Annotated in this window: 65 protein-coding genes (2 of these 65 only partly in view); 53 read left to right on the top strand and 12 right to left on the bottom strand. The window is 41.6% G+C overall.

Annotation, left to right across the window (positions count from 1 at the left end; translation table 11 throughout):
* Together MHH63_RS14545 and MHH63_RS14540 are read left to right on the top strand one after the other, a co-directional pair.
* A protein-coding gene (locus tag MHH63_RS14545) for a hypothetical protein (RefSeq protein ID WP_143766419.1) crosses the window boundary here: on the top strand, positions 1-411 show its 3' portion. It extends 24 nt beyond the left edge of the window; 411 of the gene's 435 nt are visible here — the last part of the coding sequence; its start codon lies beyond the left edge, outside the window; its stop codon occupies positions 409-411.
* A 122-nt stretch (positions 412-533) separates the two neighbouring features.
* Complete coding sequence (locus tag MHH63_RS14540; RefSeq protein ID WP_076301885.1) at positions 534-1,472, top strand: GNAT family N-acetyltransferase; 939 nt, start codon at positions 534-536, stop codon at positions 1,470-1,472.
* Positions 1,473-1,506: 34 nt separating this feature from the next.
* Here the strand turns inward: MHH63_RS14540 and MHH63_RS14535 are convergent, their stop codons facing one another.
* A complete protein-coding gene (locus MHH63_RS14535) occupies positions 1,507-2,397 on the bottom strand; it encodes a GNAT family N-acetyltransferase (protein WP_341171707.1) in 891 nt (296 codons plus the stop codon).
* Positions 2,398-2,745: 348 nt separating this feature from the next.
* Between MHH63_RS14535 and MHH63_RS14530 the strand changes: the two genes are divergently transcribed.
* The 13 genes from MHH63_RS14530 (at position 2,746) to MHH63_RS14470 (ending at position 12,653) form a co-directional block, all read left to right on the top strand.
* On the top strand, positions 2,746-3,009 hold the full coding sequence (locus MHH63_RS14530; protein WP_341171706.1) for a GNAT family N-acetyltransferase: 264 nt from the start codon (positions 2,746-2,748) through the stop codon (positions 3,007-3,009).
* A 410-nt stretch (positions 3,010-3,419) separates the two neighbouring features.
* Entirely contained in the window at positions 3,420-3,596 is a 177-nt protein-coding gene (locus MHH63_RS14525) for a hypothetical protein (RefSeq protein WP_341171705.1), read from the top strand.
* A 249-nt stretch (positions 3,597-3,845) separates the two neighbouring features.
* Positions 3,846-4,007: a hypothetical protein gene (locus MHH63_RS14520; RefSeq protein WP_179087443.1), complete on the top strand. Its 162-nt coding sequence runs from the start codon at positions 3,846-3,848 to the stop codon at positions 4,005-4,007.
* A 588-nt stretch (positions 4,008-4,595) separates the two neighbouring features.
* Complete coding sequence (locus tag MHH63_RS14515; protein WP_036686667.1) at positions 4,596-4,955, top strand: helix-turn-helix transcriptional regulator; 360 nt, start codon at positions 4,596-4,598, stop codon at positions 4,953-4,955.
* Between the two features lie 93 nt (positions 4,956-5,048).
* On the top strand, positions 5,049-5,432 hold the full coding sequence (locus MHH63_RS14510) for a DivIVA domain-containing protein (RefSeq protein ID WP_036686669.1): 384 nt from the start codon (positions 5,049-5,051) through the stop codon (positions 5,430-5,432).
* A 213-nt stretch (positions 5,433-5,645) separates the two neighbouring features.
* A complete protein-coding gene (locus MHH63_RS14505) occupies positions 5,646-6,518 on the top strand; it encodes a PRD domain-containing protein (protein WP_076126156.1) in 873 nt (290 codons plus the stop codon).
* A gap of 22 nt (positions 6,519-6,540) precedes the next feature.
* Positions 6,541-7,047: a PTS sugar transporter subunit IIA gene (locus MHH63_RS14500; RefSeq protein WP_076126158.1), complete on the top strand. Its 507-nt coding sequence runs from the start codon at positions 6,541-6,543 to the stop codon at positions 7,045-7,047.
* A 47-nt stretch (positions 7,048-7,094) separates the two neighbouring features.
* Positions 7,095-8,549: an N-acetylglucosamine-specific PTS transporter subunit IIBC gene (gene nagE / locus MHH63_RS14495; RefSeq protein WP_036686675.1), complete on the top strand. Its 1,455-nt coding sequence runs from the start codon at positions 7,095-7,097 to the stop codon at positions 8,547-8,549.
* A gap of 143 nt (positions 8,550-8,692) precedes the next feature.
* The gene (locus tag MHH63_RS14490) at positions 8,693-9,010 is read left to right on the top strand and encodes a hypothetical protein (protein ID WP_036686678.1); all 318 of its coding nucleotides are present in this window, start codon (positions 8,693-8,695) and stop codon (positions 9,008-9,010) included.
* Positions 9,011-9,129: 119 nt separating this feature from the next.
* Positions 9,130-9,648 (top strand): sigma-70 family RNA polymerase sigma factor, encoded by a 519-nt coding sequence (locus MHH63_RS14485; RefSeq protein ID WP_076301889.1) that lies wholly within the window; start codon positions 9,130-9,132, stop codon positions 9,646-9,648.
* 46 nt (positions 9,649-9,694) lie between these two features.
* Complete coding sequence (locus tag MHH63_RS14480) at positions 9,695-10,780, top strand: DUF4179 domain-containing protein (protein ID WP_248548173.1); 1,086 nt, start codon at positions 9,695-9,697, stop codon at positions 10,778-10,780.
* Positions 10,780-11,772, top strand: coding sequence for an ABC transporter ATP-binding protein (locus MHH63_RS14475; RefSeq protein ID WP_341171704.1), 993 nt, complete (start codon positions 10,780-10,782; stop codon positions 11,770-11,772). The genes MHH63_RS14480 and MHH63_RS14475 overlap by 1 nt, the downstream gene beginning before the upstream one ends.
* Positions 11,769-12,653: an ABC transporter permease gene (locus tag MHH63_RS14470; protein ID WP_076183784.1), complete on the top strand. Its 885-nt coding sequence runs from the start codon at positions 11,769-11,771 to the stop codon at positions 12,651-12,653. The genes MHH63_RS14475 and MHH63_RS14470 overlap by 4 nt, the downstream gene beginning before the upstream one ends.
* A gap of 77 nt (positions 12,654-12,730) precedes the next feature.
* On the opposite strand, the gene MHH63_RS14465 is transcribed toward MHH63_RS14470, so the two are convergent.
* Positions 12,731-13,057 (bottom strand): winged helix-turn-helix transcriptional regulator, encoded by a 327-nt coding sequence (locus MHH63_RS14465; protein ID WP_036686688.1) that lies wholly within the window; start codon positions 13,055-13,057, stop codon positions 12,731-12,733.
* 194 nt (positions 13,058-13,251) lie between these two features.
* On the opposite strand from MHH63_RS14465, the gene MHH63_RS14460 reads away from it, so the two are divergent.
* The 6 genes from MHH63_RS14460 (at position 13,252) to MHH63_RS14435 (ending at position 18,747) form a co-directional block, all read left to right on the top strand.
* Positions 13,252-14,034 carry a GTP cyclohydrolase II gene (locus tag MHH63_RS14460; protein ID WP_076183786.1) on the top strand — a complete coding sequence of 261 codons (783 nt, stop codon included), beginning with the start codon at positions 13,252-13,254 and terminating at the stop codon, positions 14,032-14,034.
* A 78-nt stretch (positions 14,035-14,112) separates the two neighbouring features.
* Positions 14,113-15,168 carry an ABC transporter ATP-binding protein gene (locus tag MHH63_RS14455; protein WP_076126169.1) on the top strand — a complete coding sequence of 352 codons (1,056 nt, stop codon included), beginning with the start codon at positions 14,113-14,115 and terminating at the stop codon, positions 15,166-15,168.
* Positions 15,169-15,295: 127 nt separating this feature from the next.
* Positions 15,296-16,045, top strand: coding sequence for an ABC transporter permease (locus MHH63_RS14450; protein ID WP_051491475.1), 750 nt, complete (start codon positions 15,296-15,298; stop codon positions 16,043-16,045).
* Between the two features lie 6 nt (positions 16,046-16,051).
* Positions 16,052-16,837, top strand: a complete 786-nt coding sequence (locus MHH63_RS14445; protein ID WP_036686696.1) for an ABC transporter permease — start codon at positions 16,052-16,054, stop codon at positions 16,835-16,837.
* A gap of 113 nt (positions 16,838-16,950) precedes the next feature.
* A complete protein-coding gene (locus tag MHH63_RS14440) occupies positions 16,951-17,580 on the top strand; it encodes a hypothetical protein (RefSeq protein WP_076190042.1) in 630 nt (209 codons plus the stop codon).
* Between the two features lie 36 nt (positions 17,581-17,616).
* Positions 17,617-18,747 carry a GNAT family N-acetyltransferase gene (locus MHH63_RS14435; RefSeq protein WP_341171703.1) on the top strand — a complete coding sequence of 377 codons (1,131 nt, stop codon included), beginning with the start codon at positions 17,617-17,619 and terminating at the stop codon, positions 18,745-18,747.
* Between the two features lie 101 nt (positions 18,748-18,848).
* On the opposite strand, the gene MHH63_RS14430 is transcribed toward MHH63_RS14435, so the two are convergent.
* Together MHH63_RS14430 and MHH63_RS14425 are read right to left on the bottom strand one after the other, a co-directional pair.
* Positions 18,849-21,152 carry an MMPL family transporter gene (locus tag MHH63_RS14430; protein ID WP_076183792.1) on the bottom strand — a complete coding sequence of 768 codons (2,304 nt, stop codon included), beginning with the start codon at positions 21,150-21,152 and terminating at the stop codon, positions 18,849-18,851.
* Between the two features lie 47 nt (positions 21,153-21,199).
* A complete protein-coding gene (locus MHH63_RS14425; protein WP_341171702.1) occupies positions 21,200-21,820 on the bottom strand; it encodes a TetR/AcrR family transcriptional regulator in 621 nt (206 codons plus the stop codon).
* A 296-nt stretch (positions 21,821-22,116) separates the two neighbouring features.
* On the opposite strand from MHH63_RS14425, the gene mraY reads away from it, so the two are divergent.
* The 17 genes from mraY (at position 22,117) to MHH63_RS14340 (ending at position 35,432) form a co-directional block, all read left to right on the top strand.
* The gene (gene mraY, locus MHH63_RS14420; protein ID WP_076183800.1) at positions 22,117-23,070 is read left to right on the top strand and encodes a phospho-N-acetylmuramoyl-pentapeptide-transferase; all 954 of its coding nucleotides are present in this window, start codon (positions 22,117-22,119) and stop codon (positions 23,068-23,070) included.
* Positions 23,071-23,176: 106 nt separating this feature from the next.
* Positions 23,177-23,488, top strand: coding sequence for an ArsR/SmtB family transcription factor (locus MHH63_RS14415; RefSeq protein WP_280752997.1), 312 nt, complete (start codon positions 23,177-23,179; stop codon positions 23,486-23,488).
* 81 nt (positions 23,489-23,569) lie between these two features.
* Positions 23,570-24,739: an MFS transporter gene (locus MHH63_RS14410; protein WP_076183807.1), complete on the top strand. Its 1,170-nt coding sequence runs from the start codon at positions 23,570-23,572 to the stop codon at positions 24,737-24,739.
* 152 nt (positions 24,740-24,891) lie between these two features.
* Positions 24,892-25,512 (top strand): thermonuclease family protein, encoded by a 621-nt coding sequence (locus tag MHH63_RS14405; protein WP_076126181.1) that lies wholly within the window; start codon positions 24,892-24,894, stop codon positions 25,510-25,512.
* A 67-nt stretch (positions 25,513-25,579) separates the two neighbouring features.
* A complete protein-coding gene (locus tag MHH63_RS14400) occupies positions 25,580-26,020 on the top strand; it encodes an NUDIX hydrolase (protein WP_076126240.1) in 441 nt (146 codons plus the stop codon).
* Positions 26,021-26,221: 201 nt separating this feature from the next.
* A complete protein-coding gene (locus MHH63_RS14395; RefSeq protein ID WP_076126183.1) occupies positions 26,222-26,581 on the top strand; it encodes a BlaI/MecI/CopY family transcriptional regulator in 360 nt (119 codons plus the stop codon).
* 11 nt (positions 26,582-26,592) lie between these two features.
* On the top strand, positions 26,593-26,760 hold the full coding sequence (locus MHH63_RS14390; RefSeq protein WP_341171701.1) for a hypothetical protein: 168 nt from the start codon (positions 26,593-26,595) through the stop codon (positions 26,758-26,760).
* Positions 26,744-28,126, top strand: a complete 1,383-nt coding sequence (locus MHH63_RS14385) for a M56 family metallopeptidase (RefSeq protein ID WP_341171700.1) — start codon at positions 26,744-26,746, stop codon at positions 28,124-28,126. The genes MHH63_RS14390 and MHH63_RS14385 overlap by 17 nt, the downstream gene beginning before the upstream one ends.
* Before the next feature lie 135 nt (positions 28,127-28,261).
* Entirely contained in the window at positions 28,262-29,365 is a 1,104-nt protein-coding gene (locus MHH63_RS14380; protein ID WP_248548332.1) for a PRK06851 family protein, read from the top strand.
* 148 nt (positions 29,366-29,513) lie between these two features.
* Positions 29,514-30,230 carry an AzlC family ABC transporter permease gene (locus tag MHH63_RS14375; protein ID WP_076183819.1) on the top strand — a complete coding sequence of 239 codons (717 nt, stop codon included), beginning with the start codon at positions 29,514-29,516 and terminating at the stop codon, positions 30,228-30,230.
* Positions 30,227-30,538, top strand: coding sequence for an AzlD domain-containing protein (locus tag MHH63_RS14370; RefSeq protein ID WP_036686713.1), 312 nt, complete (start codon positions 30,227-30,229; stop codon positions 30,536-30,538). The genes MHH63_RS14375 and MHH63_RS14370 overlap by 4 nt, the downstream gene beginning before the upstream one ends.
* Before the next feature lie 31 nt (positions 30,539-30,569).
* Entirely contained in the window at positions 30,570-32,069 is a 1,500-nt protein-coding gene (gene pdxR / locus MHH63_RS14365) for a MocR-like pyridoxine biosynthesis transcription factor PdxR (protein ID WP_341171699.1), read from the top strand.
* A 36-nt stretch (positions 32,070-32,105) separates the two neighbouring features.
* Positions 32,106-33,095: an ROK family protein gene (locus MHH63_RS14360; protein WP_339282054.1), complete on the top strand. Its 990-nt coding sequence runs from the start codon at positions 32,106-32,108 to the stop codon at positions 33,093-33,095.
* Positions 33,096-33,175: 80 nt separating this feature from the next.
* Entirely contained in the window at positions 33,176-33,445 is a 270-nt protein-coding gene (locus tag MHH63_RS14355; RefSeq protein ID WP_076126195.1) for a PQ-loop domain-containing transporter, read from the top strand.
* Between the two features lie 46 nt (positions 33,446-33,491).
* Positions 33,492-34,367, top strand: a complete 876-nt coding sequence (locus MHH63_RS14350; RefSeq protein ID WP_341171698.1) for a serine/threonine protein kinase — start codon at positions 33,492-33,494, stop codon at positions 34,365-34,367.
* 47 nt (positions 34,368-34,414) lie between these two features.
* Positions 34,415-34,834, top strand: coding sequence for an NUDIX hydrolase (locus tag MHH63_RS14345; protein WP_143766420.1), 420 nt, complete (start codon positions 34,415-34,417; stop codon positions 34,832-34,834).
* Between the two features lie 64 nt (positions 34,835-34,898).
* Positions 34,899-35,432, top strand: coding sequence for a hypothetical protein (locus MHH63_RS14340; RefSeq protein WP_340395560.1), 534 nt, complete (start codon positions 34,899-34,901; stop codon positions 35,430-35,432).
* Positions 35,433-35,443: 11 nt separating this feature from the next.
* On the opposite strand, the gene MHH63_RS14335 is transcribed toward MHH63_RS14340, so the two are convergent.
* The gene (locus MHH63_RS14335; protein ID WP_076126204.1) at positions 35,444-35,878 is read right to left on the bottom strand and encodes a DUF4395 domain-containing protein; all 435 of its coding nucleotides are present in this window, start codon (positions 35,876-35,878) and stop codon (positions 35,444-35,446) included.
* A gap of 1,183 nt (positions 35,879-37,061) precedes the next feature.
* On the opposite strand from MHH63_RS14335, the gene MHH63_RS14330 reads away from it, so the two are divergent.
* Both MHH63_RS14330 and MHH63_RS14325 read left to right on the top strand, forming a co-directional pair.
* Positions 37,062-37,631, top strand: a complete 570-nt coding sequence (locus tag MHH63_RS14330; protein WP_076279005.1) for a TetR/AcrR family transcriptional regulator — start codon at positions 37,062-37,064, stop codon at positions 37,629-37,631.
* 50 nt (positions 37,632-37,681) lie between these two features.
* The gene (locus MHH63_RS14325; RefSeq protein WP_076130929.1) at positions 37,682-39,136 is read left to right on the top strand and encodes a DHA2 family efflux MFS transporter permease subunit; all 1,455 of its coding nucleotides are present in this window, start codon (positions 37,682-37,684) and stop codon (positions 39,134-39,136) included.
* A 193-nt stretch (positions 39,137-39,329) separates the two neighbouring features.
* Here the strand turns inward: MHH63_RS14325 and MHH63_RS14320 are convergent, their stop codons facing one another.
* The 4 genes from MHH63_RS14320 to MHH63_RS14305 form a co-directional block, all read right to left on the bottom strand.
* On the bottom strand, positions 39,330-40,148 hold the full coding sequence (locus tag MHH63_RS14320) for an SDR family oxidoreductase (RefSeq protein WP_076186022.1): 819 nt from the start codon (positions 40,146-40,148) through the stop codon (positions 39,330-39,332).
* Between the two features lie 59 nt (positions 40,149-40,207).
* Positions 40,208-40,741 (bottom strand): PadR family transcriptional regulator, encoded by a 534-nt coding sequence (locus tag MHH63_RS14315; RefSeq protein WP_081388325.1) that lies wholly within the window; start codon positions 40,739-40,741, stop codon positions 40,208-40,210.
* A gap of 268 nt (positions 40,742-41,009) precedes the next feature.
* Positions 41,010-41,504, bottom strand: coding sequence for a hypothetical protein (locus MHH63_RS14310; RefSeq protein ID WP_341171697.1), 495 nt, complete (start codon positions 41,502-41,504; stop codon positions 41,010-41,012).
* 158 nt (positions 41,505-41,662) lie between these two features.
* Positions 41,663-42,031, bottom strand: a complete 369-nt coding sequence (locus tag MHH63_RS14305) for a hypothetical protein (RefSeq protein ID WP_341171696.1) — start codon at positions 42,029-42,031, stop codon at positions 41,663-41,665.
* Positions 42,032-42,068: 37 nt separating this feature from the next.
* Here MHH63_RS14305 and MHH63_RS14300 point away from each other — a divergent pair, with 37 nt between their 5' ends.
* The 6 genes from MHH63_RS14300 to MHH63_RS14275 all read left to right on the top strand — a co-directional run bounded on the left by MHH63_RS14300 (position 42,069) and on the right by MHH63_RS14275 (position 48,091).
* Complete coding sequence (locus MHH63_RS14300) at positions 42,069-42,401, top strand: PadR family transcriptional regulator (protein WP_076186012.1); 333 nt, start codon at positions 42,069-42,071, stop codon at positions 42,399-42,401.
* Positions 42,398-43,723 (top strand): FtsW/RodA/SpoVE family cell cycle protein, encoded by a 1,326-nt coding sequence (locus MHH63_RS14295; protein WP_341171695.1) that lies wholly within the window; start codon positions 42,398-42,400, stop codon positions 43,721-43,723. The genes MHH63_RS14300 and MHH63_RS14295 overlap by 4 nt, the downstream gene beginning before the upstream one ends.
* Positions 43,724-43,782: 59 nt before the next feature.
* Positions 43,783-44,694, top strand: coding sequence for a hypothetical protein (locus MHH63_RS14290; protein WP_076194340.1), 912 nt, complete (start codon positions 43,783-43,785; stop codon positions 44,692-44,694).
* Between the two features lie 14 nt (positions 44,695-44,708).
* On the top strand, positions 44,709-45,473 hold the full coding sequence (locus MHH63_RS14285) for a M15 family metallopeptidase (protein ID WP_218640422.1): 765 nt from the start codon (positions 44,709-44,711) through the stop codon (positions 45,471-45,473).
* A gap of 130 nt (positions 45,474-45,603) precedes the next feature.
* A complete protein-coding gene (locus MHH63_RS14280; protein ID WP_340395562.1) occupies positions 45,604-46,344 on the top strand; it encodes a copper amine oxidase N-terminal domain-containing protein in 741 nt (246 codons plus the stop codon).
* 247 nt (positions 46,345-46,591) lie between these two features.
* On the top strand, positions 46,592-48,091 hold the full coding sequence (locus MHH63_RS14275) for an MDR family MFS transporter (RefSeq protein ID WP_076194336.1): 1,500 nt from the start codon (positions 46,592-46,594) through the stop codon (positions 48,089-48,091).
* 71 nt (positions 48,092-48,162) lie between these two features.
* Here MHH63_RS14275 and MHH63_RS14270 read toward each other — a convergent pair whose 3' ends face one another.
* Positions 48,163-49,056, bottom strand: coding sequence for a DMT family transporter (locus tag MHH63_RS14270; RefSeq protein ID WP_076129293.1), 894 nt, complete (start codon positions 49,054-49,056; stop codon positions 48,163-48,165).
* A 127-nt stretch (positions 49,057-49,183) separates the two neighbouring features.
* On the opposite strand from MHH63_RS14270, the gene MHH63_RS14265 reads away from it, so the two are divergent.
* The 7 genes from MHH63_RS14265 (at position 49,184) to MHH63_RS14235 (ending at position 56,314) form a co-directional block, all read left to right on the top strand.
* Positions 49,184-50,059 (top strand): LysR family transcriptional regulator, encoded by an 876-nt coding sequence (locus tag MHH63_RS14265; protein ID WP_076185996.1) that lies wholly within the window; start codon positions 49,184-49,186, stop codon positions 50,057-50,059.
* 359 nt (positions 50,060-50,418) lie between these two features.
* The gene (locus MHH63_RS14260; RefSeq protein ID WP_076185994.1) at positions 50,419-51,168 is read left to right on the top strand and encodes a sulfite exporter TauE/SafE family protein; all 750 of its coding nucleotides are present in this window, start codon (positions 50,419-50,421) and stop codon (positions 51,166-51,168) included.
* 189 nt (positions 51,169-51,357) lie between these two features.
* Complete coding sequence (locus MHH63_RS14255; RefSeq protein ID WP_076194330.1) at positions 51,358-52,401, top strand: LacI family DNA-binding transcriptional regulator; 1,044 nt, start codon at positions 51,358-51,360, stop codon at positions 52,399-52,401.
* A 10-nt stretch (positions 52,402-52,411) separates the two neighbouring features.
* Positions 52,412-53,572, top strand: a complete 1,161-nt coding sequence (locus tag MHH63_RS14250) for a Gfo/Idh/MocA family protein (protein WP_076185992.1) — start codon at positions 52,412-52,414, stop codon at positions 53,570-53,572.
* 25 nt (positions 53,573-53,597) lie between these two features.
* Entirely contained in the window at positions 53,598-54,320 is a 723-nt protein-coding gene (locus MHH63_RS14245; protein ID WP_076194326.1) for a ThuA domain-containing protein, read from the top strand.
* Positions 54,321-54,340: 20 nt separating this feature from the next.
* The gene (locus MHH63_RS14240) at positions 54,341-55,444 is read left to right on the top strand and encodes a Gfo/Idh/MocA family protein (protein WP_076194324.1); all 1,104 of its coding nucleotides are present in this window, start codon (positions 54,341-54,343) and stop codon (positions 55,442-55,444) included.
* Positions 55,445-55,519: 75 nt separating this feature from the next.
* Positions 55,520-56,314 carry a hypothetical protein gene (locus MHH63_RS14235; protein ID WP_076185986.1) on the top strand — a complete coding sequence of 265 codons (795 nt, stop codon included), beginning with the start codon at positions 55,520-55,522 and terminating at the stop codon, positions 56,312-56,314.
* An 89-nt stretch (positions 56,315-56,403) separates the two neighbouring features.
* On the opposite strand, the gene MHH63_RS14230 is transcribed toward MHH63_RS14235, so the two are convergent.
* Entirely contained in the window at positions 56,404-57,225 is an 822-nt protein-coding gene (locus tag MHH63_RS14230) for a DUF2785 domain-containing protein (RefSeq protein WP_076194322.1), read from the bottom strand.
* A gap of 28 nt (positions 57,226-57,253) precedes the next feature.
* Positions 57,254-57,551, bottom strand: the 3' end of a protein-coding gene (locus tag MHH63_RS14225; protein ID WP_076185982.1) for a helix-turn-helix domain-containing protein. Its footprint extends 587 nt past the window's final position; only the last 298 of its 885 coding nucleotides appear in the window; the start codon falls outside the window, past its right edge — the gene reads right to left on this strand; the stop codon is at positions 57,254-57,256.

The following is a 57,551-nucleotide window of genomic DNA, read 5'->3' as shown; positions in this document are numbered from 1 at the left end:
AATCATCTTAAAGATGCAAATGTCCAACTGGACAAAGCGCTTGTTATGTGTAATTCCACGAGGCATGTGAGCGTGTGGGTGCCAGGGGTTATTTTGCAAGCTAAAATGTTAAAAGCAATGGGTCATGTGGAAGATGCAGCGGAGGTTTTGCAGACAGCTATTGCGGAACTTAAGCAATATCATTCTCCTGGCAGGGAAAGATTGCTGGAAGCTGCATATATTCGAATTCAGTTCTCGCAAGGACCGTTAAGTAGCGGTGATGAATGGCTAACGAAAAGGCATATTAGTGCAAATGATAAACCTAATGTTGCCCGGGAATACGAACAAATCACACTCGCGCGTATGCTGATGGTCCGTCAAGCTTATCAAAAGTTAGAGGTTAAAAACCAGGTAAAGCCGTTTCTAAGATAAAAGAAAAGCATTTGCTTTAAATCGGCAAAAGATTAATATAACAGTTTATTACCAAACATTTACTTTAAGAAGTGATACTATGGAATACAGAAGGTGATAGGACTAGCGAGGAGGAAATGTAAATGCAATTAATGGCATGGTCTGAATACGAGATTTCATATGACTTAAATAATGATTATTCTATTCGTAAGGCAGACTCAGAAGAGTGGGGACTGTATTGTTCCATTTATTATAATATGCAATATAATGGTTTTTTTAAAGAAGAAAGGTTCAATTCTGCCCAAAGAAACGCTTTTTGGATTTATAAAGGCGAGTCTAAAATAGGTGGGGTAAGGATGTCACCTAACCGGATATATCATTTATTTGTTATTCCACCTTATAATGATACATTTGTGGTGCTGAAGCTACTAAAAAAGCTTTTGATTTATTGGTCAGATAGAACAAAACCTATAAAAACCTTCGAGGTTCTGCCAGACCAGGTTCAATTATTTGCGCGGGCGGGGTTTTGGCCTGATGAGTTCAGATGCCGTTGGATGCACCGTCCTACAGATTATTTTGAGGTCGAATGGAACAAAGAGTTAAGGATTGAAAGTCCTCAGATCGAAGATAATGGAATGGACGCTAAACGATTTATTCTTGAAGAGCAGATTGCCGAATGTAACTTTGCGAGCTTCGATGGAAGTCTTGAGGCAACAAGGAGAAAAAAATTCGCTTATGAAGATTTTATCCCAAGTGAAGAACCTAATTACACAAATGAAGAATTACTGACAGCGTCAACGCTTGTGTATGATAAGAAATCAGGACAGCTAATTGCGAATTGTCTTTTGGGTTTACAAGATGATTACGCAGCAGTTTACAGTATTGGTGTAATACCTGCTTACAGAGGAAAAGGGATTGCTACAAGGATGTTGAAAAGAGGACTTAATCTCCTGAAAGATAAGTATCCGATCCTAAGATTATATGTCATGGAAGGTAATGATGCGGAGTCTGTTTATTTAAATTTAGGATTTGTTCCTGGAGTACAAGAGATACAGAGTATGTATATCCCTATGCACGATTAAGAAAGGCTGCCAGATGGCAGCCTTTTTTTGTTAACTAGGCATGAGAGGTAATAGGAAACATGAAATGTTGAGGGAGTTCTTTTAATAACGGACGTATAAATAAGGTATCTTCACTCTGGGAAATTAATTCTGCCTTAACTTGATCGATTGGATAATCTGGTGTGAAATAAAAATGTATAACTTCAGTATCCGGAGAAATAATGCTTTTCAATACTGTGTTGATATCAAAACTTGTTGTACTAATAATATCAAAAATATGAAGCTGATGATCCTCATGTTTAAAGATCACAATAACGTCAGCCTCTTCAATATAATAAAAGGAATCGTGAAAAGGAAGAATAAAATAAAACAGCAGCTGATGTTCATTATTTATCACACTTAGCGCGGAGGATACCGGTGTTCTTTTGACTGCAAAATTTTTGATCATGCTAAAATCAACGGGGTTACCTATAGATAAAGGCCGCACAGAGTAGGTTGTAGTTGGCTGATTGCTAAGATGAGCAACATTAAGTGAATAGCTGCTTTCTTGCATGCGTTCAAACCCGAATTTAGGATAAAAATCCAAAGCGCGCTCATTAGCAAATAAGTAGAGGAAGTCGTATTCATGTTCGTACTTAGCGATAATGTGGTCTATTAATTTTCGGGATAAACCTTGCATGCGATAATCAGGATGTGTCATCACCGTCCCAATTTGGATGGCGTTGTATTCTTTTTTGTTGATGAGAATAGTCATTTTATTAATAGATGCATTCGCAATGACATGATCTTCATCGATAAAGGAATAACAAATATATTTGTCATTCCAGCCCCCTTGTTCATACCAAGGTTTAAAATCAATACCAAAGATTGATTGGGCTAAAGAATTGAAGCTAAGCTTATATTTATCGATGTGTTTATAATCGCTAATCAATTGATATTCATTCATAGAATATACCTCTATTTCAGATGATTTTGGGATTCGCATTTTATGAATATATAATACTATGCTTTTTAACCGTAAAGTTGATTTTAAAAATACTATACCAATATAATCCTGTAGATGTGTTATCATAATCTCTAAATTATTAACTCGGAGGTATAAGATGAGAGAGATAGATTACAGTCATTATTTTTGGCAGGATGAGAAAATAAGACTAAGATCCGTTCACATTTGCAGAATTCTCATCACAGCGGCTAATGTTTACGATCGAAAATCTGAATGGTGAATATGTGGGTGGAGTAAATCTTAATAGCATAGACGAAAAAAAATGGTACGTTCAGTATAGGCGTGCAAGTGGATAGAGATCATCGAGGTAAGGGGTATGGGACAAGAGCTATCAACATCCTGTTGAAGTATGCTTTTTTGGAGCTTAGACTCAACAAATTTAACGAATGTGCGCTCGAAGGTAACGAACCCTCAGCAGCTATGCTTAGAAAAGTGGGTTATGTTCAAGAAGGAGTGCGCCGTAAAGTTATTTATACAAATGGACAGTATTTAGACTTACTATTGTTTGGATTGACGAAGGATGAATTTATGGAGAAAAACGCTATGAAATAGTGCTTAGGAGAGGTTACTTGGAAAGCGGAGTGGCGCAGGGATTATAGCTGAGAAGGACGTTTAGAAAATGAACTTGGCAAAGTGGAACTTATTAGTTACCTAAAAAGCGATTCTTCAATAACTGGAGGATCGCTTTTTTGTGTTTTTCTTTTCGAATTGATATTCTATTGAAGCTTTCGGACCCAGAAGACGCTATTTGCATATTTTTCGCTTTTTCAGAGTAGTATCGGACTCCAGTGCAGCTATTCCTCAAGAATCGCTCTATTTATGTTACTTTTTATGCCAATAGCGTCCATGGGGTCCGATAGCACACCAAAAGTGGGAAAAAGCAGCGAATAGAGTCAATGGGGTCCGATAGTAGCTCGAACGAGCAAACTTGAACAAACTAAACAAAGAATGGGAGGAGGATCATGCAGAAGCATGTGGATTCAGATGGAGTTTGTATCGTGCAGAAGCATGCGGGTTCAGATGTAGTTTGTATCGTGCTGAAGTATATTGATCCAGATGGAGTTTGGTTTGCGCAGAAGTATGTGGGCTCAGATAGAGTTTATTTCGTGCAGAAACCTGTGGATCCAGATAGAGTTTAGTTCACGCAGAAGCTTTCGGACCCAGAAGACGCTATTTGCATATTTTTCGCTTTTTCAGAGTAGTATCGGACTCCAGTGCAGCTATTCCTCAAGAATCGCTCTATTTATGTTACTTTTTATGCCAATAGCGTCCATGGGGTCCGATAGCACACCAAAAGTGGGGAAAAGAAGCGAATAGAGTCAATGGGGTCCGATAGTAGCTCGAACGAGCAAAATTGAACAAACTAAACAAAGAATGGGAGGAGGATCATGCAGAAGCATGTGGGTCCAGATGGAGTTTGTATCGTGCTGAAGTATATTGATCCAGATGGAGTTTGGTTTGCGCAGAAACTTGCCGATCCAGATAGAGTTTGGTTCGCGCTGAAGCTTTCGGACTCAAAAGATGCTATTTGCAAATATTTAGCTATTTGAGAGTAGTTTCGGACTCCAGTGCAGCTATTCCCCAAGAATAGCTGTATATAAGTTACTTTTTATGCTAATAGCGCCCATGAGGTCCGATAGCACACCAAAAGTGGGAAAAAGCAGCGAATAGAGTCAACTGGGTCCGATAGTAGCTCGAACAAGCAACTGATCAAACTAAACTGATCAAACTAAACAAACCAAACAAACCAAACAAACCAAACCAAACAAACCAAACGAATCAGATTAAACAAAGAATGGGAGGGGGTGCAGAAGCATGCGGGTTCAGATAGAGTTTGTATCGTGCAGAAGCATGTGGACCTAATTCTACGAGGATCATTCTACGAAATCAACGATGTACAATCATTTATTCCATAATTTCACCATGTGAAAAATTCACAATAGGAAACCACAAAAAAACTAAGCTCTCCCTACCCACATCCACATAAATCATCCTATATCCCACCAAATCTCTATAAACAACGTAATAAGTGAACCCTCTACCAAATTTCAGGTTGTGAAAGTTGGAAAATAGTGCTTATACTAGAGTAATAGAAGGAAAGATTAGCCAACAACATTTACAACATGAGGAGGGTTTATATGGCGTTTATGATTGCTCAACGAGCGTTTATCAAAGTGTATCTTATAACAATGGTAGAACAACACCGCGGTTACGGATATCAAATGCTGGAGGATTTACGTCGGGATTTCAAAGCCCATGGTTATTCCCCTCCACAGAGTGAAATCTATCGCGCCCTGCATGAGCTGGTGCAGCAAGGGATTTTATATCGTACCAAGCAGCTTAAAGGCAATGACCCTAAAGTGGATTTTCAAGAAATCGTACTTTACCATTTCACCTCAGATGGAGAAGAGAAAGCAAAATTATATAAAAAGCAGGTAAAGACGGATCTTGACCGCTGCTTAGGCATTTTGAATAAAGCTGTTGTGGACAACTATTAGAACTGCAACTATAGTAATATTTTCAGGATGCGCTCACCCTGTTATAATGGTTACTGCCGGATGATTGCAGTATATACTTGGAGGTAGCAAAAGATGGATGAACATATGAAACGCCGGTTAGACAAACAGCGGAAGCTGTTCAGTCAACTTGGCATCACATTAGACGCTCTAACCATACATGAAAAAGAATTCAGCATGAAGCTGCGTGGCTACGATGCGGAGGAAGTAGATACATTTCTGGACAGCGTAATCAAAGATTACGAACGTTTCTATGCGACGATAGCTGATCTGATGGATAAATGGCAAGAGCAGCAGCTGGAAATGCGGGAATTAAAGGCAGAAACAAAAACAGAGGTTATCCAGGTTCCTGTTTCCCGAGGCATTGATCCAAAAGAATTGGAAGAGGTTATTCTGAGGCTTGAAACTAACGTCCGCCAGCTTAAAGATAAGCTTCCTCGCGTGGAAGAATTTTTATAAGGCGCTGTTTGGGATAATGGGAGCTCCGCTTGACATTTCTAAATTTACCATTGACGAGTTAGCTGTTCATGAATTATGATATGTTCATAAATGATCATTTATATTTTAGTGGCGTGTTACCGTTAAGGGCATGAGCCAAGAATTGTCTTTATTTCCATTAGACAATTCTTGGCTTTTTTTGTTCCAATTTGACGATAATTAGGGAGAGGAGTGATGAGCTTGTCGCGAGAGATCGAGCAATTTCAAGTACAGCGTGTAATTGGGAATAACGTTGTAATGGTTCAGGGAAGCAAAAACGGGAAGGAATATGTCATCATTGGCAAAGGTATTGGATTTGCAGTGAAGGGTTCTGGTGTGATCGAAGGAAATGATGCTCGGATTGAGAAGTTGTTTCGTCTAGAAGATCGCGAAGCCTGGAGCCAATATCAAGTTTTGCTGGAAGATATAGATCCTAAGGTAATGAAAATAACTGATGAGATAATTGCAGATATCCAAAGTCAATTTCCTGACAAGTTAAACGACAAGATTTATCTGGCACTCCCGAGCCACATACAGTTCACCATCTACCGTCTGCGCAACGGGATGGATATTATTAATCCGTTTTTGCAAGAAACCAAAATGTCATTTCCGAAGGAATTTGAGATCGCTTACAAGGCATCGGAGAAAATCAATGCTGAATTTCAAGTGCAAATCCCCGAAGATGAGATTGGATTTCTTACTTATCATGTGTATTCAGCCGTCAATAATGTATCGGTTGGTCAGTTAGTCAAGGCCTCTAATATTGTCAATGAGCTTCTAGACATGATTCAGCAAGAACGAAAGATAACTTTTGAGCACGGCAGTATGAATCATATCCGATTAATGATCCACTTGCGTTTTTCGCTGGAACGTATTTTAAAAGGATCACTAATAGATAATCCCTTTGTGAAACATATTAAGAAAGAATACAAAGAGGAATACAAGCTGGCTAAGAAGCTCGGTAAAGTAATGCAAAGATCGCTTGAGGTCGAAATTCCGGAAGAAGAACTATGTTTTCTAGCCATGCATTTGCACCGGTTATTTCAGACTTTAGTGAAATCAAATTAACATCTTAAGAGGAGTGGAGCATATGTTTTCCAAATGGAAATCAAAAAAAGAAGAGAAACATACTGAACATACCATCGAAATCATGGCACCAATCAGCGGGGAGTCAGTTCCACTAGCACAGGTTCCGGATGAAACCTTTGCTGGCGGTCATATGGGTAACGGAATTGCAATAAAACCATCTGAAGGAATTTTGAAAGCGCCTTTTGACGGTAGGGTTGCTCATATCGTGAAATCGAGTCATGCAGTCATTCTGGAACATTCCTCCGGTATGCAATTGCTATTACATATCGGAATCGATACTGTCAGCCTCAAGGGCAACGGTTTTGTCAGTCATATAACCTCTGGAGATCAAGTAAAAGCAGGTCAAACCCTAATCGAATTTGATCTGGACGTAATTCGCGCGGCAGGTTGTGACACAATTTCGCCTGTAATCGTGACCAGTACAGAGGAGAATCCACCTCAAGTAAGCGGACATTATGGTCAGGTTACAGCAGGACAGGATCTGATTCTTACCGTGGCTTCAAAGTAAATGGTTTATAGAGCACTACTACTATTGAACCGAAAGGATGATTTTAAATGTTGGCTTTTCTACAAAAACTAGGTAAGTCGTTAATGCTTCCTGTTGCAACCATGCCGGCGGCAGCTATTCTTCAAGGGTTTGGTTTGCTTAACTACGAAAAAGATATTCCGCTAGGAGCGACCATTGGTGGATTTCTGAATCAATACTTTGCTCCATTTCTAAACGCCGGAGCGAATGCGATCTTCGGTAACCTAGCCTTAATCTTCGCGGTAGGGGTTGCCATTGGATTTGCCGGTGACGCCGTAGCAGCTTTGTCAGCAGTAATTTCTTACATGGTACTGACTAAGATTCTGCTTATCGTACCGCTTCAATTCTCTTTCATCAATGATGATGTTGTATTGAACATGGGTGTGCTTGGTGGTATTTTTGCCGGTGCTTGGGCAGCGTTCTTATACAAGAGATATCACAATATAAAAATGCCTGATTGGCTCGGATTTTTTGCAGGTAAACGTTTTGTCCCAATCATTACGGCAGCTTCTATGATGGTTCTTGCTGTATTTGTGGGTATGATCTGGAGTCCGATACAAGATGTTATTAGTGACTTCGGGAACTGGGTTGTGTCACTGGGGGCTGTTGGAGCATTCATCTTCGGTACAGCTAACCGCTTGCTGATTCCGTTCGGTCTTCACCACGTGCTTAATACGATTGCTTGGTTCCAAATTGGTGATTTTACGAATGCAGCTGGTGAACTGGTGCATGGTGACTTGTACCGCTTCTTCGCTGGAGATAAAACAGCTGGGATGTTTATGACTGGATTCTTCCCAATTATGATGTTTGCGCTTCCAGGGGCAGCACTTGCATTTATTCATACAGCTAAACCGGAAAAACGTAAAATGGTTGCTTCCATCTTCATCGGTTCTGCCATTGCCTCTTTCTTAACAGGGATCACTGAACCACTTGAGTTCTCCTTTATGTTCGTAGCACCACTCTTGTACGGAGTTCATGCTTTATTAACAGGATTCTCCATGGCCTTGATGTACATTTTAGATGTTAAGCTTGGTTTTGGTTTCTCGGCAGGTTTGATCGATTATCTTGTAAACCTGAAACTGTCTACTAATGCATGGATACTTATTCCTGTAGGTCTTGGATTCTTCGTCTTGTATTATGTACTATTCCGCTTTATTATCTCATTGTTCAAGCTAAAAACACCTGGACGTGAAGATGATGATGAAGAAAGTCTGTTAGCACCACCTGGAGGTAATGGAACGCCTTCATCGTCTTCTAAAGCTGCTCAAATTCTTGAGAACATCGGCGGTCCATCGAACATCCGCAATATCGATGCATGTATCACACGCCTTCGTCTGATTGTTAATGACGAAAAAGCCGTTAAAGATTCCGCATTGAAACAGCTCGGAGCTTCCGGTGTTATGAGACTGGGTCAAGGGGCTGTGCAGATCGTATTTGGTCCAAAATCAGAGCAAATTAAAGATGATATTCAAAAGCTTTTATAACTAAATTGATCATGTTGAAATCCTTAAACAGGGCTGGTTCTCATACCAGTCCTGTTTTTTTGCTGTGTCCAGAGATAAAGGGTTGCTTTATAGATAATGCCTAGTATAATACTTGGTATAAGTAAGCAAAGGAGTCGGTACACATGTCAGTCGATGATTATTTGGATCTTTTAAATTACGCCAAGGCGATTAAAGATGGGCAGTGGCAGGCTGACATCATTGAGCGCTTAAAGAATCTTAGTGCAGCAGCGGAAAGTCCTCAGATACAAGAAGAAAGTGTAATAGAACTTTGGTCAAGGTTTGATGCCATTAACATAATGATCATGAAGCTGTTTGAGAAGTTACGGGAGAATGAACATTCAGAGCAACAGTTTCAGTGGAAAGAGCAGCTCTGGGAGCTTAGGCTGGAACGGAGTATTTTATCTAAAAAGATTCTTAATCGTTACATTCGAATTAGGTAAACACTAGAAGACAGTTTCCTTATTAATTTAGGGGCTGTCTTTTTTTACGTAATCTTGATACAAAAATACATTGATAGTCGTCTTACTTATAGCTGCAGCTGATAAGGAGGATTTACAAGATGGAAATTCCGGAATCTGAAATTTTTAAAGCAATATTCTATGAACATTATCCTATTGTCAGACGTAAGCTGACCGCTTTGGTTCGTGATGAGTCGGCAGCAGATGATTTGGCACAAGAAGTTTTTCTGAGATTGTATCGTAACCCCCCAGATGATCCAGCAGCGCTGGGTGCCTGGCTTCATAGAGTCCTTACTCGTATTGGATATGATTATCTGGACAAAAAAGCAAGGGAACGGCGGCTGCAAAATAAACAAGAACAGTTATACGAAGTGAGGGAATCACCTCCTTCAGGAGAGGAAGTCTTAATCAGTAAGCTGGATCAGGAGGATGTTCATGAATGGTTGAACGAGCTGCCTGACAGGGATAGACAAGCGCTTCTGCTTAGATACTCTGGTTACAGTTATGCGGAAATAGCAGGCGAGCTTGGTCTAAGACCTCCCGTAGTAGGGACATTACTGCACCGTGCGACCCAGAGGTTAAGACAAAATGCAGCAAAATCACTGTCTCAGACGGAATAATAAAACGAGATAAGCGAAGCTCCAAATTATTTAGGAGGGATTACTAATGACTAAACAACCGCTAAATCAAGATCATAATAAACAACATACAGATGAAGCCTGGGCCAAATTGCAAAACAAGTTAGCGTCTGAGCCTGCAAGTCCCAAATGGTCTGTGTGGAGTCAGCAGTTGTCTGTGGATGGTATGAAAGATGATGACAAAACAGATCCACATATAGACCAGCCTCAATCTACGGATGACAATCCAAAAGCTAATATCCGATCCAAGCGTCCTCGCATGAATCGTCGGCGCAAATGGGGAGTAGCAGTGGCAGGTGCCGCGATCTTTGCGGTTATACTTGGAACTCCAGTAGGAAATACGGCTATGGCATCGCTGCTGAATCAATTTCGGATGGAAGAAGTTACAGTTGTGAATGAAAATGATATCCGGGATATTTTTTATCAGGTAAATGAAAGTCAATCCATGAATGAAGCTATGAACAAATTTGGTGTGTTTACAAGTTCCTTTGGTTCAAATAAAGGGATTATTCCGCTAGATCAGGTGGAAGAGACTCTAGGTTTTACACTTCCAAGCGGAACTTTGCTCGAGAATGTGAAGAGCGCATATATAACCAATTCACAAGAAATAACCTTGAAGCTTAATATTGAAGCAGTTAATAAAGCAATGAAAAGATTGGGTGCAAAACAGCTTCTTCCAGAAGCCATAGATGGGAAAGAAATTAAATTAGATCTTTCGGAGATCGTGAATTATGATCTTTCGATAGATAATGATAAATGGGCTAATCTTACACAGACGAAGACTCCTTTAATTACGGTAGATCCAACTATAAAGGTTGATGAAGCTTTGGAAGCTATAATCGATTTTCCATTGCTGCCAGATTATCTGAAATCCAGCTTAAAGCAGAGCCGCATTTTATCGGGTGAAATTCCTCTGCCACTGGTAAAAGGCCTGAATACCGATCAAATAAAGATTAAAGATACAACGGTTCTACTGAATCAGAATGAATATAGTCAAGGGATTGTGTACTCGGCCGTTTGGGTACAGAACGGACAACTGTTTGATTTCAACGGAGGAAGCGTGTATACAGATAAAGCTGTATTCTTAGAGAAGCTAGGGGAGTTGATTGAATAATGACGGCTGCTGCAATAGAAGCGAAGTCTTTGACCAAAGAATATGATAACGGACGTGGTTGCCGTGATGTAACGATTACTGTTGGGAAAGGGGAAGCCTTTGGCTTCCTCGGCCCTAATGGTGCGGGGAAAAGTACCTTTGTCAAAATGTTGGTAGGTCTCATTCGTCCATCGAATGGTAGTGCTACTCTATTTGGTCATAAGATCGGTTCACTTGAAGCCAAGTCCCAAATCGGATATTTACCGGAATTATATCGCTATCAAGAATGGCTTACGGGGGAAGAAGTAGTAAGACTGCATGCCAAGCTGTGCCGTGTAGATCGATCTGTAGCCGACAAAAGAATTCCAGAGCTTCTAGCGGAAGTTGGAATTGGAAACCGTGGACGGGATCGTGTGAAACATTATTCCAAAGGGATGCAGCAGAGATTAGGGCTTGCTTGCGCTCTTGTAAACAATCCGGCCATCGTTTTTCTGGATGAGCCCTCATCGGCGCTAGACCCGATTGGACGTCAGGAAGTTCGGAATATTTTGCAGAGGCTAAAAGAGAAGGGAGTTACAATATTTCTTAACTCTCATCTACTGGAGGATGTTGAACTCATCTGCGACCGTATGGCACTGCTGAATAACGGAGTTATAATGCGGCATGGGAAAGTATCTGAGATCTTAAATAAGCGAACAAGCTGGCATTTTAAAGTGGGCGGTTTTACGCCTATTTTGTTGTCTTGGTTACAGGATAGTACTGAACTTCAGATCAAAGTTTCAGCGGATATCGGAGCTCAATCTGAAAAAGGAGCTTCATTCCCAGCTACATTGGAGAGTAGCACAGTTTGGCTGGAAGCGGAATTGGAGAATGAGGAGCAAGTAGGCTGGCTGAACACGTTAATTATTGAACAGGGCATGACCTTATATGAAGTCTCACGGAAGCGAGAACGTCTGGAAGACTGGTTTATGAGTGCTGTATCCGGCCTAAGTCACAGAGGTGAACACGAATGAGAATAATCATAGGAATGACCTGGAAGGAATTGCTGCGTAAACGAGTAATGGTATTAACATTGCTTATGACCATTGTCTTTCTTATAGGGTTTTGGTTTGTGGCAAATACGATCGGACAAAGCGGAATACCGAACAGAACAGATATTAGCAGTGGCGAGCATCTCTTAGCTAATTTTACAAATGGTGCTTTTATATTATCACTTGGCTTCTTTTTTGGCGCTTTTGTACTCGCCTTTTTGGCGATCTTCAGTTCCTTCTCAGCTATTGCAGGTGAAGCGGAACAAGGGGTTATGCAGGCTTTACTGCCAAGACCGCTGCCGCGGTGGAAATGGTATACAGGCCGCTGGCTTGGATATGTGACGCTTGGGATCGGTTATGCCCTGATTTTATTTATTTCTATTTTATGGATTACTGAGATCCATGCCACCGTTCCTAGAGATGCCGTAGTCCTATTGAAATCATTTTTGTTATTCTCCTCTGTAGTACCTTTGCTAATTACGATTTCTATGCTGGGTTCTGGATTCTTCTCAGCAGTGGGGAATGGTGTCTTTATGACAATGTTATATGGAGCTGGCTGGTTAGGTGGGATGATTGATAAGATCGGAGGATCGCTGAGATTAGAACCCGATGTCCTTGACACATTAAATAATCTGTCAGGAATGATGGCACTGCTTATGCCAGTGGATGGTTTACAGCGGAAAATGACCGCCGTCCTGTTCAGCGCTAATGAAATGAGTGGAATGATGGGGTTGTTCGGCAGCATGAATGGATTGCTGGATTTTAATACGGTTCCGTCAAATATGTTTATTTTTTATGCGATTGGATATACCCTGTTAGCTTTTGTTATAGGTCTACTTCGCTTCGAGCGAAAAGACTTATAAAGGGGATGTTAATCCAAAAAGAGCCCTCTTGTCTCATGATCGGGACAATTAGGGCTCTTTGTGTTGTGTAGCGGGAATCATTTCTTAATACCAAGCTCAATCCATTCGGTAGACCAGTTTCCAATTTCACCAAGTATAGGAGCAAGCGCTGTGCCTTTTGGAGTCAGAGAGTACTCAATACGTACTGGCATTTCAGGATATACAGTTCGCTCTATAATGCCTTCGGTTTCCATTTCCTTCAATCGGTCAGATAACACCTTGCCACTGAGATTGGACAGACAGCTCTCAATTTCACCAAAACGGCGTGGCCCTGGCATAAGCACGAAAACAATAAGCGCGACCCAACGTTTACTTAGCAAGTCTACCGCTTTTTCAAAGCGAGGACACATGTTGAAATCATTCATAATATCACCTCGACATTCATTATATCATAAACTTACATAAAGTAATTATAAATATTTAAAGATATATTATAACTTGACGAAGTTATATTACAATGATAAACTTACTTACAAATAGTTACTTATAATTTAACTAATATTTTATCCTTATGCTTAGCTCTATCTAAGCATTGATGAACAATGAGGAAGGTGTAATTATGATTAAACCAGAAATCACTTCTATTTTACAGAATAAAATCACGCGAATTCCTTTAGCAAATTCCACAAATATATTGGTTGGACCCATTACATTACCGGTGAATTTAGACGGCGAGACCGTTGTTTTTAAATGGTACAACTGGCTGAATACAACGGATGCAGAGCTTCTTCAAGAGGATAGCAGTAAAGCAACGGCAGCTTTAATTTCACGTTTGCCATCCATGAACTTAGCAGAAGGACAACAATCCAGTGTGTTGGTATATGGCGATTTCGAAGAATCTGAGGATGCATTGATCCGGATGCATAGCATCTGCCATACTGGCGATATTTTTGGCAGTAAACGTTGCGATTGCGGCTTCCAGCTGCATCAATCCATGAAAATGATTGTTGAGCATGGCTCTGGGGCATTATTTTATCTCGCGAATCATGAAGGAAGAGGCATTGGCCTGTTCAGCAAATCTTTAGCGTATCTTTTACAGGAAGAAGGATACGATACAGTTGAGGCTAATTTAGAGTTGGGATTTGCTGATGATTCAAGAAACTACGAAGAGGCAATCAGTGTTCTGCAAACTTTACGTCACAAACCAGTGACGCTGATTACGAATAATCCGAAGAAATTGGATGCGCTCAAGGCTGCAGGGATGAATGCCGTGAAAAGAGTAGCGTTATGGGGAGATGTATCTTCTTTTAACGAGAAATATTTGCGGACTAAAGTCGCTCGCTCAGGGCATTTAGAAGCTGTGAAGGACACCCATTCGCTAAATGAAAGACTGGCTAAGTAAAGATTGAAGTAGTGCTTTTGCGCTTCTTCTATTATAATGGGGTACTGGGAACCAACTCTAAGCTTAGTGAGGTACAATATGACTGCTATTCAAGTACAAGACTTACGCAAAACATTCAAAGTACAAAAAAACCGCGAGGGTCTCAAAGGGGCCTTCGCTGATTTGTTTAAAAGGGAATATACGGAAGTGACTGCGGTGAAGGACATTTCCTTTTCCATTCCTGAAGGTGAGATCTGTGGATATATCGGCGAGAACGGTGCTGGGAAATCGACCACGATCAAAATGCTCACAGGTATTCTCGTGCCGACTTCCGGAAACCTGACAGTAGGTGGGTATGTTCCGTATTTGGAGCGCGAGAAATTCGTGAAAAATATCGGTGTGGTATTCGGGCAACGAAGTCAGCTATGGTGGGACATTGGCGTGATTGAGTCGTTCCAGCTCCTGCGCAAGGTTTACCGGGTGTCTGAACAAGATTTCAAGAAACGGCTGGATGAATTGGTCGAACGACTGCAACTGCAAGAACTGCTGAATCGTCCGGTTCGTAAGCTTAGTCTAGGTCAGCGGATGCGTTGTGAATTAGTGGCAGCATTGCTTCATAATCCATCGATTGTATTTCTGGATGAACCGACCATTGGCTTAGATATTGTGGTGAAGTCAGAGATCCGTGAATTCCTGAAAGATATGAACCGCGAGCATGGGACAACCATACTGCTGACTACACATGACCTGCAAGATATTGAGGCGCTTTGCTCCCGAGTGATAATGCTTGATGATGGCCGTATCATTTATGACGGAGGACTGGAAGACCTGAAGCAGCGTTGGGGAACCGGACGTGAGGTTCAATTTCAATTTGGAAATGCAACGAAACGTCAGCAACTTGAGTTATGGACTGAGGGATTGCCTGTTACTTGGTCTGCGGAGAACGATTTAGGGGCGTCTGTCTGGATACCGCTAGAGCTAAATGTATCGGATGTATTAGGCAGAGTAGTGGGAAAAGCAGACATTACTGATATCAAAATCATAGAGACCAATACGGACGATATTGTTCGCAGTATTTATCAATCCGGGTCTGCAGACAAGCCTGATGAAATGGCTGCCGCTCTGAAGGATGAAAGAGAGGCTTTACATGTCTGATAAGCTTAATCCTGCAACAGCTATGTCTTCCTCCTCAGGAAGTTCATCTTCTGGCGGTCCTCAGGAGAATAGCCGTAAATTACTATTCGGGGCTTACTTAGATTTTATACGCATCCGTTTTCTTACCATGCTTGCTTATCGGATTAACTACTACTCAGGTATTCTTATCTATTCACTGAATATTGGGGTTAACTATTTCACTTGGATGGCCATTTATGGCAATGGGGATTCATTGGGTGGCTTTACTGCAACGCAAATGACATCATATGTTGCTGTGTCGTGGATGGCTAGAGCCTTTTATTTTAATAACCTAGACCGCGAGATCTCTACGGATATCCGTGATGGAAGTATCGCTATCCAGTTTATAAGGCCCTATAACTATGTCTTAGTCAAAATGATGCAAGGTCTTGGAGAGGGAATGTTCCGCTTCCTTTTATTTATGATTCCCGGCATGGCGATAGCGATGCTGCTGTTCCCGGTTCAATTGCCAACAGCGCCATCTGCTTGGGCAGGGTTCCTGGTGATGCTCTTTTTCAGCTTTTTAATTAATTCACAGATCAATATCATCACAGGGCTCTCGGCATTTTTTGTAGAAAATAATGAAGGCATGATGCGAATGAAGCGGGTGATTGTAGACTTATTCTCCGGCTTAATCGTACCGATCAGTCTGTTTCCTAACTGGTTATCTTCCGTACTTGAGGTGCTGCCGTTTCAGGCGATTACCTACTTGCCAGGTTCAGTGTTTACGGGACGTGTGCAAGGGGTTGGAATATGGAATGTATTAGGGATACAAATTATTTGGTTCCTAGTATTGCTGATTCCAATTGTCTGGTTATATCATGCGGCGCGGCAGCGTCTCTTCGTGCAGGGAGGTTGAGGAAACATGTATTACCTGGGATTATTAATTGAATATATCAAAAACTATATGAAGAGCCGGCTCACCTATCGCGCTGACTTTTGGGTAGAGGTCATTTCAGACTTACTTTTTCAAGCTACCAACTTTATCTTTATTCTCGTAATTTTTATGCACACAGATAGCCTGGGCGGCTGGAATCAGAATGAAGTAGTGTTCGTTTATGGATTCTTTATGGTGCCATTTGGGGTGTTTAGTTGTTTTGTGAATCTATGGGGATTTAGTGAACGTTACATCGTTAAAGGTGAGATGGACCGTATTTTGACACGCCCAGCTCATAATTTGTTCCAGATCTTTTTGGAAAATGTTGATCCACCAGCACTTATGGGCTCATTCATAGGTATTATTATTATGGCCATCAGTGGCAGCAATCTGGGTCTTCCTTTTGAATGGTGGACGATACCGGCTCTGATCATTCTAACGTTAAGTGCGGTCGCCATCTATACGGGGATTTACACAACGTTGACTTCATTGTCTTTCTATTCGGATGCTCCTACTGGCATTCTTCCGTTAATGTACAACATTCAGACTTATGGCCGTTACCCGGTAACGATTTACAATCGTGCTATACAGGTATTGCTTACTTGGATCATTCCATTTGCATTCGTTGGAGTGTATCCAGCCGCGCTTTTTCTACAGCGGGAGGAGATGACCAGCCTTGCTCTGATGACACCTGTAGTAGGCGCTATATTCCTGGGGATTGGTTTGTTAGCCTGGAGTTATGGCGTACGAAGATATAAAGGTGCGGGGTCTTAAGTTAAGCTAGTGTTTTGTTAAGTTGGAAAGGCTACCTTCGGGTAGTCTTTTTTTTCACTCGGAATCATGAATATGCTAAAATCATTTATATCTACAATGGGGAGGAATCATAGATGAATGTGTTAGATATTTTACCAGCACCCGAAAACTTAAAAAAACTTATGAAAATACTTGCTTCTCTAAATATTGTCTTATGTCCAGAGGAATGGCTTCGCTATCATAGTTTTGATTCTAAATTTGATAAGAATGTTTCTCTAGCATCGATCGATAATGGCTCAGGCGATAATTTGTTTATTATTTTTACACCTCAAGGAACGGTAATTAAAGGTTTTGATCATGAGTCCGAAGTAAGTCCATATGCGCGTGACGAACATGAAGTTTGGCCAGGAATCTATGAAGAGGTCCCAACCTCGCTATTGTCTTTACTGGAAGATGAGGCGATAGCTAAGGATGATGTTACTTTTTGTTTTTGGCGTGAAAATAATGATTTGACGTGGCAGAAGGGGAAAGTAGAGATTCCAGCGGAGGTAGAAGATGGTTCGGACTTTTTGCTAGGGACTATTTTCCGCACAGCTGAGGATTTTGTGGAATTTGCCGAAGGTTATTTTGAACTCACACTCCCTTTAGAGGTTGTTGCACAAGTTTATGAGGGGGCAGCCATTACAAAAGAGATGATCAAAGCGTTAAATCCTGATGGTGATGTAGAGACAATCCTTCAGGAGTTAGCAGAGCTAGACTCTTAAGGACTTATCGATTTTGAAAACAAAGGGGGATGCGAAATGAAACTTTACGTGGAAAAGCTGAATGCTGATGCTGCTAAGGATATTTTAAGCTGGCAATATGATCCACCCTATGATTTTTACAATAATGAACTAACTCCTGAAGCTATAAGTGAAATGCTAGAGGAAGCGTTTTTTTCTGTACTTGATACAGATGAACAATTGATTGGTTTCTTCTGTGTAGGAAGTCCGGCACAGGTTCCAAATGATATATATACATATTCTCAGGATTTTATAGATGTGGGTTTAGGAATGAAGCCTGAGTTAACCGGACAGGGGAATGGGACACTATTTTTCACTACAGTCCTTAACTATATTAATGAGAGATGCGAGGAAAAACCAAAGCGGCTGACAGTGGCGAAGTTCAACGATAGAGCGATACGCTTGTATGAAAAACTAGGATTTAGCAGGGAAGCTGAAATCGTTAAAGGAACTACAGAATTTATTATTATGATTTGTAATGAAAATGATAATCTTGCTTCCATGTATGAGCGGGCGAAACCCGGCGAACTAATTACTTTTGGCGCTTATCCGCAAATGGCGGACGGAGCAGACCAAATGCCGATAAAGTGGCGGGTGCTGCAAAATTCAGGTAGAGAACTGTTCATTTTGAGCGAGTATATTTTGGACTGCAAGCGGTATCACGGTGAATATGTTGACGTTACATGGCATGACTCCGATTTGCGAAAGTGGTTGAACGATGAGTTTTATAATGCCGCTTTTAATGACTCCGAGCACAGGCTCATCAAGACTACACAATGCACAGATAACGGAGAGGGAAGTATAAACACGGAAGATAAGATTTTTCTGCTTAGTGTTTCGGAGGCGAATGAATTCACCTTTAAACTTGGAGAAGATACTTTACGTGTGAAGCGTAGGGCGATAGGAACGGGATTCTCCAAAGTGAAAAAGTACGATGGATGTAAATTGTATGTGTATGATAAAAAAGTCAAAGCTGATTATATCCTTGAGAAGGATGAAGAGTTTGGCTGCTCATGGTGGTGGCTGAGAACTCAACCTGCGATTTCCTCACGTGCGTATTTTGTAGGTACTCGTAGCAGTATTCGCAGTTACGGACATGTCAACTTGGCTTGTTACGGTGTGCGCCCCGCTTTAATCCTTAATTATTAAGCTCTTTCTCCAACATCGTTTCATGGGAAGCGAATCTTACCACAGAAACAAAACAGCCTGAACCCCTAGGAATACAGGACTCAGGCTGTTTATTATTGTATCTATTTCATGGAATTAGACTTGTCTTTAGCATTGAGTGTAGCAATCAGTTTCTCGCCTTCGACATCCAGGTTTGGCAGAATACGGTCGAGCCATTTTGGAAGTGCCCAAGCTTTGTTGCCGAAAATAGACATTACAGCAGGAACTAATCCCATTCGAATAATGAAAGCATCGATTAAGATCCCTACGGCCAGTGTAAAGCCAATTTGTTTAATCATGACATCATCCGTAAAAATAAACCCTGCAAAAACGGAGATCATAATTATAGCAGCACCTACAACGACACGACTCACCTGGTTGTATCCATGAACAACGGACTCTGATCCCTCATGACCATGAACGTACGATTCACGCATGGAACTGACAAGGAAAACCTGATAGTCCATCGCGAGCCCATAAAGGATACCTGTGACGATGATTGGCATAAAGCTTAGCAATGGGCCACCGGTGTCGAAACCAAAAAGAGAATGGAGCCAGCCCCATTGGAACACGGCTGTGGTGATCCCGAAGGTAGCGAGTATGCTAAGCAGAAAACCGATCGTAGCTTTGATAGGAACGATAATCGAACGAAATACCAACAGAAGAATAATGAGCGATAGGAGAATGATGATTCCTACATAAATGGGAAATACATCTGCCAGTTTGGCCGACATATCGATGTTAACAGCGGTAAAGCCGGTAACCCCGAGTTTAACATCATTACTTTGAGCGATACTAGATTCCGTAGCCCGTAAATCATTCACCAGATTTTTGGTTGTTATATCGCTAGGACCCGTTTCTGGAATCAGACTGAAGATAGCCAAATCCTTAGTCATGCCCAGAGGAGTGACCAACGCGACATTCTCTTGAGCTTGGAGCTCTTTTACAAGATTTCCTAGAAGCTCCGGAGTGACTGGAGTGGAAGAATTCTTTGGTTCTGCAACCAGAATAAGTGGTCCGTTAAACCCCTCTCCAAAACCCTCGGATATAGCATCATAACTTTGTCTTGCTACCGTGTCCAAATTCGCTGAGGCAGCTCCGGGAATGCCCATTTCCATTTTCGCTATGGGGGTTGCTGCTACGCCAAGTACCACGACGATGGCAACAATAGTGACCCAACGATACTTGATGATGAATTTAACCCATCTATCAGCTATACCGCGGTTACCCGTTTTATGATGATCCTTGTTTTTCTTGCGAGCTTTAGGCGAACAGATGCGTTCACCCACCAATCCGAGCAATGCCGGCAATAGGGTTAAGGCAACAAATACGTTGATAAGGACGGTAGCTGCTGCTACTAACGCCATCGTTGATAAGAAAGTAAGCCCGATTACAAGCATACCGCAGAGAGCAATAATAACCGTCAAACCGGCGAAAAATACGGCGCTGCCGGATGTGCCAATAGCTCTAGCCGCAGCTTCTTGTGCGCTTAATCCTTGATCAATAATCATCCGGCGTTGGCGATTTACAATGAAAAGAGCATAATCGATTCCGACGGCTAATCCAATCATAAGCGCCAAGACGGAAGTGACACTAGGCATTTCAATGAATTTGGAAATAGAAAATGCTCCACCTACACCGATGCCGACTCCAAGCAGTGCAGTTATAAGGGGCAGACCTGCTGCAACGACAGAGCCAAGCGTCACCAGCAAAACAATTGCAGCAATGACAAGTCCGACAATCTCAGCTGATCCTACACCGATAGATACTGATTTAAGTGTCTCGCCCGGCAGTACAGTAATGTTAGTATCTTTCTCGACATTCTTGACGGTATCAATTACAGAATCAAAAATATCTTGAGAGATAGCAGATTGCTCAATAGTAAACTGGAATTGGAACAATGCAATGCTACCGTCTGCGGAAAGAATAACTCCAGGTACTGGAACGCCATCTGCCATCAGAGGACCATAGGAAAGGGGTGCTGTGGCTGCTGCAGACTGATCCATACTGGCAGCCTGAGTTGCTTCAGTAGTTGAACTACTTGCTTCCGCTGCGTAATCCGCAGGATTAATCACTTCGTTTATACCGTAAACCTCATTAACACCTTTAGTGATCGCTGCCAAACGTTCTGGCGTATCCAATCGCTCATTTTCAGGTGCTTTGAACACGACACTTCCTTGTCCACCAGATGCAGCCGGAAGTTCTGTTGCTAATTGATCCAAAATCTTTTGCGATTCCGTGCCTTCAATCTTCATTTCTGAACTGATATGAATACCATTCATGCTGATCATAGAGATGACAATTCCTAAAATTAAAATCCAACCTAAAATGAAGTACCCAGGTTTGCGATAAGCGGTTTTTCCCACTCTGTATAATAATGTTGACATGTATCTATTTTACACTCCCTCGTTGATGAAAACTGATTGTTAGCCTATTAGAATCCGTTGCGTAAATATCCGTAAATAGTTTCCAAAAATTGATCGAACGTAAGCGTTTCAGGACTTGGATCGTCGCTCGTCGTTTGTCCCGGAAGCAGCACATTAAGTTTTCCGTCAATTAAGGGAAGTACAGTTCCGTAAACCGAATTTATAAGCAGATAAGTATAGACCTCGTCATACTTACCATTTGACAAGTGCAACAATGTTTTTTGTGCTCCAGTTTGCGTAAGATATATTGCTCTTAGATAATGGGGCTCGAGAGCTGGGAATTTTCGGGAAAGTAAAGAAAGCTCACGCAACCTCCCTATAAGCTCAGATGTAAGTTGCATCTTAATTAGTTGATATAAGGTATCCAGCAGGGAGGCATTATCAGGAATTTTGGTGAGCAATTCTTCATACTCATTCGTGTTCCGTACGGTAACTGCTCCCATCGCAACTGCCTCTTCCTTGCATGTGAAATAGTTTGCGAAAGTTCTTCTGGAGTAGCCAGCTTTTTGCACGATATCTTCAACAACAAAACCGTCTAACCCATGTTCAAGTGCAAGTTCGAATGCCGCTTCAGCTAGCGCTTTTTCAGTGGCTTCTTTTTTGAAATCTCTCAACGTTTGTTTAATCATAATTTTATGTATACACCTCCCATATGGCTGTTATTGTGGTGAAGATTAGGATTAATGACTATATACTAATGTAAACTTGCCCAAAGTGCAAACTTTCTCATTGGGCAAGTTTAAGCTTTGGGATCTGCTTATAGAAAACTCTTAGCTGTTACACACCAGAAAACAGGAAATAAAAATAGAATAATTTCTCTTTATCAACAGATGAAAAGAGTACATAATTACAGACGACCTCATTAACTCTAGAAATATTTTGTGAGTATTATAAATGATCTTTTTCAAAGAGGGGAGTTCGTTATATGTATGGAATTCTGGCTGTTTCCGGCCTGTCTTTTCTTCTGGTGGCGGTGTTTACGCCTCTATTAATCTGGACGCTGCATCGACTGAGGTTAACGCAGCCGATTCGTGCCGAGCTTCCAGCAGATCATCAGGCCAAACGGGGTACACCACTAATGGCAGGGTTGATCCTGCTTATCGGGATAGCGATTTCGCTGCAGTTTCAACCCGGGCCTCTAATGTTACTCTTATGCGTTACGTTTTTGTTGTTTAGTTCAGTCGGATTTTTGGATGATTTCAAAAAGGCTTTTTGGCAAAATCCATCCGGCATCAGCGGCCGCTCAAAACTAGTGCTTCAATTTCTTTTTACTGGAATTATATTATATGTGTTGTTCCATTCGTTCGGCCTGACGAGTGATATCGAGTTATTTAAAGGGCAAAATCTGCAGTTGCCTGTGTACCTTTATGTGGCCATCATTTTGCTGTTTGTGGTCGGCTCCGCGAATGCCATCAATTTTACAGATGGTCTCGATGGGCTATTGATCAATGTTGCCATACCGTCGTATTTTTTCTTTTTTATGATTTCGGACAAACCTGAAGTGCAGACATTTTCACTTGTTATGATCGGTTGTCTGCTAGGGCTTTTGCTTTACAATATTTATCCTGCAAGAGCGTTTATGGGCGATACTGGATCACTGGCCATCGGTGGCTCCCTTTCCGTTCTGGCTGTCATTGAAAAGGTTGAGCTCTTGCTTCCGATTTTATTTTTCATTTATTTTGCGGAGCAGTTGTCGGTCATTTTACAAGTTTGGTACTACAAACGGACGAAGCTGCGGCTATTTCGGATGGCTCCGATCCATTACCACTTCAGCTTAAAATACGGATGGAGTGAGAACAAAATCGTGATGATTTTCGGTTTCATTTCGTGGGTATCCGTACTGCTGTGCTGGTTGATATGGAAATATTTAATTCACTAAACGAACAATTCGATACGAAACATGACTCTACATAATGTTATTGCAACAACTAGACATCGGCATCTTTTGTATTTACAAATCCATAAAAGTAGATATAATGGAACACATGGAACCTTTATTGATATTCAAAGCGTTGTCTAACGAGACTCGCAGTCAAATTATGATGTGGCTAAAAACTCCCGAGGAATTTTTTGATGAAAAGCCTTATTTACAACAAGGCCTAAAGTTTCAAATTGGGATTTGCGTGGGAGATATTCAAGCTAAAGCGGGGCTTGCACAGTCGGTTATTTCGAGCTATCTATTGACCATGCAAAAAGCTGGTTTGCTGGAATCTGAGCGAATTGGGAAGTGGACGTATTATCGTCGAAACGAAAAGACAATTCAAGAGTTTTCCGATTATATTAAAGAGAAACTATAGGAGAGAGGAGGGAGGGCTTTTTTTTGATAATACATATCTACAAATCTGAATATGTAAATATAAATGGAGGATTATTTTAAAATGAAAAAGGTTAACCCTTTACTTATTATTATTTTGGCTTTAGGCGTATTTGGCATTATTACAACGGAAATGGGGATTATAGGTGTTCTGCCACAGGTAACTCAAAAATTTAATATATCAACTTCTCAGTCTGGATGGCTTGTAAGTATATTTGCTTTAGTTGTTGCTATTTCAGGTCCATTTCTGACCTTATTGGCTTCTGGAATTAATCGTAAAATAATTCTATTAACTGCTGTGCTTATTTTTGCAATTTCAAATATTGTTTATGCGTATACGACCATGTTTGAAGTAATGCTGATTTTCCGTATTATCCCTGCTATTTTTCATCCCGTGTTTTTTTCAGTTGCACTTGTTACCGCTGCCCAACTTGTCCCTCCGGAAAAGAGCACCAAAGCAGTTACAAAGGTTTTCGCCGGAATAACGGTCGGGTTTGCTTTTGGTGTGCCTTTGACTTCTTATCTCGCGGACAAAATTTCGTTAGAAGTCGCTTTTCTGTTTGGAGCTGTCGTAAGTATAATTGCCTTTTTAGGAATACTAGCTTGGCTTCCTTCCATGCCAGTTAAAGAAAAAATGTCATATGGTAAACAACTTGGTATTTTACGCAAACCCCTATTGTGGTTAAATATTGTGGCAGTTATTTTTATTTTTGCAGCTATGTTTTCTGTGTACAGTTACTTTGCTGAATATCTTGGGCAGGTAACACATATGAACGGGTCATGGATTAGTATCATGTTGATGACCTTTGGGATAATCATGATTTTTGGGAATTTTTTATTTGGAAGCCTTTTGCATAAAGGCATTACAAAGACCGTTATCATGTTTCCATTGTTATATGCGGTAACTTACTTATTCGTATATTATCTAGGTTCTTATTTCCTTCCGATGGTTGTTATCATAATTATTTGGGGGGCAGTGCATTCCGGCGGACTGATTGTCAGTCAAGCATGGTTAACGACCGAAGCGAAAGAAGCTCCCGAATTCGGTAACAGCTTGTTTATCTCATTTTCCAACCTTGGAATTACTATAGGGACTGCTATCGGTGGTTGGTTTATTTCTCACGCAGGAATACATCAACTCATCTGGATCGGAATTATGTTTTCCCTGCTTGCTTTCTTATCGATCATAATCAAAATAAAGATTTCCAAATTAAACGTGGTGGAAGTAGAGTAAAAGCGAAACAGCGATAGCCAAGAATCTTTTTTCTGGTACATGGCTGTCGCTGTTTTCTATGATTAGTAGTACAGTCTTGTGTTTTTAAGTTTTTTAATTTATTTTTAATAGACCCCATGAAATTACATACGTGTATAAGAAAGAGGTTAACAATGAATAAGATTTATCTAGTAAAAAGCTTTTTAGCTATCACACTCTTACTTGGAACAACAACTGCCTGCAACTTAGCCGAGCAGATTACTTTAGAGCCAGTTCCAACGATTACGGCTGATTCCAGTTCTGGATTGGGTTCTACGCCAGACAATACAACAGAGGACAACAAACGTTTAATAGATGCAAAGGTAACACGAGTAGTCGATGGTGACACCATGAAGCTGACTATAGGCGGCAAAAAGGAAACCATTCGTTTATTGCTGGTTGATACTCCAGAGTCAGTGAATCCGAACATCCCCGAACCACAGCCCTTTTCGCTAGAAGCTTCTGATTTCGCCAAAAAGATGCTTACGGATAAAGATGTACAAATTGAACTTGATGTATCGGAGCGGGACAAATATGGCCGCCTACTTTGTTACCTCTATATAGATGGGAAAATGTTCAATGAGATTCTGCTAGAGCAGGGTTATGCACGTGTAGCCTATGTATTTGCACCTAATACAAAATACGTAGATCAATTTAGAGCGATTCAGGATAAGGCGCGAGAGCGGGGAATAGGTATTTGGAGCATTGAAAATTACGCGCAAGACAATGGTTTTCATGTGCAGAAAAAGAAATAAATTTTAATTAGCTTAGGATATTTGAGCCTATTAGAAGAAAGGATGTAGTTTTTTGAGCGATTATATTATGGAGTTAAGAAAGCTGGTAGGTACCAGACCGCTTATAATGGCAGGAGCCTGTGTTTTATTGTGCAGCAATCATCAATTATTATTACAACGTAGAACGGACAACGGATGCTGGGGTTTACCAGGTGGCTCGATGGAGCTTGGGGAGACTTTAGAAGAGGTCGCTAAGAGGGAGCTTTTTGAGGAAACGGGCTTAACAGCCAAAGGTCTTGAATTGTTCGACATGTTCTCTGGAAAAGATCTTTATTATAAATACCCGCACGGGGATGAAGTATATAATGTTGTGGCTGCGTATCTATGCACAGACTTTGATGGGGCGCTAAAAGTAGATGGAATTGAAGTGCAAGAATTGCGTTTTTTTAATTATGCAGAATTGCCAAGCGAGCTGTCTCCTCCAGATGTTCCCGTCATTAAGAGGTTTTTGGATCGTTTTGTGAAGTGATGTCGGATGGTATTCAAAAGATTAAAGAGGGCTGCCTAGTGGTAGCCCTTTCTTTAGTTTGCCATTTCCTCGGAAGTTTCAGTACAACCACGAATTTTTCTGTTGAAAATAACTATAGCAGCAGTGTTGACTTCGTCAAACTATTGGAGTAGTCTGTATCCAAGACCCAAACTATTGCAATAGTGTAAGGAGATGATTTAAATGACTATTAAACTTTTTGATTCGGAACTTAAAGTAATGGAAGTGTTATGGAAAGAAGGAGATAGGTCTGCCAAACAAATTTCTGATATTTTGAAGGCTGAGATTGGTTGGAATATGAATACAACTTATACTGTTATCAAAAAGTGTATTGGTAAAGGTGCAATTGAGCGCTATGAACCTAATTTTATGTGTCATGCGTTAATTGCTAAGGTGCAGGTACAAGAAATGGAGACAGATGAGCTGATTGACAAGGTGTTCAATGGTTCTGTCGACAAGTTATTTGCATCCTTACTTGGGCGTAAGAAATTATCTGCTCAACAGATTGAGAAGCTCAAACAAATCGTCGATAACGTTGAATGAGGTGATGGCCTATGAGCACCTTTATGAATATGAGTTTTACTGCTGCGGTGATGATCGTGGCTATTATTGTCATTCGATCGCTGGTCATCAATAAGCTGCCTAAGAAAACCTTTATGGTGTTATGGGGGGGGGGTTGTATACAGACTACTGATTCCCTTTTCTTTGCCGTCACCATTTAGTATTTACACATGGGTTGATAGTTTACCTTTGAATAATTCGAACAATGTGACTTTCGTTAATCCGTCCTCCCCTCTAACCTTACCCATGAATCTAGTAGGTTCGACTTCGACGTCTGAGGTTCAGTCGATTAATAACCATTTGTCTTTTGCTATCTCGTCTATCTTAGTCATTTGGATAATGGGTATGGTTATTTCCGCATTGTACTTCATCATCACTTATGTGAAATGTCGAAGAGAATTTCATGCTTCTTTGCCTGTTGATCATCCAGTTGCTTTGAAGTGGCTAGATGAACATAAGTTGACACGCACGATACAGATCCGGCAATTGGATTTAATCCGTTCACCCCTAACCTATGGAATTAAGCATCCAGTAATCCTACTGCCGAAAAATACAGACTGGAGTAATATTGAGCAGATACAATACATTCTTATGCATGAACTAGTACATATTCGACGATTCGATCAGATAACGAAGCTGATATTAACAGCTGTTCTCTGTGTTCATTGGTTTAACCCGTTAGTGTGGGTCATGTATATGCTGGCTAATCGTGATATTGAACATTCCTGTGATGAAACGGTTGTGCGATCATTTGGCGAAACAACGAAAAGAGCTTATGCGATGTCTCTTATAACAATGGAAGAACGAAAGAATAAGCTAAACCCTTTAAGCAATCATTTTTCAAAAAATGCGATTGAAGAAAGGATTATGATGATTATGAAGATGAAAAAAACGACCACCGCTGCGACTGTTCTAGCCATTGTCTTAGTTGTTGGGGCTACGGCTGTTTTTGCAACCAGTTCAGCGAAGTCTGCTGGCTTGAACACGAATCAAGATTCATCTGTGTTGACTCGTGGGGACAATGATAATATTCAGTACTCAACGAATGGAGGAAAGACATGGATGAACCAAGTGGAGTATGAAGCAAAATATCCCGTTTCAGATGTAGAATGGTGGACTTATGATGAATACAAAGCTTGGCTCGAAGATGAAAAAATAGAACTCCCAAAAATAATTGGAGGAAAAGCATGGACCTCAGGAGATGGGTGGTTTACATGGACACAGAAGCGTGTGGATGATGTTATCGCTAGGTATGAAAAAAATCTTGCTGATATTAAGAACGGGACAAAAATTTCAAAGACCGTGAATGGTCAGGACGACATGATGTTGTCCTCTAATGCGACTGAAATAAGTACTTCTGTCTACAGTGAAACCATTTCGTCGGACAACGTTGAGGTTATCTCATTTGGCCCGTTTGACACGAAGGAAGAGCTTCTTGCTAAGGTTAAACCTTACTGTGAGCAACAAGTCAAGCAAGGAAATATGACGCAGAGGGAAGCGAAAGAGATACTGAGCAAATACAATTAAGAATAATCCAAGAGTGTGTTGTCACATAAATGTTAGATTCCTGCTTAACTTCGATTTCTAAAGCGTCACCCTTCCCGCAGAACGTTAATAAGATGAACAATGAAACATGACATCAGCCCGGAAAGGTGTGCGATTATGGACGGAACAATCCTGAATTTCTTTGCTGGCGGTAACACAGCTCACGGCTTCTCTAACCTCTATGAGTCGTCATTGCAAGGTTTAACACGTTTGTTTGTTTTAAAAGGAGGCCCCGGTACGGGGAAAACTAGAATCATTCGAGAAATTGGAGATCTTCTGGCTCAACAAGGTTATGAGATCTGGTTAATTCACGCGGCGTCAGATAATGATTCACTCGACGGAGTGGTTATTCCTGAATTAAAAGTAGGAATTATAGATGGTACGGCTCCACGGGTCATTAAGCCAGAATTGCCTGAAGAGGCCATCATACATGTGAATTTGGAGCAGGCCGTCGATACGCTCCAGTTAAGCCAGCGTTGTGTTGAGATCGACAGCTTAGTTGATCAGTACACGGAAGAGCATGAACTAGCTTATTCAGGCTTTGCTGAAGCACTCCGCATTCATGACGAATGGGAAGCGATTTATATTGCGACAATGAATTTCCAAGCCGCTGATGAGCTGACTCAGGAGTATATTCAACTTCTGTATGGTGATCAGAACTTCGAAAAAGTAAGCCGGGTGGATCACCGTTTTTTAGGTGCAGCTACGCCTAAGGGTGCAGTGGATTTTGTACCTAATTTAACCGCAGGGCTAAAAAGATATCTTGTAAAAGGTCGCGCGGGTTCCGGTAAATCTACACTTTTAAAAAAATTGGCGGCTGAAGGAATAAAACGTGGTGTCGATGTTGAGATTTACCACTGTGGTTTCGATCCGAACAGCCTTGATATGATTATCGTACGCGAGCTTGGGTTTGCTATTTTTGACAGCACAGCTCCGCATGAGTATTTTCCCGACCGTGCTACCGACGAGATTGTTGATATGTATTCACGGTGCATTCAGCCAGGTACGGATGAAGCTTTTGCCGAAGCCATCGCAAGTATTAAAGAGAGATATTCCAGCACCATGAAACAATCCATTCAACATCTGACAGCTGCCAAAGTATTTTTGGATGAGTTAAAGACAATCTATGCCGCCGCTACAGATTTTGACCATGTAGATCAGATTAAATCACAAATTCAACAAGAAATCAGCGGGATTGTGGAAAGTCCTCAGGAGGTTTAACCTTCATTAAAGATCGCTCTCTTAGCGGGCGGTCTTTTTTCTATGTCAAGAAATTGGTATGGTACTTACGCACCCATGCGGTTATTCCCACCAGAATTGTATCCAAGTATGCTCTCTCTAGGGACAACGATAAGGGAGAGAGAAACTTATGAGTGATCAGAAAGTGATGTTTAGAACGGGTCTTAAGGATTCTGTAGCTATTGTTGCAGGATTTATTCCTGCTTGTTTTACGTTTGGATTGGTCGGTAAGGGATTAGGCCTGGGGAGTCTGGAAGTGTTCTTATTGTCAGCGCTCGTATTTGCGGGAGCCAGCCAATTTATTGGCGTAAAAATGCTTGCCGCTGGTGCCGCCGCTCCAATGATCCTGCTGCTTACGTTGATCATTAATTTAAGATATTTGTTTATCAGCCTATCTTTTGGGAGTCAGCTTGACCGTACAATCAATCCGCTGGCCAAAGTCTGGATTGGGTTCAGTTTAACAGAAGAAGTGTACGCTGTTAGTATGATCCCCCGCAATCATTCAAAAGAAAATATAACTCTTCCATATTTGCTGGGTCTACAAATTCCTCCGTATATAGCAAATTTACTGGCAACAGCTGCGGGAATATCGCTGGCATCCTACATTCCGGCTGTATACTTACCTGCTTTGAACACCTCATTATATGCCTTACTGATAGCACTAGTAGTGCCACAACTAAAGGGAAGCATTCGGAATTTGGCCATATGTTTAGCAGCGGCGGGTTCTTCATGGCTTCTACATCCCGTACTTGGAAACTCCTCGATACTTGCAGCTATGTTAATGGGTATGGCAGTAGGGTCCTTATTTCGAGAGCAAGCTGAAGTAGAAAAGGAGGTCTCCGTATGACTATTCTGATCATTATCGGGATGGCAATCCTTACATTTTCATTTCGTTTTGTACCTTTGCTGCTGACAAAGCATACGAATGGCTCTTCCAAAGTCCAAGCTTTGTTGGAATATTTGCCTATCGCGGTTCTTAGTGCTTTAACGGTTCCTGGGATATTTCAGGTGGACGCAGATGACAATCTTGTAGGTATCGCTTCGGGTATAGTCGCTGTTATACTGGTATTAATTAGGAAAATACCGCTGTTACTTGTGATCTTAGGTGCTGTTTCTGCAGCACTAATTGTAAAAATCCTTACTATGAACCATTAAGAAAACCCGGATTAGAAGGGTAGGAAATCTTATGAAGCATGAATTGCTGATTACTCTCGATAAACAAAGACCCATTCCATTAAGCCGTCAAATTTATGAGCAGGTTCGTAATGCTATCCATTCAGGAGCTTTAAGTGGGGGGGATTCACTGCCTCCATCAAGGACTTTGGCTAATCAACTGGAAGTATCCAGAAGTGTAATTCTTCAATCCTACGAGCTACTACAAGCAGAGGGTTATCTGGAGATGAGAAAAGGGGCAGGAACCTATATAGCGGGGCTGCCGGTGGAGGAGAAAGACCCCCAGGATTCTGAGAACCCTTACAATTTTATAACGAAAGGTCCTGATTTCCTTACACTCAATCCTTCTTCTATTATAGAAAACGACTTGAACACAGTATTATGTAATTTTCGGCACGGTGTACCTGCATGGGACGCTTTTCCAATGGATCAGTGGCAAAAAGCATTAATGAATGCCTGTCGTCGTGCATCTCCTGATACTTTGGGTTACGGCCCGGTCGAGGGCTCTTTGGGACTACGCCAAGAGATTGCACGTTTATTACGGTCCACACGTTCGATGCCCGTGGTTCCGGAGCAAATTGTGATTACATCTGGGGCTACGCAGGCATTGGATATATTATCGAGAATTTTTGTTTCAAAAGGTGATCATGTTATTGTTGAAGATCCATCACATAACGTTGTGCGGGAGATTTTTTCGTTCGCTGGAGCGGTGGTTACACCCATAAGGGTTGACCTAGAGGGTATTTCTGTAGATGAGCTTCAAGTAAGCTGTGATACCATCAAAGAAGGTCATCATAAAAAACCAAAACTAGCTTATGTCACTCCCTCGCATCAGTTTCCTTTCGGGGTGACCCTGTCGATGAAACGAAGAGTGCAGTTACTGGAATGGGCCAAAGCCAATCAAGCTTTTATTATTGAAGATGATTATGATAGTGAATACAGGTACGAGGGTCCGAAGCTTTCATCACTTGCTGGACTAGATGTTGACGGTAGAGTAATTTATGTAGGCAGTTTTAGTAAAGTGTTATTTCCTTCTCTGCGCATAGGTTATGTTGTATTGCCTCCGACTTTGATTCAACCTTTTTTGGCGGTCAAATGGATAACAGATCGTATGTCTTCTGCTCTGGATCAGGAAGCGTTGGCGGAATTTATTCAGAATGGACATTATGCAAGGCATGTTACACAGATGGGGAAACTTTATGCTGCCCGCAGGGCTTGTCTAGTAAAAAGTTTAGATGCTGAATTTGGCAGTCGTGTACGCTATTATGGGGAAGAGGCGGGTCTTCATTTATTAATTGAACTGGAATCCAATGCCGAAGAGTATCGTATAGCTGAATTGGCGTTACGATATGGAGTTCGGGTCTATCCTGCGTCTTCTTATTTCGTGGGCAGTAAACCTCAAGGTCCTGTCTTTCTACTTGGTTATTCTAATCTCACCGAGAATCAGATTAAGATGGGTGTGAACCGCTTGATGTTAGCTGAAACGGAAGCGGCAGTTAGTACTAGAACTTAATCGAAAGCGATAGAATATCTAATTCTGGAGGTTTTTATGAAACGGTATATGATAGGGATTGATCTTGGCGGAACCAATATTAAAGCAGGGATTTACGATACTGATTTTATAGCTGTAAAAGAAAGATCTATACCAACAGAGGCTGCTAAGGGCCCAGCCCATGTGTTGGGACGGATTAGAGAAGCAGTATGTTTAATCACGGATGAAGCGAATATTCCATTAGATTTGGTAGAAGGAATGGGAATCGGAGTGCCAGGATTACTTGATCCAGTAACGGGAATTTCTTTTTTCTCACCGAATTTTCCGGATTGGGAGCATGTACATGTTGTAGATGAGATGAAAAAATTCTATGACTTTCCTACTTTTATTGATAATGATGTTAGGGCTAATCTTTATGGTGAATGGCAACAAGGTGCAGGAAGAGGGTATAACAATCTGGTTCTGATTACCTTGGGAACGGGATTAGGGTCGGGTATTGTGAACGACGGAAAAGTGATCTACGGTACGTCTTATAGCGCTGGTGAAATTGGGCATATGAATATGTACAGGCACGGGCGTCCCTGCAAATGTGGAAGCTCCGGTTGTTTGGGGCGATATGTGTCCGCGATTGGCATGGTGAATACTTTTAAAGAGAAGCTGAAAGAAGGTCGAACAAGTATTATTCAGACTTGGACTAAGGATCAAGTTGAGCAAATTACCGCGTTAATGATATCTGAGGCTTACGAACTTGGAGACGCTCTCTCTATGGAAGTAATGCAGGAGACTGGAACTATACTTGGATTTGGATTAGCGAATGTTGTGAATATCCTCAACCCGGATCTTATTATTGTAGGTGGGGGAATGGCAGCGGCGGGAGATAAATTGCTCCAACCTGTAAGAGAGACTGTGCATCAGCATGCGTTGAAGCTATCAAGCAGTAAGTGTAAAATTGTTCAAGCAGAGCTTGGGAGTCGAGCAGGAACTATAGGTGCGGCCTCTTATGCGTATAGTAAGCTGCAAGATGCAGGGAAATTAAACTTTGCTTAGTGTTAATTGTTTTTTTACATGAAATGGAACCAGATCGAGCCGCCCGGAATACAACTGTATAAAACCGTGGAGGTGCTCTTATGTTTGCAATCATGCAATTAATAGGTGGAGTGATTCTTTCTTTGGGATGGATCCCGCAGATTGTTCAAATCCTCAAATCAAAATCCGTAGCCGATTTAAATCTCAAATCGTATTTACTTATGCTGCTCGGGATTAGTCTAATGGAAGCTTATGCGATCAGTTTGGCGGTTACGGGGGTTGGATTAGCTTTTTTGATTACGAATACGATGTCTTTATGTGTTGTATTGCTGGTTATTATTCTAGTGATTAAATATCGAACAAGACCATGAATGAAGCTTATAAATTTAATCTAGAAAGTGAATGCAGGAGGTTAATTTGCGCGAAAAAAATTATACATATGAAATCGATGCGATAACTTTTCAATTACAGGAAGCCTGTGATTTTGCTTGGTTAACTAAGCTGGGAAAAGTGTTTAAAGTGTTCGATCAGCAAGACTCCGGAAATCTTTCTTTTGGCGTGGAGCAGGATGGGAAGAAGTATTTTGTGAAATTTGCTGGGGCGAAACCTTTGACTTATGCCGGGAATCCTCGGGATGCTGTTAACCGTTTAATTGAAGCTATTCCGTTATATAACGAACTTAGATATGATGCGCTGATCACGCTACTGTCGCATTATGAGGTTGAGTCAGGGTATTTAGCAGTCTTTGATTGGTTTGCAGGTGAATGTTTACATTCGCATTGGCTGTTTGCGGGAGAAGCGAAGCTGAGTCATCCGGAGTCGCCTTTTTTTCGTTATAAGCAATTATCCGTTGAAAAACGTCTGTCTTCATTAGATGTAATCTTTTCGTTTCATGAATATGTGGAGTTACAGGGTTATGTGGCTGTCGATTTTTATGATGGAAGTATTCTATATGATTTTGTAAACGATGAAACTAAAATTTGTGATATTGATTATTATAGACGTAAGCCTACTGTAAATGATCTAGGAGAGAACTTCTGGGGTTCATCCAGATTTAAGTCACCGGAAGAGTTTAGCTTGGATGCGCCGATTGATGAAGTTACGAATGTATTTAATATGGGCGCCACAGCATTTGTTTTGTTAGGAGGAGCATCCGATCGATCGTTTGCAAAATGGGAAACCAGCCGAGCCCTCTACGAGGTTGCTTTGCGGGCTGTCGGTGTGGTGAGGGAGCAGCGGTATCGGAATGTAGCGGAATATAAATTGGCTTGGGATGCGGCAAAAAATGTTTGAGGCTGGAGGGAAGGCGAGGGATATATTTGGAGGTAAACTTTTATGATTTGGATAAGGAAAAAGAAGTTGAGCTGAAGTACGTTGTTATTATGGTTAAACATGGTGAAGAATGGATCTTAGCGAGACATCAGAACCGTTCGACGTGGGAGTTTGCCGGAGGGCATATAGAGGTTGGCGAAATCCCGGAGCAGGCTGCTGCCAGAGAATTATATGAAGAAACGGGTGCGGAACAATTCTCACTTTTTCCAATAGCTATTTATAGGGTCACTAGTATCGACGCTCCAGAAAATTATGGTAAGTTATATTTTGCAAATGTGGAACAGTTCGCAGAACTTCCTCCTTATGAGATGGCAGAAATCAGAGGATTTACTGAGATACCAAAAGAGCTGACGTATCCCTTGATTTACCCAGCCTTGATATCAAAAGTTCAGGATTTCATTAACCATTCATCTTCAGCTGTAGGATAAGAATGATAGCCCTGCTGTTGTCACATGATATGATTAATAAATAGAACAAGCAGGAGGGATTTCATTGAAAAGAGACATTCAGCATGTACCGTATGGCTATGAGCCACCAGTTGAGCAACGTAAAGGGACTTTAGTGTTTTACGACTCTTTTGAACATATAACAGATCAAGAGCTTGAAGTGGCGGCAAAAACTGCAACAGACCGGCGTTTCACCAAACTGGTGTTATATCCACTTCATGAGGAAACGGTGCGACGGATGACCAAAGAGCCGGTGAGCGCTTATTATAAGCGAGAGGACCGGCTGCATGAATGGAAAAGGGAGCAAGGGCGTAGCTTTATCACGGTAGAGAGTTTGGAAGGGAAGCGAAAGAAGTATACTCCGCTTGATTCAGCGTTGCGGCATCTTTTGGAGATCTATCCTTCGCCGATTTTTCTGTATTTAACGCCTGAGGTGGCGAATCAGTTTGCGTCTTATTCTTCTTTTGAAGAGTGGATTGTAAAGATTCGGTTATTGTTGCCATCTGCACCTTCATCACTGCATCCACGGTTACTAAAATTTCGCCATCGCTGGGATGTTGTTGGAGAAGAGAGAGATTAAGATTAACAAATTTAATTTGTGCTGCTTTGTTTACGTCTATAATTGTACATTCTCCATTGATAATGGATAAAACATCCGATACAAAAACCTAGGATTGCCACAGTGGCGGCCACCGCAACGAGCGCTGTGAAAATGTAAGCTGCGATCGTCCAGCCAACGATGAAGCTGATCAGACCCCCTGCGAGGCAGAAGACAGCTATGCTTTGATTAAACTGTTGTTGTGACCAGTCTTCGAGTACATAGTGGGAACGCTCTTTTGTCAGAAACCTGGCAGCTAGCTTAATGATGGGATTATAACCGAACAAAAGACCGAGCAATCCGGCAAACAAGGGCAGCGCTAGTATCCAGTGTTGTCCTGTTAGCCATGTTAATATTACAGAAATGACGATAAACGCCTGATTAGTTTTTACTAATGGCCGGGGAATTCCTTTGGGCACGTTTTGCATTTTATTCACACCTTTCTCATTGGAATAATTATAGTATATGCTGTGATTGTGGGAATGGGAAGTAGATAATTTCAAGCGGACGTGGGGTGTCGGGAGTTGATTTAGGGAGGGAGAGAGAAGGTATGGAGATGGCTGGAAGCGGATGGGGAAGATGGGGCGGATGGAGGCAGATGAAGCAGATGGGCGGATGAAGCAGACGGGCTAGAAGGGGGCAGATGGAGCAAATGGGGCGAGTGGGGACAGAAGGAGCAGAAGGAGCAGAAGGAGCAGAAGGGGCAGAAGGAGCAGATGGGCTGGATGGAGGCAGGTAGTAATTTATTGCGAAAATACAGATGGACATTAATAGCATCCTACCCCAAGCACATTACGTCCTCACCTCCTCTCCACAGCACATTGGGCCTTCTCTCGTTCACACCATCTCGTTCACCTCATCTGCTTCACACCATCTCCTGCACACCATCTCCTTCACCTCATCTCATTCACTCCATCGGACCCCAGAGTCCTTATTTGCTGGAAAAGTAACCTTTTGAAAGATTAATGGACCCCAATGCAGCTATGAGCACAAAAAGGGATAAAAAAAGTCCGGTTTCAGGGGAATAGCGGCGCTCAGGTCCGATAAATTGTGAAAAGATATGTTTTAGCACAAATAGCTGCATCTGAGTCCGATAGGAATGTTAGCTTGAGAGCAAGTGTAGTACATGGAAAACAAAAGTGTGGGAGTAAGTGTGAAGCAAGGGAGTACACGGACAAATGCATACGCGGAAATAGTGTGAGGCATGTGTGCGACCTAATGAAGCTAATAGCTCGATGAGAAGTAAATGTGAAGTAGAAGGATGTTCGAAGTTAGGAGCTATCGGACCCCAGAGTCCTTATATGCTGGAAAAGTAACCTTTTGAGTAATTATCGGACTCCATTGCAGCTATGTGCACAAAAAGGGATGAAAGCAGTCCGGTTTGAGGGGAATAGCGACGGTGAGGTCCGGAAAATTGTGAAAAGACATGATTTAGCGCAAATAGCTGCATCTGAGTCCGATAGGGAGGATGGAGCTAACCCAACCCAACCCAACCCCCACGATCTTCCACCAAAATTACTTTGAATTTAAGTAATTTATGTGTTGACATATCTCTTTGAAATATGGTTTTATTATGTAGACCAATTGTTATAATGCAAAGGAAGTGTCAGCTTGTCGAACAAGCCGAATACGCGTGAGGCGATTTTGGACACAGCTTCGAAATTGTTTTTTTCTCAGGGATATCATGCAACAGGACTGAATCAGATTATTAAAGACAGCGATTCACCGAAGGGGTCTCTTTATTACTACTTTCCTCACGGTAAAGAAGAACTGGCTTTAACATGTATTAACCGGACTAGTGAAGTTGTCGCTCAGAAGCTTAAACATCATATGGAGAACAGCAAGAGTGCGTCTGAGGCAATGGAGGATTTCATTCTAGGAATGGCTAAAGATGCTGTGGAATCCTCATACGAAGGGATTGTTCCGTTTAGTTTTTGGTTGGCGGCGGAGACATCCTGTATTAGTGAGGAGCTGCGGACTGCGTGTAAATCTGTGTTTATGGACTTGCAGGATGTGATCAAGAAACGTCTTTTGGATGAGGGCGTAGAGAACAAGCCCGCGGCCGATAAGGCTTCAGTGGTAATCTCTTTATTTGAAGGGGCGCTTCTCCAGACGCTGACTTTTCGGGAGGAACAACCGCTTCTCGCGGCGGCAAAGTTTATCCCAGTAATACTTGGTTAGATACAGACAAATAGATAAGATTATCAGGAGGATTAAGGGTGGAAGCAACTATGCAAGGGAATCAACAAAAAGAGGTCAAGAAGTTTAAGACTATTCCAATTCTTGTCTCTTTATTACTAGCAGGTTTTATCGGAATGTTCAGTGAAACGGCATTAAATGTTGCCTTAAGCGATCTTATGAATGTCCTACAAATTACCCCAGCAACAGCACAATGGTTGACAACAGCTTATCTGCTTACACTGGGTATATTAGTACCAATTTCGGGGATGCTGCTTCAATGGTTTTCGACGAGACAGCTGTTTATAGCCGCTTTATGTTTTTCAATCCTAGGAACATTCCTAGCGGCAGTATCACCTAACTTTGAGTTCTTACTTACAGCAAGAGTGGTTCAAGCTATGGGAACAGCGCTTCTGTTACCACTGATGTTTAATACAATCCTTATCATCATTGCTCCTGAAAAACGTGGGGCAGCAATGGGGATGATCGGTCTGGTTATCATGGTTGCTCCGGCGATTGGGCCTACCATTGCTGGACTGCTTATTGAAAGCCTCAGCTGGCACTGGATCTTCTGGTTGTCATTGCCATTCTTAGTGATTGCGTTGATATTCGGGATTCTGTTCATGCAGAATGTAACAAAGGTGACGAAACCGAAGATTGATATCCTCTCCATTGTGTTATCTTCACTCGGGTTTGGCGGTATTGTGTTTGGTTTCAGCAGTGCCGGTGAAGAAGCGGGCTGGGGAAGTCCGAAAGTGATCATTGCGATCATCGTAGGTGTAGTAGCACTGTTATTGTTTGGACTTCGTCAAATGAAGATGAAGGAGCCAATGATTAATCTGCGTGCTTTTAAATATCCAATGTTCGCTATTGGTGTAGCTATGGTATTTATCTGTATGATGGTTATTCTGTCCTCCATGTTGATTCTTCCGATGTACCTTCAACAAGGACAAGGTTATACAGCTTTCAAAGCGGGTCTGTTGCTGCTTCCAGGTGGAATTATAAACGGATTGATGTCCCCAATTATGGGTCGTATGTTTGATAAATACGGTCCGAAATGGCTCGTGATTCCAGGTCTGATTATTGCAGCAGTAGCCTTGTGGTTCTTCTCCAGTATTACTGTAGCTTCTACGGTTGTGTTCGTAATCGTACTTCACAGTACGCTTATGATTGGTATTTCGATGGTATTTATGCCGGCACAGACGAATGGTATTAACCAGTTGCCACTAGAACTTTATCCAGATGGTACAGCTATTATGAATACACTGCAGCAGGTTGCTGGTGCCATTGGTACTGCATTAGCAGTCAGCATTATGACCGCGGGTTCAAAAAGCTACATGAAAACTGTGGAGAACCCAGCAGATCCAGCTAATATGTTACCTGCGTTCACGAACGGTGTACAAAATGCTTTTATTTTCGGAATGAGTATGGCGATTGTAGGACTAATTCTTGCTTTCTTCATAAAAAGAGTAGTTGTTAATCATAAAATGAATACTCCGATGCATTAATAAATAAATTTGACGCAAGAAAAGGTGTTCGAATAGGTTAGTTTGTAAAATCCCCTTAGGATAGACAGTGAAAAAAAGTTCATGATCTCTTGGACTTAACACTGTTGATCGAAGGGGATTTTTTTGTTCGCAATAAGAAAGAGGACCACTCCTCGGTAGAATACCGAAAAGCGACCTCCACTTAATATTTTTTTCAAGAAAAATGCTGGGATATATTAGTCAGATATTCTTCTTCGGCCGTATTTTCTTTCATTTGAATGAGCATTTTTGCATCTTCACCAACAACATATCGGAATTGACTTGTCCCATCTGTGGCGGCTTGATATATTGTTTCCGCAACAAGTTCTGGAGGCGAAGCATACGCAGGTTGTTTTTCCATCTCACCCAATTTACCCAAAAATGCAGTAGTAAAAGGTTTATATTCCGTTAATGCTTCATTAAAAAAGAACTCCATCGATCTACCACCAAAGTCTGTCTGAATGGCACCAGGTTCAATTAACTTTACTTTGATGTTTTGTGATGCTAATTCATAAGATACGGATTCAGAAAAACCTTCTACGGCAAATTTCGTTGAATGATACAGAGACATTGTAGGGAAGGTTACTTTCCCACCCATAGAAGAGATATTGATCAGCAAACCATCTTGGTTAGCTCTAAAATGTGGCAGCATGGCTTTAGTCATACTGATAAGACCAAAAACGTTGACTTCAAACTGTCTTCTGATCTGCTCATCTGTAGCTACTTCTATAAGTCCCATTGTTCCATAACCAGCATTATTGAGAAGAACGTCAATTTTACCGAACCGTTTGATCGCCTCCTCTAACGCAGGTTGAATCGTGTCTGCTTTCTCAACATCGAGCCGTAACACCAACACATTATCAAGTGTAGTGAATTCACTTTCTTGTTCAGGTGAACGCATCGTGGCTACCACATTCCATCCTCTTTCAGCAAAATGTTTTGCTGTAGTTCTACCGATACCAGACGAAGCACCCGTTATAAAAATTGTTTTCATCTACAATTCCTCCTAAAAGTTTTATGAGCGGTACATCTTAACCTGGTTCGTATTAAAACTCACTTCGTAAGTACTAACTTCTCCATGTTTAACAATCCCTCAGCAATGGTTGTTAGTTTAGCCTTATATTCTTCTATGCCAATTTGAATGCAGATGATCTGTGCTGGATGCATTTCATCTTTATAAAGCGAATACTGAGCGAGTAATTGATCTAACTTATGTTGTGATTCCTCTTGAGCTTGCTTCAACCAAATAATCACCTTCTCATACCCGACAAATTCACCAAAATAAAGCCTCATCATAAAATCAGATTTCTTAATACTGTCAGCCTCTAGTGGGGCTAGTAAATAGGCATTAAAACTATCTCTTCCTTTATCCGTGATGTTTAAAAGATTTTTATTAGGCTTACCTTCCTGAGGTATGTTTTCCTTAGTAATCAGACCCTCCTTTTCCATGCGAGCAAGTGTAGGGTAAATCGTTCCATAACTAGAACTATAGAAATTAGAGAATATTTCCTCCAATAACTGCTTTATTTCGTATCCAGTCAACGATTTTTTCATAAGCATGCCTAAAATAACATCCTGACTGTTCAAAATAGGGCCTCCTTTAAGTTTCTAAATATTTGTATATCGTTATCACAATATATCAGACCTTTATATATTGAGTCAATATATATTGGACGGATACTTGGAGTTGTTTTTTTATGTATTCATTTCCCTAGAATATAAATGCAGTGGCAGTAGAATGAGGACTACAAGTATGAGGATTATAATAATAAATAGGCATTCCGAAAAAAACGACGATCGCTCCCTGGCAGAATACCGGGGAGCGATCGTCGTTTAATTCTCACTTTATTAATTTTCATTGTGTCCATTCCATCATATATACTCGTTGTAACTCCACGTTAAGGATCACGATACAGTAGCTACCATCATCTTTTTTCTTATAATAATACAATCCTCTTTCTTCGAGTCCTATAGGGTTCGCCTGAAATAATTTTTCGTATTTTTCTTTTTCATTGGGATAAATGGCAATCACAGAGTCTTTGAAACTTGATATCCTCTCTTTTAAGAGGTCAATGAAATCAACATTGAGGGGATGCCAAAATGCTGCGTCTTTGATTTCTTTGAATTGCTTTTCGTCATAATCTAATACGTAATAGCTTTCGCCATCCCCATGGAAACTAGGTGGACTTTCAAATATCACCTTTGACTCTGTAGGTTTAGAGATCGATATGCCCCAATTTATCTTCCACGTCTCATAATAGTTCATCGAATTGTTACGGAGCATATATCCAACGAAAACAAATATGAATAGAACGGTAAAACTCAAGATTGTTATTGTTGTTTTTCTCATCGTTGATCTCCTCAACATCCTGCTTGTATTACCATTATTATACATGAATGAGGAGGGAATAAGGGATTCTTAATAGAAACTTTACATGCATAGATTTACGATGTATAGTTGTCCTAGGTATAAAAGGATAACTAATATTCATGATATACAGATATTAGTCATGGAAAAAAAAAGCAAATCAACGGTATAAATCCCGTAGAATGAGGCGATTCCGTCCGACGAAGTAAATCAACGGTATAAATCCCGTAGAATGAGCCGAATCCGGTCCGAGGAAGCAAATCAACGGTATAAATCCCGTAGAATGAGCCGAATCCGGCTCGACGATGCAAATCAACGGTATAAATCCCGTAGAATGAGCGGAATCCGGTCCGAGGAAGCAGATCAACGGTATATATCCCCGTAGAATGAGCCGAATCCGGACCGAGGAAGCAGATCAACGGTATAAATCCCGTAGAATGAGCCGAATCCGGCTCGAGGAAGCAAATCAACGGTATATATCCCGTAGAATGAGCGGAATTCGGTCCCACGCCAATTGTAAAGTTAGAATTTAGGAGGTGTTAGCCGTTGAAAGTAAGTAAAGAGATGCTGAAGGGCAGTACGGGTACGTTAATTCTGACTCTTTTACAGGAGAAGCCATTATATGGTTATGAGTTAATCAAAGAGCTGGAGCTGAGATCACAGGGTGTTTTTTCATTAAAAGAAGGAACCTTGTATCCAATTCTGCATGCGATGGAAAGTGAGCGCTGGGTAGAGGCTTACTGGATGGAGGTAGAGGGAAGGAAGCGTAAATACTATAGAATTCTGGATGAAGGTAAAGAGAAACTCAAGGAGAAAAAAGCAGAATGGGTTATGTTTAAAGGTGCAGTTGACTCCGTTCTGGGAGAGGGTGGTGTATGATGAAAGAGAGGCAGCAGCAATTTTTGGATGAAGTGTGTGCAGAGATTAAAGCGAAAAAAACTCACCCAGAGATACGTCAAGAATTAGCTAGTCATCTAGAAGATTTAATTTGTGAAAAAGAATCAGACGGTGTATCACGGGAAGAAGCCATAGCTTGGGCGATCGCACAAATGGGAAATCCGCAAACGTTAGGAAAGGAACTTCATCTAATACATAAACCACATGTACCTTGGGGATTGTTTGGCGTTGTAGCTTTATTATCCGCGATCAGTCTGATCGGAATGAGTTCTGTGGATGTAGGCTACAGTGATATTGTTAAAGGTGCTTTTTTGGATAATGCGTTTAGACGCCAAGCGATAAATATACTCATTGGAATTGTATTGATGTTTGGATTGTATTTTATCGATTTCAGAAAGCTGAAAAGTTTCTCGTGGGTATTATACGGAACATCAATAGCAGGAATTCTGTCGAGTATATTCTGGGGGATAACAATGAATGGAGTGAATTATGGTCCTAGGATTTTTTTGATCTTACCTGATATGACATCCTATCGTCCTTATGTTTTGATAGTCGCGTTAGCAGGGATTTTAGTGAATCGTAAGGAATCGGCTAAAAAGAAAACTTGGCGAAGTGGGTTGTTCGACATAAGCCTTCTGTTAGCACCTGCATGGCTTCTTATCTCTCTAAACTCTCTTCCAGAGCTTGTGGTGTATCTAATCTCTTCACTAGTATTATATGTATGGATTACTCGCGATTGGATAAAGAGTGTAGTATTATTAGGGTTCTTTGTAATAGTTGGACTAATGGTCATCTTCAATAGCGACTACCTGATGGCCAGAATTATTAGTGCAATAAATCCATCTTTAGATCCAGAAGGTTATGGCTATATCTATCAAGTAATGCGTGAAGTTATTAGTTCAGCAGGTTGGTGGGGGCACGGATTCGGAGCAGTAGAACAAAAGCTGCCGTATGTCTACTCAGATATGTTGCCAGTCTATCTTATTCATTGTTTTGGTTGGGCGGGGGCGCTGCTTTTGCTTGCAGTTATCTCCTGGTTCTTTATCAAGCTTCTATCTACGATACGAGCGATTCGTGAGCCCTATGGACAAGCTTTAGTGTTGGGTTTGGCATTTTTGCTAGCCATAAGACTAACCTATGGTCTTGCTGTTTTGAGCGGCGGAATGATGCTGACTTCTATCCCGTTCCCTTTCCTGAGCTATGGGAGTCATGTGTGGTTTGAATATGCGGCTATTGGACTTTTGATGGGCATTTATCGTAGGAAGGACATTGGAGCCGTCCAGGATAATACTGTACTGAGTTAGATTCAGGATCCTCTCGTATGTCTAATTATTAAGTATGAATACTTAAGGGAGGTCTTTTAATGGGATGGAAAAAAACAGGCTTGTTAAGTATTGCCTTTGCCCTAGGCTCTATGGGAGGGTTTGGGAGTATACATACAACTGATACTGTAGCTGCCGCAACTGTGAAAGAATCTGCAAAAGTCTATAACCAATTCCAACAATATGTACAGAAACCGGCATCTCTTGCTAACGCACGGAATTATTTGATTAACCATATCAAAGAAGTGGATACCTGGACAGCAACTCAGATGACACTCCAGCTCGAAAATGCACAGAAGGCATATTTACCTGTGTACTCTGAGAAGGTTTTTCCGGAGAATGTTCAGAAAGAGATAAATAATGCTTTTTCCAAAAGCAAAAATCTAACATACAGCACACTCCTTAATGCGATCAAAGATCCCAATGTACGCAATATGTTAATTGAAGGACGGGATAAGGGGTATAAGCTGGAGACTAGTGAGGGCATGTACTATCCAGTGATGCATTATGAGGGGTTCAAAAGCTTTAAGCCGTATGTCACGAAGGACATCGCTGCTTATATAGATATCATGGCCACTGAATCGAATCAACCAAGTGTTTTTGATGCAGCTATTGTGATTAGTTGGACAGAGTTAACGAACAGGGCGCTTGCACTGGAGGATTTTGTGACGAAATACCCAGCTTCCAATCGGTCAACCGTTCTTCAAAAAGAGCTGCTCAATGCAACTTCACGCTTATTATATGGATCAAGCAACACACCAGCTTATGACTATGATGAGCAAGTAATCAAACCTGAAGTAAAGAAGGCGTATGAGAATGCATTAAAAGGAAACAAAGGCGACACCAGAATCCTAATGATTTTAGAAAAACTACTGCAGTTACTTGATTCCACGAATAATAAACTCACACCTGAAGTGGAGAAATTTCTGAATCAAACGGTTAATTCGAAATGAAGAGGCGGGATCTATTGAGAAGCGGATTTAGAGGAACAAAAATTATAGTTTTCGCATTTGTGCTGTTGTTATGGACAAACACGATTTTTATGGGCAGCGCAGATGCAGCTTACGTTGGATCATCTACAGACAATGTACTGCAGCAAATGCAGCTGGAGAAGAAAAACCGCCTGCCGCAAGGATTTGTCTATTTGGATGAAGTGATTCCTACTGCCCAATTTGAAATTCGCTATTACGGAGACAATAATTTTGTAGGGAAGCGGATTGATGGTTATAAAGCGCCTTTAGCGATCTTTTCACAGACTGCAGCTACAGCCTTGAAGGCAGTAAGTGAGGATTTAGCCAAAAAAGGATATATCCTAAAAATCTATGATGCTTATCGTCCGCAGACCGCGGTGAATCATTTTGTAAGATGGTCACAGAATTCCGCGGATACTAAGATGAAGCAGCAATATTACCCGCTACTGGATAAACGTAATTTATTCAAACTCGGATTTATAGCGAAAAAATCAGGACATTCTCGAGGCAGTACCATCGATTTAACGATCGTCAATAAAGAGACCGGTGTAGATGTAGATATGGGCAGCCCGTTTGATTTTTTCGGAGAGATCTCTTTTTATGATACATCGTTGATCACCAAGACTCAGAAAGCAAATCGCGCAATTCTCAAAGAGGTTATGGTGAAGCAAGGCTTTAAACCTTATAGTAAGGAATGGTGGCATTTTACGCTGATAAAAGAACCTTTTCCTAAGCAGTATTTTGACTTCAAGGTGGAATAATCATTTCTAAAGAAGTGGCTCAACATAATGTTGAACGGCTTCTTTTTTTTCTTGGCTTTATTATCCTTAGGATTAGCACATGCTGGAAACGCACATAATACTTGTAATAACTAAAGGGAGGTTTCGAGCGATGATCAAAATGGCAGCGGTAGTTGTGTTAGGTGTTCTGTTTTTAACTAATGGATTTGGTGGATTTGCCGCTCCAACAGTATGGGCAGACTCCGGCCAGGTTAGCGTGATTTTGAATGGTAAACTACTGGAAACTGATCCCCATTCAGCCTACAACAAGGGTTCCACGGTCATGATTCCGCTCAGAGAGGCTTCCAATGCACTGAAATATACAACAACATATCAAAAAAGTTCAGAAACTATAACACTAACAAAGATAAATGAAATAATTAAATGGAAGCTTAACGAACATTTAGTTAGCATCAATAATGCACAAGAGTTGGTTTTTAAAGATGATTTCGAATTCAGACAGGATCATATCTATGTTCCAATCTCCTTTTTTAAGACAATTGGTTTATTAACCTCATATGATGGGGAGTCCAATCAAGTTGAAGTGTATACCCCTGAAGTGACAGCGAGTGTTATAGCGGGGTTACTGGTCGGCGGTAAATATAATGAATTATCGGAGCGATATCATTATGATGTGGTCGTAAATAAGCCAAGCTCAAATGGATTACTGGAAGACTGGAAGCAAATTACGATAAAAGCCGGGAATTATCATGGGATTAAATCTACAAAAAGTAGCTATAACGAGGATCAATTTTCTATCCGCTGTGTATTGGATTTTGCAGAGACAGAGATTCCACTTGAAATTATTTTGAACACATCGGGCAAAATTATAGAATTTAGAGAGACACTCTAATCGGAAAATGATTCCATGATGACTATGCACATTTCCCAAGCGAGAAGATTTTAGGGGATTATGCATAGTCTTTTTGCTGTTCTAATATACTTTCCCAGATAATTTCTGAAGGGTATCGTAAACCCGATGTGTTTTTAATGTAAAAAATGGTTTTATTTGTTGACTTCCAGATTCATCGAATGTAAATTAAAATTTGAAATAATAAATAAAGCATTTAATTAAATTAGAGAAATGAGTGGAGTACTGGATGACAAAAACATTGACCGGAATGAGTTCTGCAGAAGAGCAACCCTTTTCGTTAAAAGCAATCATCCCCCCGCTTCTTGCTATTATTGTCGGTATGATTATGGTTATTCTGGATGGTACTGTTGTGAATGTGGCCGTTCCCAAGCTGGTTGATTATTTTGCTTCCGATCTCAAAACGATTCAGTGGGCGATTACGGGTTATACTTTAGCTTTAGCGGCAGTAATCCCACTCGCGGGCTGGATGACCGATCGTTTTGGATCGAAACAAGTTTTTCTGGCAACTCTTACGATGTTTATTCTTGGCTCTATGTTATGTTCGGTTGCACAAAGCTCATCTCAGCTCATTATTTTTCGAGTCATTCAAGGTCTTGGCGGGGGGATGGTTGCTCCCATTGGGATGGCGATGGTTTTTAAATTAGCTCCAGTAGAACGTCGAGGTTCTATTATGGGGATGCTTGGTATTCCAATGCTCTTAGCACCGGCACTCGGTCCAGTCTTATCCGGTTGGCTGGTGGAGTACGTAAGCTGGCACTGGATCTTTCTGATTAATGTACCTATTGGAATTGTTGGCATTATTCTTGGTGTTAAATATTTGCCGAAGTCTGAACAAAAGAGCAAAGGCAAACTCGATATCCTAGGCATTATCCTTGCCCCAATTGCCTTCTCTATGTTGGCTTATGGGGTGAATGAAGGCGGTGGAACAAGCTGGTCGTCTACTCCCGCTATTGTTGGCTTATCTGTTGGAGGGGTTGCATTGATCCTTCTTGTCATTGTGGAGCTGCTTCACAAAAATCCGCTTTTACAACTGCGAGTTTTCCGTTCGTCGGATTTCACTCGGGGTATTATTTTAACTTGGGTTATGCAAGCTGCTTTGTTTGGGTCCATGTTATTTGTGCCCCTTTACCTGCAGCAGATTCGAAGCTATACCCCGCTGGAGACCGGTTTGATTCTACTTCCGCAGGCTTTAGCTTCAGCAATCGGAATGCCGATTGGCGGCAGGTTGTTTGATAAGATCGGGGCTCGTCCGCTGGCGTTTGTTGGACTTAGTATCATTACGGTCACCTTGTTCCTGTTATCCGGAATTAGTGTTACAACAAATTTATCGTTAATTATGACATACCTGGGTTTCTTAGGCTTTGGGATGGGTCTAACGATGATGCCTTTGAATACTCATGTCTTGAATGCTGCTCCACGTGAATGGGTGGGAAGTGTAACTTCACTTACTGCTGCTGCTCAACAAGTCGTTGTTTCATTTGCTATAGCTGGAATGACAGGTTACCTGACTAGTCAGATCGCTGTTCATATGGGAGCACTGAAAGCGGGAAGTAATCCTTTGACAGCCGCAGTTAGTGGTTTTGATGATGTGTTCTTCCTGTCTGGTTGCATAGGAGTGGTAGGTGTATTGATGAGTATTATTTTGCGCAAGCCTAAGCTTTCTGCTGGCGATCCTACCTCTGGAGAGGGACAGAAGGCAGATGCGGCGATGATGATGGGGCATTAATTGAACCCAAAAACATAGATAATATAGAAAAGGCGTCGTTCAGCTTGTATAGTTGAACGACGCCTTTATTGTTATAAATGCTCTGGTTTCTTCTGAGCCCACGATGCGGGGAGACTTGCTTTACCAAGCAGCTCAGAAGCCACGATTCCCAGCAGAACAAGCGCTGCGCCAGCATAGCCTTGCATCGATAACTTCTCAGCAGCGAACCAATAACCAAACATCGCAGCGAAGACCGGCTCAAGGGAGAAGATTAGTCCGGTGCGGGTTGGTGAAGTATATTTTTGAGCAATAGGTTGCAGGATGAAGCCACAGGCACTGCATAGGATACCAAGCGCTAGAATTGCTGCCCAACCTGGCAAAGTAGAGGGGAGCGAAGGTGTCTCGAAGATTGCGGACAACACTAAGGCCAACCCTCCGGCAAATCCTAACTGCAAGATTCCAATATTCAGGGAATCACATTCTTTTACCGCCTTGCCTGTAAATAAGATCTGTACCGCATAGAACACTGCCGAAAGAATACACAGAAAGTCACCCGGTTGAATAGTTAAGGTTGCATTTAAGGTAAGAAGTCCAATCCCGGCTATGGCGAGGATGGAGCCGAACACTTGCGGAGGTGCAACTCTTTTTTTGAAAATAACTCGATCCAAGATCGGTACAAAAATAACCGTCAATGCAACTAAAAATCCTGCATTTGAGGTGGTGGTTGTTTGAAGTCCGAAGGTTATACATGTGAATACACCTAGCAGGAGGAATCCGAGGAGAGCACCATATTTTAATGTTCTCATGTCTACTCGTCTTAATCGTTTGTGGAATATCATAGCGGCTAATATAAAAGCAAGTCCGAAGCGGAGTGCAATCAGATTGAATTCGCCTAACGTACCTAACCCCATTTTCATAAATATGTAGGAGGAGCCCCAAAATAATGTTACAACTAACAGCAGCAGCTCAGCTTTGAGCGGTTTCATCTCTTCATCCATCCTTCTTCATTTTCAACTCAATATAGTATAATACGGCTCTATACATAAGGTAACTGAATGTTTATCATAGGATACATGAGTAAAACTTATGTAATTATAAGGGTGGGAACAGAGGTTGAGCATTAATAAATATGAGATTTTTCTGAAAGTTGTAGAGCTAGGCAGCTTAACAAAAGCAGCAGAAATGCTGGGTTTTACGCAATCCGGAATTAGTCACACCATTAGCAGCTTGGAAATGGAGTTTGGGTTCGCGTTATTAATTAGAAATAGATCCGGTGTGAAATTGACGGTAAACGGGGAACAAGTTCTGCAGCCTATCCGTGAAATCTTGAAGTGGAACGAGAAATTGAAGCAGGAGGTAGCGGACATCCACGGGCTAGAGATTGGCACGATCACCATCGGTACGTTCACCAGTGTGTCAGTGCATTGGCTGCCAGGGATGATTAAGCAATTTCGCAGTGAATACCCATATATAGAAATCAAGCTGATGGAAGGCGGTTATTTGGAGGTTGAGCAATGGATAGAGGCTGGAGTGATCGACTGCGGTTTTATTTCACTGCCTACACGTGAGAAGTTTGACGTAATTCCTTTAAAAAAAGACCGGATGTTAGGGATTGTATCTAAAGAGAATCCACTTAGTGCAGAACCCTTTCTTTCCTTATCGCAAATTGCTAAAGAGGATTTCATTATCCCGAAAGCAGGCTCGGATTATGATGTTAGACGTGTGCTGGATAAGGCGGGTATTAAACCTAATGTTAAATTCTCAGCAGGTGATGACTATGCCATTATGTCGATGGTGGAGAAAGGCCTTGGCATTAGTATTTTGCCAGAGCTTGTCTTGACCCGGCAAAATTATAATGTGGCCATGCTAGAATTGGAGGAACGTAGTTTCAGATCGTTAGGAATTGCTGTCCACTCTATGAAATACGCTTCTCCCGTCACCAAAAAATTTCTAAAGCATGTGCAAGTGTGGCTGAAAGATAACACCTAAATAAATACGTCAAAAAATAAGAAACTGATACCTCATCAAAGTTAAGAGGGATCAGTTTTTTTGTTTAGTACTTCAGCTAGTTTTTCAGGAAACAGGAACTACACACAAGCTGCTATAATCGATTTTAAAGGATTTTAGTTAAATATATGTATATCTCCATTATCTTATAGTTTTGGCGGCGTTATATAGGGTTTAAGAGACGTTAAATTGCATGTTAATCCTCTATTAATATCTGTTTTAGAATAATTAATATGTTATAATTAGAAGAGTGGAAATAAGGAATGTATTCAGATGTTCTGGAAATGTGAGGACTTTATGCACAATTACGGATGGATAAGATTAGGAGGAGGATTAAGCGATTGAGCGTTACAATAATTACACTAGTCGTAGTAGCAGTATTTATAGGTGCCTTAATGAGAACCGTGTTTGGTTTTGGTGAAGCGATTGTGAGCATGCCACTGCTTGCACTGCTCCCGATTCCTATACATACCTCAGTTTCTTTGATTGGATTGGCAGGCCTCACGGTTGCCTCACTTACAGTTGTGAGTGGGTGGCGGCATATAGAACGACCTATTTTGATTCGATTAGCACTCTCAACAGTGATAGGAATTCCTGTAGGACTAGTCATGCTTTATTTAGCACCGGCAAGTGTAATTATGACTGGCCTTGGTATATTTTTGATTGTTTATGGAGTTTATTCGGTGATAAAGAAGAGAATATTTAAGACGATCGATCATCCATTGCTTAAGGCAAAAGGCTGGGTGTATCCTTTCGGATTCGCTTCGGGTGTACTTGGCGGTGCTTATAACTTTAATGGTGTCCCTGTCGTGATCTATGGTACTTTACGACAATGGAATCCGGATCGTTTTCGGGGTACGTTGCAAGCTCATTTTCTTATTTCGGGTGTACTCGTTGTAACGGGTCATGCTATCGGGGGATTGTGGACGGTGGATGCTCTTGTTCTTTATGGATATTCTATTCCAGCAATTCTCTTAGCTACGGTCCTTGGGGTATATGTGAATAAACGTATTCCTGCTAAAAAATTTGAGAGTTACTTATTTCTGATTATCATTTTACTTGGTGTCCTAATGCTAGTGCCTCGCGGATAGTTGAAAAGAAAAAGAAAGACGTTCTTCCCCCTTACTGTATATGAACGTCTTTTAAATTTATCCAATCTTAGGGTTGACGAAGAGCCTTGTTCATGAGAAAATGTACGCGCGTACATTAAATGAATGCGTTTTCGAATAGCGAATTGAACGAGGCTAAATGTCACTGTTCATAACCTATGAGAAGGAGGAATTTATATCGCCAGCCGTAAAGAGGTTGCCGAGCTTGCAGGTGTCTCAGAAGCCACAGTATCTCGCGTGTTAAACAATGTTGGTCCGATTAAGGAAGAAACGAAGGAACGTGTGTTGGCAGCTGCACTGAAGCTAGGCTATACCCCTAGTTCACTTGCTCAGAGCTTTGCTCGTAGACGGAGCGGGAACTTGGGTGTAGTGATGCCTTATTTGCCGAAAGCCCGCTTGTTCTCCACTTATTATTTTTCGGAAATATTAAGTGGAATAGGGAGCAAGGCGCGAGAAGAGGGTTATGATCTGTTAATGCTGTTTCGGAATGCCGAAGCGCCAATGGATTATAACGAGTTGTTTAAGATGCGGAAGATCGATGCTTGCATTGTGCTTGGCGCTAAAGAAGAGCCAGGTGAGCTAGCCTCACTCCGCCGTTTGAAGGAAGAAGACCATCCTTTTTGTCTGATTAATCAGCATTTTGCTGGGGAAGCTTTTCACGAGGTGGATGCCGATCATGTCGAAGGAAGCTGGCAAGCGGCTAAACACTTACTGGAACAAGGGTTTAAGAGGATTGCTTTTCTAAATGGGCCAGAATCTTATTCCAACAGCCGAGATCGTTTAACGGGGTATACCCGCGCTTTGGCAGAGGTGAATCTTTCTGTAGACTCTTCACTTTTGTTCGAAGGTAACTTCAGCCGGAAAAGCGGAATTATAGCTGCCAAAGAAATGTTGCCTTTGCTGAATGAGATTGATGCGATTATGGCCGCCAATGATCGGATGGCCATAGGTTTGCAGCAAGGACTACAGGAGTTAGGAATACCAAGGGATCGCCTGCCAGCTATTGTGGGTTATGATGATTCGGAAGCTGCGGAGCTTACCACACCTGCATTAAGCAGTGTGAGGGTTCCCTTTTACGAACTAGGTGAACTTGCCGCAGCCCAAATCATTGAATTGCTGGGAAACAATCTGGCAGAAGTACCCGCACCAGCCGTACAGATCAAATTACCGACAGAACTAGTTATACGAGCTTCATCTAAATCTATCAACACTTAGGAGGAATAAGATGAAACAGCTTCGCATTGGAATGATCGGTTATAAATTTATGGGTAAAGCCCACAGTAATGCTTATCGCAGTTTGCCTATGTTTTTCCCGAAAGCGCTTAAACCGGAAATGTCTGTAATCTGTGGACGTAATAGTGAAGCGCTTGGAGAAGCTGCATCGCAGTTAGGCTGGGCGGATTGTGTTACGGACTGGAAGGATCTGATCGCTCGAGAGGATATTGATCTTATAGATATTAATGCTCCCAGCAACGCGCATAAGGAGATAGCTTTGGCAGCAGCCAAAGCAGGTAAACATATTTTTTGTGAAAAACCACTTGCGCTGACCTTGGCGGATTCCCGTGAAATGCTGCAAGCTGCTGAAGACGCGGGAGTTACACATATGGTTGGTTTTAATTATCGCTTTTCTCCGGCAGTTCGACTGGCTAAGAAGCTCATAGAGAGTGGGCGGCTGGGAAAGATTTATCATTTTCGGGCTTGGTTTCTACAGGATTGGATAATAGATCCGGATTTCCCTTTAGTGTGGAGACTGCAGAAGGATATCGCCGGTTCAGGTTCGCATGGAGATCTGGGGGCGCATCTCATAGATTTGGCTCATTTCTTAGTAGGTGATATGAAGGAAGTAATCGGCATGAGCGAGACCTTCATAAAAGAGCGTCCGCTCGCCGCTGAAATGACTGGTTTAAGCGCTAAAGGAGATAAGGATGCACCCAAGGGTAAGGTTACCGTTGACGATGCCACCTTATTTTTAGCCCGTTTTGATAATGGTGCTCTGGGCAGCTTTGAAGCTACAAGATTCGCAGCGGGTCATCGCTCTACCAATTCTTTTGAGATCAATGGGAGTCTTGGCAGTGTGAAATTCGACTTCGAACGTATGAATGAATTAGAAGTTTATTTGACCTCGGATGCAGAGGATGTACAAGGTTTTCGCCGTGTGCTGGCGACCGATCCTGCTCATGAGTATGCAGAGGCTTGGTGGCCACCAGGTCATACGATTGGTTTTGAACATACGTTTATTCACGAAATGCTGGAGCTTTCTAACGCAATTGAAGAAGGTCGTCAGCCAGAACCGAATTTCAATGATGGAGTGAAATGCCAAGCGGTGTTAGAGGCTGTAGAACGCTCTATTGATGAACGCCGGTGGGTCGATTTATCCGAGATGTAATCTAACCTTAGAAGGAGTGCTGAAGATGAGAAAAGCATTGATTGTATGGGGCGGTTGGGAGGGTCATGAGCCTGAGCAGGTCGCTGATATATTCGCTAAAATGTTGCAAGAGGAACAGTTTGAAGTTGAAGTATCGAATACACTGGAGGCTTTTGCTGATGCAGATAAGCTTCTTGGACTAGATTTGATCGTGCCGGTATGGACAATGGGCACAATCGAGCAGGATTTTGTGAATCATGTCTCCGCAGCTGTACAGCATGGAACAGGTCTTGCCGGTTGCCATGGCGGGATGTGTGATTCTTTTCGTAATAATGTAGATTGGCAGTTTATGACGGGTGGACAATGGGTAGCTCATCCTGGGAATGACGGCGTTAACTATACCGTAGAGATTTGTCAAAGCTCAAGTCCTCTGGTAGAAGGATTAGAAGATTTCAGTGTTTGCTCAGAGCAATATTATCTGCATGTAGATCCAGCTGTTGAAGTTCTTGCTACGACTCGTTTTCCAGTAGTTGAAGGGCCTCATTCGTATAATAAGGCTGTTGATATGCCAGTAGCTTGGACAAAACGTTGGGGCTTGGGCAGAGTTTATTATAATTCACTGGGGCATCATGCGGACATTGTAGATCAGCCGCAAGTGCGTGAAATGATGCGCAGAGGATTAATATGGGCAGCTGAAGGTAAAGCGCAAGCATTATCCAATGTTTCGGAGGTTATGAATAGCTATAGTGGAATGGCAGACAGTCAATAAATTCTGGGAGCGATCAGCGAATGGATAAAGTCAAAGTTGGTATTATTGGATGCGGTAAAATCAGTAGTATCTATATGGAGAACTGTCAAAAGTTCGAGATCCTTGATCTAGTTGCATGTGCGGATTTAGATTTGGTGAGAGCACAAGAACAAGCGGATAAATACAATATTCCAAACGTCTATACCACAGAACAATTACTGAATGATCCAGAGATAGAAATCGTAATCAACTTAACGATTCCAGCTGTTCATGCGGAAGTATGCCTAAAAGCTATTGAAGCAGGTAAACATGTATACGTTGAGAAACCTCTAGCTGTGACGAGAGAAGAAGGCCGCAAAGTTCTGTCAGCTGCGCGGGAAAAGGGAGTACTTGTGGGCAGTGCACCGGAGACATTCTTCGGAGCGGGAATTCAAACGGTTTTGAAGCTGATAGATGAAGGAGTAATTGGCGAACCTGTTGCAGCTACTTCGTTTATGCTGGGCCGTGGACATGAGCATTGGCATCCAGATCCGGAATTTTATTATGCCGCTGGTGGAGGTCCAATGTTCGATATGGGTCCTTACTATTTGACGGCTTTGGTGCAGCTGTTGGGTCCTATTCATACGGTTAGCGGAATGACTGGGAAAGCGCTGGAAGAACGTACGATTACAAGCGAGAAGAAATTTGGGAATAAAATTCCTGTTCAAATTCCAACTCACGTAGCCGGAACCTTACGATTTGAAAATGGTGCCATTGCAACGTTGATTACAAGCTTTGATATCTTTGGCGGGAGCAACCTGCCGCATATAGAAATCTACGGAACGCTAGGAACGATTCAAGTTCCAGACCCGAATAACTTTGGGGGTCCCGTGAAACTCCGGCTTATGGGTGAGAATGAGTGGACGGAACAGCCGTTGTTGTCAGGGTATGATCAGAATACCCGCGGGATTGGACCAGCAGATATGGCTTACGCCATTCGGACGGGTAGAGAGCATCGTGCCAGTGGAGAACTGGCTTATCACGTATTAGAAGCAATGTGGGCTTTCCATGATTCTTCTGATGCTCATTCATTCTACGAAATGGAAAGCACCTGCACTCGTCCTGCGGCACTTCCAATCGGTCTTGCTCCTTATACTTTGGATTAGAGAATTCTTCCTGAATCTGCAACCTATCACTTCCGGTCTTCGTTTGAGAAGATGAAGAGTGGAGGTGTTAATAGGATGCGTAAGATAATTATTGGTTGGATATGGATTCCCGTTGTTATTTTGTTAATCAGTGGCTGTTCAGAGGCTCAACAAGCGAATAAGGAGCCGGTTCCAACTCCTGTAATTAGTTCAGAACCACAAATTTTAGCTTCTACGAACCCCGCAATGGATGATCCAGGCGCGGTTAAGACTTTCTTATCAGCTCAGAAGATTCCTAACGGAGATATTTATCTGCAAGATAACAAGGTTCATATTAATATTGTAGGTTTGAACTCGGAGATTGAGCAAAGCCTTGCTCAGACTTTCACTGCAGGTACTTATGAACTTCATGATGTGAAATATACGATGCAAGAGTTATTAGCTGCTCAAGAATTGTTGCATGAACAAGAACTATACCAGAAGCTGAATCTCTACGGCTCTGGTGTAGATACGATTGGTAATAAAGTAACTATTACCATTCCGTCAGATGATGCGGAAGCAGCTAAGCTTGAAATTGAAAAGTGGATCGATCCAAAGATGTTGACCTATGATATTTCAGAAATAGGTGATCCGCATGTAGTAGGTACAATCGTTGATATCGATACTAAACAGGCGAAGCGGATTCTAATCCTTGAACCTGGTAACGAAGATCCATCTTACTGGTTCACATTCAATGCGAAATCTGAAATGTTTAATGAAGCTGGAGAGACCATCAGCTTTAAGGATTTACAGGTTGGACAGCAGGTTAAGTTATGGAATACAGGGATGGTGCTGGAATCTTTTCCCGCGCTTGCGAGTGTGCGGAGGATGGAGCTAGCAATTACTGAATAATCTAATAGACCCGTCAACAGGTAGCAAGTGCTCCACGTATTTGAACTGTAGATGGAAAGTGAGGGTGCTCTAACCCTCACTTTTTTTAATTAGGAATAGTATACTTTTTCTACTTTATATAATGTATGCTCGATTGTTGGACAGAGATTGGCATGTACTTTGTAATATTTAACTCGAAAATATAAACTTTTCAAAAAGTTCTTTATATTATTTTTTTGTTTAAAGGCAGGAAGAAATTCTGGATTTTTCTCCACATCACCAAAACTTTGAATCCATTGCTCTACATAAGTCTGACTAAGCATTTTTCTATCTAAAACACTCATTATGGATCTTACCATTCGCTCATCTTCCCCATCGGAGTATATTCGATCTGTTATGGTCATCTTTTCGTAAACCAAATCGAGGATAGTTATGAGGTCATTTTCATCCAGTTCGGAGCATTGAGCCAATTCATCTAAAGTATCTGCTGCATGGGCTATAGCATGAGCCCAGCCTTTTTCTTCGTCATACCCCCGGTAATCCCGCTCATTTTGCACACTGCAAAATACCTTCTCTTTTATCTGATGAATTTGCTCTCTTGAGAGAAATGGTGATTCTTTATGCCTCATGAAGAGGAGTGGGATAACTAGCATAGAGAAAGATCTGGTAAAGACAGAGTCTGTATTGGTTTCGCCAAGCTTAAAATGCAAATGGTTTTTATCCAAGATAACGGGTATAAGTTGTTCCAGTCCGTTTGTAGTTAGAGAATTACCTGGGATCCAATGAGAAAAAGTTGTATAAATTAGCTCATCCCGTAGTTGGGCATCTAAAGAACCAATGTTATTTATCATTTCTTGTACCAACTGGAAGGTATCGGAAGGTGCTTGGTAATCATTTTCTTTTATGCATATCAACGTTTCTTTTAAATTCATTTTATAATCTCCTATTTTCCAGTGTGAATTATTTTCTAATACCGGATGGTGTAGTTCCTTTATATTGCTTAAACAGCTTGGTAAAATAATTAGGATTGTCGCAGCCCACTCGTCCAGCAATCTCCGTTACAGTAAAATCTGTCTCCAGCAACAGTCGTTCTGCTTCATTTACGCGGCAAAGATTAACATAATCGATGAAGGTTCGGCCGGTGAGCTTCTTAAAGGTTTTGCAGAAATGGTATGGATTTAGATTAACGGATCTCGCGGCGCTTTCAATAGTCATTTTCTCATCAAAATGGTTCTCCATGTACTCCAGCAATGGCTTA

The organism is Paenibacillus sp. FSL H3-0310 (assembly GCF_038002785.1).
GTDB classification, from domain to species: domain Bacteria; phylum Bacillota; class Bacilli; order Paenibacillales; family Paenibacillaceae; genus Paenibacillus_AQ; species Paenibacillus_AQ odorifer.
This window is presented reverse-complemented; position numbering and strand designations above follow the sequence as displayed.

Coding starts and splice junctions, on each gene's coding strand:
- MHH63_RS14540 (WP_076301885.1), top strand. CDS start 534: ATGCAATTAATGGCATGGTCTGAATACGAGATTTCATATGACTTAAAT.
- MHH63_RS14535 (WP_341171707.1), bottom strand. CDS start 2,397: ATGAATGAATATCAATTGATTAGCGATTATAAACACATCGATAAATAT.
- MHH63_RS14525 (WP_341171705.1), top strand. CDS start 3,420: ATGCAGAAGCATGTGGATTCAGATGGAGTTTGTATCGTGCAGAAGCAT.
- MHH63_RS14520 (WP_179087443.1), top strand. CDS start 3,846: ATGCAGAAGCATGTGGGTCCAGATGGAGTTTGTATCGTGCTGAAGTAT.
- MHH63_RS14515 (WP_036686667.1), top strand. CDS start 4,596: ATGGCGTTTATGATTGCTCAACGAGCGTTTATCAAAGTGTATCTTATA.
- MHH63_RS14510 (WP_036686669.1), top strand. CDS start 5,049: ATGGATGAACATATGAAACGCCGGTTAGACAAACAGCGGAAGCTGTTC.
- MHH63_RS14505 (WP_076126156.1), top strand. CDS start 5,646: ATGAGCTTGTCGCGAGAGATCGAGCAATTTCAAGTACAGCGTGTAATT.
- MHH63_RS14500 (WP_076126158.1), top strand. CDS start 6,541: ATGTTTTCCAAATGGAAATCAAAAAAAGAAGAGAAACATACTGAACAT.
- nagE (WP_036686675.1), top strand. CDS start 7,095: ATGTTGGCTTTTCTACAAAAACTAGGTAAGTCGTTAATGCTTCCTGTT.
- MHH63_RS14490 (WP_036686678.1), top strand. CDS start 8,693: ATGTCAGTCGATGATTATTTGGATCTTTTAAATTACGCCAAGGCGATT.
- MHH63_RS14485 (WP_076301889.1), top strand. CDS start 9,130: ATGGAAATTCCGGAATCTGAAATTTTTAAAGCAATATTCTATGAACAT.
- MHH63_RS14480 (WP_248548173.1), top strand. CDS start 9,695: ATGACTAAACAACCGCTAAATCAAGATCATAATAAACAACATACAGAT.
- MHH63_RS14475 (WP_341171704.1), top strand. CDS start 10,780: ATGACGGCTGCTGCAATAGAAGCGAAGTCTTTGACCAAAGAATATGAT.
- MHH63_RS14470 (WP_076183784.1), top strand. CDS start 11,769: ATGAGAATAATCATAGGAATGACCTGGAAGGAATTGCTGCGTAAACGA.
- MHH63_RS14465 (WP_036686688.1), bottom strand. CDS start 13,057: ATGAATGATTTCAACATGTGTCCTCGCTTTGAAAAAGCGGTAGACTTG.
- MHH63_RS14460 (WP_076183786.1), top strand. CDS start 13,252: ATGATTAAACCAGAAATCACTTCTATTTTACAGAATAAAATCACGCGA.
- MHH63_RS14455 (WP_076126169.1), top strand. CDS start 14,113: ATGACTGCTATTCAAGTACAAGACTTACGCAAAACATTCAAAGTACAA.
- MHH63_RS14450 (WP_051491475.1), top strand. CDS start 15,296: ATGCTTGCTTATCGGATTAACTACTACTCAGGTATTCTTATCTATTCA.
- MHH63_RS14445 (WP_036686696.1), top strand. CDS start 16,052: ATGTATTACCTGGGATTATTAATTGAATATATCAAAAACTATATGAAG.
- MHH63_RS14440 (WP_076190042.1), top strand. CDS start 16,951: ATGAATGTGTTAGATATTTTACCAGCACCCGAAAACTTAAAAAAACTT.
- MHH63_RS14435 (WP_341171703.1), top strand. CDS start 17,617: ATGAAACTTTACGTGGAAAAGCTGAATGCTGATGCTGCTAAGGATATT.
- MHH63_RS14430 (WP_076183792.1), bottom strand. CDS start 21,152: ATGTCAACATTATTATACAGAGTGGGAAAAACCGCTTATCGCAAACCT.
- MHH63_RS14425 (WP_341171702.1), bottom strand. CDS start 21,820: ATGATTAAACAAACGTTGAGAGATTTCAAAAAAGAAGCCACTGAAAAA.
- mraY (WP_076183800.1), top strand. CDS start 22,117: ATGTATGGAATTCTGGCTGTTTCCGGCCTGTCTTTTCTTCTGGTGGCG.
- MHH63_RS14415 (WP_280752997.1), top strand. CDS start 23,177: ATGGAACCTTTATTGATATTCAAAGCGTTGTCTAACGAGACTCGCAGT.
- MHH63_RS14410 (WP_076183807.1), top strand. CDS start 23,570: ATGAAAAAGGTTAACCCTTTACTTATTATTATTTTGGCTTTAGGCGTA.
- MHH63_RS14405 (WP_076126181.1), top strand. CDS start 24,892: ATGAATAAGATTTATCTAGTAAAAAGCTTTTTAGCTATCACACTCTTA.
- MHH63_RS14400 (WP_076126240.1), top strand. CDS start 25,580: ATGGAGTTAAGAAAGCTGGTAGGTACCAGACCGCTTATAATGGCAGGA.
- MHH63_RS14395 (WP_076126183.1), top strand. CDS start 26,222: ATGACTATTAAACTTTTTGATTCGGAACTTAAAGTAATGGAAGTGTTA.
- MHH63_RS14390 (WP_341171701.1), top strand. CDS start 26,593: ATGAGCACCTTTATGAATATGAGTTTTACTGCTGCGGTGATGATCGTG.
- MHH63_RS14380 (WP_248548332.1), top strand. CDS start 28,262: ATGGACGGAACAATCCTGAATTTCTTTGCTGGCGGTAACACAGCTCAC.
- MHH63_RS14375 (WP_076183819.1), top strand. CDS start 29,514: ATGAGTGATCAGAAAGTGATGTTTAGAACGGGTCTTAAGGATTCTGTA.
- MHH63_RS14370 (WP_036686713.1), top strand. CDS start 30,227: ATGACTATTCTGATCATTATCGGGATGGCAATCCTTACATTTTCATTT.
- pdxR (WP_341171699.1), top strand. CDS start 30,570: ATGAAGCATGAATTGCTGATTACTCTCGATAAACAAAGACCCATTCCA.
- MHH63_RS14360 (WP_339282054.1), top strand. CDS start 32,106: ATGAAACGGTATATGATAGGGATTGATCTTGGCGGAACCAATATTAAA.
- MHH63_RS14355 (WP_076126195.1), top strand. CDS start 33,176: ATGTTTGCAATCATGCAATTAATAGGTGGAGTGATTCTTTCTTTGGGA.
- MHH63_RS14335 (WP_076126204.1), bottom strand. CDS start 35,878: ATGCAAAACGTGCCCAAAGGAATTCCCCGGCCATTAGTAAAAACTAAT.
- MHH63_RS14325 (WP_076130929.1), top strand. CDS start 37,682: ATGCAAGGGAATCAACAAAAAGAGGTCAAGAAGTTTAAGACTATTCCA.
- MHH63_RS14320 (WP_076186022.1), bottom strand. CDS start 40,148: ATGAAAACAATTTTTATAACGGGTGCTTCGTCTGGTATCGGTAGAACT.
- MHH63_RS14310 (WP_341171697.1), bottom strand. CDS start 41,504: ATGAGAAAAACAACAATAACAATCTTGAGTTTTACCGTTCTATTCATA.
- MHH63_RS14295 (WP_341171695.1), top strand. CDS start 42,398: ATGATGAAAGAGAGGCAGCAGCAATTTTTGGATGAAGTGTGTGCAGAG.
- MHH63_RS14290 (WP_076194340.1), top strand. CDS start 43,783: ATGGGATGGAAAAAAACAGGCTTGTTAAGTATTGCCTTTGCCCTAGGC.
- MHH63_RS14280 (WP_340395562.1), top strand. CDS start 45,604: ATGATCAAAATGGCAGCGGTAGTTGTGTTAGGTGTTCTGTTTTTAACT.
- MHH63_RS14275 (WP_076194336.1), top strand. CDS start 46,592: ATGACAAAAACATTGACCGGAATGAGTTCTGCAGAAGAGCAACCCTTT.
- MHH63_RS14270 (WP_076129293.1), bottom strand. CDS start 49,056: ATGAAACCGCTCAAAGCTGAGCTGCTGCTGTTAGTTGTAACATTATTT.
- MHH63_RS14250 (WP_076185992.1), top strand. CDS start 52,412: ATGAAACAGCTTCGCATTGGAATGATCGGTTATAAATTTATGGGTAAA.
- MHH63_RS14245 (WP_076194326.1), top strand. CDS start 53,598: ATGAGAAAAGCATTGATTGTATGGGGCGGTTGGGAGGGTCATGAGCCT.
- MHH63_RS14240 (WP_076194324.1), top strand. CDS start 54,341: ATGGATAAAGTCAAAGTTGGTATTATTGGATGCGGTAAAATCAGTAGT.
- MHH63_RS14235 (WP_076185986.1), top strand. CDS start 55,520: ATGCGTAAGATAATTATTGGTTGGATATGGATTCCCGTTGTTATTTTG.
- MHH63_RS14230 (WP_076194322.1), bottom strand. CDS start 57,225: ATGAATTTAAAAGAAACGTTGATATGCATAAAAGAAAATGATTACCAA.